This is a genomic window from Peribacillus sp. NPDC097895 (assembly GCF_050277555.1).
In the GTDB taxonomy this organism is placed as follows: Bacteria; Bacillota; Bacilli; order Bacillales; family DSM-1321; genus Peribacillus.
The window spans coordinates 287,685-345,355 of record NZ_JBNNSH010000003.1; the positions used below are offsets into that span (position 1 = coordinate 287,685).

Sequence of the window (57,671 nt, forward strand, 5' to 3'; positions counted from 1 at the left end):
TTTTTGTGCAGCACCGGATATGATCAATGGCGTTCTCGCCTCATCGATCAAAATCGAATCGACTTCATCAATGACAGCAAAATGCAGTGGGCGTTGTACCATTTGTTCTTTATATAGCACCATATTGTCCCGAAGATAGTCAAAGCCTAACTCATTATTCGTGCTATACGTAACGTCAGCATTGTAAGCCTCTTGTTTTTCTTCTTTAGAATGACTGTTCAAGTTCAATCCGACGGTCAATCCGAGGAAATCATACAATACACCCATCTCAGTGGCATCACGGTGTGCCAAATATTCATTGACAGTTACGACATGTACACCTTTACCAGTAAGCGCGTTTAAATAAACTGGCATGGTGGATGTTAATGTTTTACCTTCCCCTGTTTTCATCTCGGAGATATTGCCATCATGAAGGGATGCCCCTCCCATGATTTGGACGCGGTAAGGATACAAGCCTAGAGCACGCTTTGCCCCTTCACGCGCAACCGCAAAAGCCTCAACAAGCAGATCATCAACGGTTTCCCCGTTTTGATAACGCTCTTTGAACTCCCCCGTTTTAGCACGCAACTGTTCATCCGATAACGCAGCCGTCCCATCCGCCAGCGCTTCGACCTGATCAGCGATTTTTTCCAGACGTTTGATTTCTCGCTTATTCGGATCAAAAACTTTATTTAATATATTAAGCATTCAATAACGCTCCTCTATTATGGTAATGATCGTTCATTGATTTTTGACAAAATTCATATAAGTAAGAAGGAACACACCCTCTATTATTACTAATCCACGCTTAATTTTACCACTTCTATCCTAGAGGTACAACTTCATGTCACTTCCATGCTTATTGACCTGAATTCAATTCTTGCGAAAAACAATGGATAAATGAGGAGTAAAGCTGTTAAAATAGAAGGAAGTAAAAAATTATATTGTACACTCCCCACTATTCCATGCAAATGCGAATTATCCATAACCTTCCATCACTAGATGCTCTATACTCTCTAGCGATAGCATGTCAAGGTATCCAACCTTACAGGCTTCATGTTTTGAATGATTTAAGGTGGGCTACTAAATAATTTTAATCAGAAGATAAATAGAACATGTTTCGAGGTGGTATTGATGATTGGTGAACGTGTAAAAAAACTGCGAGAAGAAAAGAAAATGTCGATGACTGAACTTGCCGATAAAGCCGGCGTGGCCAAGTCCTACTTAAGTTCGCTCGAGCGGAACTTACAAACGAATCCTTCTATTCAATTTCTCGAAAAAATCTCCGCCGTACTTAACATTCCTGTTAATGACCTTCTTTACGATGCACCCAAAAAGGATACCTTGGACACTGACTGGATGAAAATCGTTGAGGAAGCTATGAATTCAGGCGTTTCAAAACAACAATTCAGGGAATTCATCGAATTTAATAAATGGAGAAAAGATAAAGAAGAATAGAAGAGTTTTAGTCTACCTACATAATCCAAAAAAATACAGTTCGAATAAGCTAGAGGAATAAACCCTATAAACAGCTAATGAATGAAACCGCTGTTTATAGGGATGTTTTTGTTTTTTTCGATACTTAGCTTCTATCATTTTCTTCTAATGTAACCTCAAGGCTTTTCCGTTCAAAAAAAGCACTAATTTCCTCTTTTTTAAAACCCAAGCTCCTTGCTTCTGAAATCAACTTCACCCATTCTTGGTCCATTTCCACATTTGCCACCTCTTCTACCTCCTAAAATACTCTTTGTATTTCAGGCAGACCAGCCATCTTAGTCTCGAGGACCTTAGACCTGTGCCTTTGCGCCCTCATCTTTCAATAAGTTTGCCTTTGTCGTGGTACTTATTACCAAATACATCCCTTTTAATTATATTATAACGGATACGCACTCCATATATTGCTATATTATGTCGCAAAACTACCAAAATGCAAAACTTTTATACGACAAAATATTACAATATTAAGAAAATTCACTTCATTTATTATCCTTTTAATTACGCTTGTTAACAAAATAGTAAATATTGCTCTTCTTGTTCATTCGATGGGCCGCATTAATTCTCTCCATTGTAAGTGCATCCAAGGCTTTTTGCACGGTCAAGTCTTCACCACATGTCGGGCAAAGCCACTTTCCATTTTCCGCACTGCTAAAAGAAGCCCTATGGCACGCATGGCAATTCTTTTGATACAAAAAATACAACCCCTTTGCGCCTTGATCAAATTGTTTTTTATAAACAACAAAACGTTCTTTTTAAAGAACTGACAATTTGAGTATAGTACAAAAGGAAGGGGTGATAGAATAGGTGAAACGACCCATTTATCTCATTAAAGAACAAATTTTGTTCTTTTTAAAGAAAAATCTATCGTTTTGTATTTTTTAGAGAACAAGTGATGGGGTCATTTTTTATGTAATGCCCCTCAAATATCAACAAATAGTAATCTATCAAATTAAAAAAGCACAACCCATTGGCTGGGCTGTGCTTTTGATCATGGATTCATCATTAACTAGGTTCAATTAATCCGTAGCGTCCGTCTTTACGGCGGTACACCACGTTCGTTGTGTTAGTATCCGCATTCGTGTATACGAAGAAACTGTGACCAAGCATATTCATTTGTAAAATTGCTTCTTCACTGTCCATCGGCTTTAAATCAAAGCGCTTATTGCGGACCACTTCAATATCATTTTCATCTTCGAATTCATCCACCACTTCGTCAACTTCCGTATTGAAGGCAAATGCCTCGGGAGTCGTAGATAGATTGTTACGGAATTTACGATTGACCTTCGTTTTATGTTTACGAATTTGGCGTTCAAGCTTATCATTGATCAAGTCAATGGCAGCATACATATCCGCATTTTCCTCTTCAGCGCGAAGAACCAAATTCTGCATAGGAATCGTCACTTCGACCTTGGATGTATTATTGTTCACTTTCAAATTCACTAACACATTTGCATCTGGTGTATTGTTAAAATATCGTTCTAACTTGCCAATTTTCTTTTCGACGTATTCTCGAATTGCTGGAGTTACCTCAATGTTTTCACCGCGTACGTTGTAATTCATAAAGTGAGTCCTCCTTAAATTAAGACTATACAGTTAGATTCTACAATACCCCTCCGGTTCCCTTTAGAAACACATCATGAAATATGTCGAAATTATGAAACAATTGTCGGAAGGTTTGGAAAGGGTTGATGTCTGCCCTAGCTTCATTATAACAAATGCCTAGCCATAAAGAAAAAATTAAGCCTAAATTATTTACAGAAAATTTAAAAATATTTAACATGAAAACCGTTTGGAATTCAAACGGTCGGGTAATCAATTTCTTTTATCGTAAAACATGCCATCGATTGATAGATTCTCATATGGATTCGTATATTTATTAGAAGATTGTTTCTTCTTATTAATTTCCTGGATGTCACGCTGTATTTCCTGCTTTTGGAGCATCAGCAAGCGGTCCACCTGTTGGTTTAGCAACATCGTTGCCCGGCCTAGCTGTTGCTCCACACCAGTAAAAGGAGGTTTGATTTGAGATAGTAGCTCATCCCGCTGATCAATCAGCTGTATGACCCTTTCTATTTTATCATCACGTTCAGCAAATGCCTGATCTTCCAGAACGTTAATTAATTCAGTAGTCAAATCATGAAAGGTTTGAATCACCATTACACTTGACCACTTTGGGTAAATTGTTTTTTCCGATTCAACTGAATAACTTCCTTCCACGTATTACGGAAGTCAGTAACGAGACCTTCCACCTCTTCCAAGGCAGCAACATCATTTTTCACATTCGCCTCTATTAGGCGTCGGTTCATGAAATCATACAGACTCATCATTTCTTTGGATACATCGACATCCATATTCAGCGTCACCATCAATTCATGGATAATGTTTTGCGCCTTTATGATGTTCGTATTTTTCGCTTCGATATTTCCTGCTTCGATGGCCCTCTTCCCAAGCATGATGAACTTTAGGCAGCCATTATAAAGCATTAACGTAAGCTCTCCCGGGGAGGCTGTATTGACTGAATTTTGTTGATACGATTGATAGGGATTATTTATCGCCATACTTAACTTCCTTTCCGACTTGCCTTAACTAAAATAAGAAGCTAACGAGGAACTTTGGCTGTTCGCCTTTTGAATCGCTTTTTCCATGGCCGTGAACTGGCTGTAGTAGCGCGATTCCAATTTCGTTAACTTTGCTTCAAATGATGAGATCCGGGTATCCAATCCGTTAACCAGCTTCCCGATGGTAAATGAGTTATTAACAAATCCGGCCTTTCCGGCCTTTTCCGTTATCGTTTTCATGGAAGATTGTATATCATCCCGCAAACGGCGCGCCAGTCCTTTTTCGCCTTTTTCCGTTCCATCAGCCATGAACATACTATAAATCGCATTTGGATCTTCAGAAATGGCAGCACGGAGCTTATCCTCATCAATCGTTAATTTACCTCCCTCGAGGTAATTCTTCGTTGTGGTAATTCCCAAACTGCTGAGACTGTTCTTTCCTGTGATCCCATCCACCGAAGTGTATAGAGAAGATCTCATCGTGGTCAGGAGACTTTTTAGTGTCGAATCGCTTTTTAACGTTCCGCTCTTCGCCTTTTCTTCCCACAGCTTCACTTCATCCTCTGTCATCGCCTTCTTTTGCTCGGTTGTAAGCGGGGTAAAAGAACGATATTTCGCCTCGCCTGTTTTATCCTGAATCTTTTTAATGATTTCATTGTACTTATTCACAAACTGAGTGACTGTGTCCAAGATGGAATCCACATCAGCTGTTGAAGAGAATGTGATGGCATCCGTCGTTTTCTGCTTTATCGTTATTTCCGCTCCATTGATTTGAAACGTATTCGAAGGTCGGGAAATGTCCAGGCCATTATAAGTAATCGATGCATTTTCCCCTATTGTGCCGCCAGTACCTTCATTATTACTGCTCATTTTTAACGTATTGAAGAAATCTCCGGTACCACCCAATTCAATTTCAGGACGATCTTTAACATCACCTGTGTTTTTAGCAGTGATGGAAAATTTCTGGGACGTTTCATCGAAAAATAGAGTCACTCCCGAGTTAGCATTAATTTTATTAATGACACTCTCTAACGTATCATCCGCATTAAGGGTAAGCGTATAAGGTTTTTCTGCTGTTGCCCCATCTTTTACTTCCGTATCAAAACCGCCATCTTTATTGATGGCCAGTATCGTAATATCTTGAGGTGTCGTAATACCCAATTCAGACAGTTTCTTTTTCGGGTCAGTAACGGCTGATTTATCTGTACTGGTCATGGTTGCTGCTTTGGCAAGTCCGTTCACCTTGATATTTCCAGTAAAATCACTTGTCGAGCTTATATTTTTCACTGATACAGCATCTGGATTCGATACCGACACCTTCTTTTTAATGAAGGAAGACTGCTTCCCAATCCCATCACGAATGAGCGTATCCAACTCTGATAAAGACGTATTGATCGAGCGGTAATCATCCCGCTGCCACTCGGAATACTGCTTTTTCTGCGTTAATTTATCCAAAGGCACCCGTTCCGCCTGCATCATGCTTTTAACTAATTCATCAATGTCCATCCCACTTGCTAAACCACTGATTCGTACCACAATTGATCACCCGCTTATATTTTTTCATCCACCATTATGCCGACAAACTCCGTCATTGCCGCATAGAAATCCAATAACTTCTTCGGAGGAATTTCCCTGATCGTCTCATCCGTTACGTCATCCACAACCTTGACATAATACTCATCCAGCTTCTCATGATATTCAAAACGAACGGCCGTATGAGTTGGATTCAGAAAGGTGTTCAAACCATCCACTATATCTTGCACAATTTCCTTTGAAGGTTGATTATTGGATTCCACACTTTGTTCAGAATAGGCAACTGTATTGATTTCTCTTTGATAGTAGGAACTAATTCCCTCTGAAATGGCTGTTCTAAGTTGTGAGGAAAGAATATTCGTGGACAAACTCTCCAGCATCTAAATAGCCCCCAATATGTCTTTACTTTTTATATCGGTAATTAAGGTTTTATTTTTAGTCACTCTTAGCTTTTGGTTGAAATCTAAAGACCTTCATGAATGTTGTTTTGTTTACATCCTTTCACTCTGTATGAAAAGGGATTCTAGCATATTTTTCTCTGTTTTTTTCTCTTAAAATAAAAAGACTCCAGAAAAATATCTGGAGTCTTTTTGAATGAAACCGAGTAAAAATTAACGAAGTAACTGAAGAACGCCCTGCGGTTGCTGGTTGGCTTGAGCTAGCATTGCTTGAGATGCTTGCGCCAAGATAGAGTTTTTAGTTTGCTCCATCATAGTCTTAGCCATATCTGTATCACGAACACGTGATTCAGCAGCTGTCAGGTTTTCAGAAGAAGTACCTAAGTTGTTGATCGTATGCTCTAAACGGTTTTGGTTAGCACCTAGTTTAGAACGTTCAGCTGATACAGTGTCAATTGCAGTTTGGATTTTTGTGATAGCCGCTGATGCGTTTTTAGCATTAGAAACATCCAGGCCGGATTCAACACCTGTAGAATCTGTACCATTGCTTACATTTGCTCCAGTTGTGAACCCTGTTCCAGTACCAGTCAATCCAAGAGCACTTGCACGCATGTCACCAATTTCAAGTGTCAGGCTTTGATTTTCGTTTGCACCGATTTGGAATTGAAGACCTGCGCCAGCTTCAACAGCTTCTTTAGCTTTTACTTCAGCAGATCCATCTACAGTTGCAGCAGCATCTACGGATAGACCGCCAGTTCCAGCGATAGTTGCTGCTGTTGCAGATTCATTTCCAGGCTTTTGTTCAAGTTTAAGTTTTCCGCCATCATTAGTCGCAGTGTACTTAGCGCTTAATTCGGCATCTGCTCCAATAGCAGCAACTAATCCATCAAGATCCGTGAACTCTCCTGCAGCTGCATCATCAGCAGCTGCAACTGAAAATGTTTTTCCATCCACTACTACTGTGTCGCCTACATTTGTACTTAAAGTTCCTGTTGATGTTACGCTACCAGCAACAGCAGGAGAAGCTGGTACTGCAGCTTGAGCTACAGTTGCTGAATCCTTAGAACCATTCAATAGTTTCTGAGTATTGAATTCAGTAGTATTACCTATACGGTTGATTTCAGATGTTAATGAATCCATTTCCTTTTGGATTTCTCCACGGTCACTAGTTGTATTTGTATCTGTTGATGCTTGAGTCGCAAGTTCACGCATACGTTGAAGGATGTCAGTCGTTTCGTTTAATGCACCTTCAGCAGTTTGGATCAATGAAATTGCATCTTGAGAGTTACGGGAAGCTTGGTCCAATCCGCGGATTTGTCCACGCATTTTTTCAGATATTGCAAGACCAGCTGCGTCATCGCCTGCACGGTTGATGCGCATACCAGAAGCTAGTTTCTCCATTGATTTGGATTGTGCATTCGTTGCACTTGATAATTGACGGTGCGTGTTTAAAGCTGAGATATTGTGATTGATGATCATTTATGTTTCCTCCTTGAGTTTTAAGGTCCCACGTCCATGTGGTTATTTACGATGGGCAGTGAATAAGTCGGCCGCCTATTTCACTGCTCATCGTTGTATATGTAATATCGACCTGCTCGGAAACATATTTAGTGGGTTTTACGATTTTTTCTTGAAATACTCATTTATGTTTTCCAGGAGATTGGATTCCGTTTTCGTGGCTTCGCTATTTTCCTGCTGGATGGACAGATAGATTTCCTTCCTATGGATATCGACGTTTTTCGGGGCATTGATACCGAGCTTGATTTGTTCTCCCTCGATGGACAGGATCGTTATTTCGATATCATCGCCAATCATGATCGCTTCATTTAGTTTTCTCGTCAATACGAGCATCATTTTTCCCCCTGTTCTACTAGAGGTTCAATCAGCCTGTGCTTTGTACCGTATTCACTGCCGCTCATGATAAGTTGCTTGCCCGTTTTTTTAGTGCTATTGATGATGATGGGAGCCTGGAGATTCGCCGTCGTTTCGTTGAAAGGGTCTTGAATCGTTAATATAACGAAAGTAACGACTTCCTGTTCCGTTTCTATTTGTAAAGAAGATAATACCTCATCCGTAAGCTTCACTTCGTAATCACGAAATACATCAAATGGATTCGTCATAATGAAGGCTACCTGTTTTGTTTCTATTGATTGAAGGACGAAAAAGGGCGTGTCATCCAAAGTTAGCAAGCAAAACTGTTTTTCTTCTAAAAAACCCGGTATCCCGCTATCAAATCGATAAATCTCTTCTTCCGGTAATTCGATTTCGCCATGAAATTTTGTTTGTAGAATCATCTTTGTTTCACTCTCCTATCTCATCCGGAAATAAATTGATGAAATCTATATCCAGTGCATTTTTTTGTAGAATTTCGACATCCACACTGCCTGGTGTGTATGTATGATTCGGTGTATTGATTTGAGCATCAATGATCGGTTTTTGAGCAGTTGCCTCAATCTCCACTTGCGCCGGCTGGTAGTCCAGCTTCACGCTGAAATGAGAGGGAATCCAGCCAAGATTGAACTGCCTCTCAGGCCCTTTGCTGTTTTGCTTGGCCTGGTCAGCCAGTGCATTACCGCCCTTTTCAATATGCCTCAGCTCTGCCCCCTGCTGTGAGCGTCTTGCCATCCCCGCCAACCAATCCTCATATCCCTGCTGCGCAAATTCCTCCACCCGCTTGGAGAGGCTTTTCAAGTCCATATCTTCCCTGGCCTTTGACTGATCGATCGTCAGCTTGCCTGGTGTCGTTTGGATTTCCAGGATCGCTTGCGGCTGTTCGATTGATTGAACTGCTGGCTTTTGTTCTATTTGCTGTACAGGCTGTTCGATATTCAATCCGATCTTCATTGAGGTGGATTGCAAACTTATTTGCGGAAACTGCATCATCAACACTCCTTATAGAAAAAAGCTATCCTTTTAGGAATAGCTTAGCGAAGAAAATCCAATAAACTCGGTTGCATGATTTTTGCTCCGATACTTAATGCAGCACTATGGACACTTTCTTGGGTCGTCAAATCCATGATCGCTTTTTCGATATCGACATCCTCATTTTTCGAAAGGATTTCGGTAGCAAAGACCTCCTGCTGCTTGAGACGGTCCGTCATCAGCTCAATCCGGTTCTGCCTTGCGCCAACCTTGGCCTGCATGCCTAAGAAGGTATTTATCGTTGCGTCAAGTCCTTCAAGTGTGCCGCTCACGTCGCCGCCGTTTTCCAATGCATCGATTGTTTGGTCGATGCTTCCGCCTGAAGCAAGTGCATCTCCAAAAGTCTTGGAACCGTCCGTGTTGATTTTAAGGGAAATTCCCGAAAACACTTCAAGGTTTATGTCCCCTGTACCATAGACCGTATTCCCATTCGCGTCTTTAACGGACGATGGTCTTACATTCGTATCCTGACCGTTGAAAATATATTTCCCGCCTATTTGTGTGTCACCGAGTGTTACGAGATGTTCTTTTAATTGCTTGATTTCCTCTGAAATATTTTTCATTTGTTCGCCTTCATACGTACCATTGCTGGCCTGAACCGTTAGCTCACGAATCCGTTGCATGGCGGAAACTGCTTCACTAATGGCATCATCCGTGCTGTCGATCCAATTTGTCGCCTCAGAAATATTGCTCTGATACTGCCCTATTTGATTGAGATTCGTCCTGTACCCCATTCCCATCATGGCTGCAACAGGATTGTCCGATGGTTTAGTAAATTTCTTTTGAGTAGATACCTGCTCCTGCAGCTTGGCCATCTTCTCGTAACTGCTGCTCAAATTGCTTAACATATTATTGGTTAGCATCGATTGCGTTACCCGCATGTTCGTTCACTCCTATTATCGGCCTACAGTGCCCATCCCGTTTATGATTTTATCAAGCATTTCGTCCATCATCGTCATCATTCTTGCAGAAGCGTTGTATGCCTGCTGGAATTTGATCATATCCGTCATTTCTTCATCAAGGGATACGGAACTGACGGACTCCCTATTTTGATTAACGGATGTAGCGAGCACGACAGAGTTGGAAAGGTTCTTTTGGGCACTTTGTGAATCCACCCCAAGCTTGCCGATGATTCCCGAATAATAGGAGTCGAAGCTTCCTGTCAATTCCTTTGAATTTTGGTCCCTAGTGGAGTACTCACTAAACGCTTTCTTCTTCAGGTCAGCCAGGAGTTTAGCATTTTCATTATCTCCGGATGCTCCTCCGCTTTTACCGCCTGCGGCAATTTTCGAGGGATCTTTTACAATCTCATTGTTCACCTTGATGCTTTGGGCAGCACTTTTGCCTGGTTCAATCTCAAAGAAGTTCAATGTGGACGTATTGCTGTCTCCTAACGCATATCCTTGTTTATGGATGGCATTAAACTCATTCACAAAAGCCGTCGTCATAATATCGAGCTTTTTCAGCATATCAGGGTAAGCTCCCACGACCGTGCCATCATCCTTTTTATAGCCAAAGCTGTTGATCAAACCGGATAGTTCTCCTGAGAATTTGTAATCCATCATTATTTTCGAACCAAATTTCACTCCATCTACCATGCCTGTCTTTTTATCATAGTTAACTTCGACCTTCGACGTTCCTATCATCCCAGTTTGGTTAACACTGACTAGCTTGATAGGCGGCGCATAGGATGAGCCATCTTCTTTCATTAATTCGATGTTATATAGCCCTGTAGCTGCATCACTGGCCCTGCCGTAATCCGTCGGGATGACGTTGTTCACTTTAATACTGACAAGCTGAGAGAGGTTGTCAACAAGTACATCACGTTTATCATAAAGGTCATTGGGGATATAACCATGGGGCTCCACTTTACTGATCTGTTGGTTCAGTTGATCAATACTGCTAATGAGCGTATTGATTTCGTTCGCTTTGACGTTTATCTGATTTCCGATATCCGTTTGAACGCTGGTCAGCGAGTTGTAGTAGTAATTAAGGGTATCCGCGACCATTACGCCCGTCGAGGCAACAACTTCTCGCGCCCCTGAGTTTTCCGTATTGGCCGTTAATCCCTGCAGTGAATTCCAGAATTTTTCCATTGTTGCGGCTAAACCGCTGTCGGTTGGTTCGTTCATGATCCCTTCCATTTTCGCCAAGGATTCACTCATGGCCCCGTAATAACCGATTTTATTATTTTGTGTCCTGTACTGTGCGTCCAGGAAACTGTCCCGGATCCGCTGTACCGTTTCTGCCGTTACGCCTGTACCAATTTGGCCGGCTACCCGCGGGCTGTTCAATCCGACAGTGGGAAAGCCAGACGTCTGCACCAAGTTGACCCGCTGCCTTGAATATCCTAATGTATTGGCATTGGCCACGTTATTTCCTGTTGTGTACAAGGCACCTTGAGAGGTGGATAACCCGCGCTTAGCCGTCTCAAGACCCATAAAGGTTGAAATCATTTGCTCAAACCTCCATCTTTTTTCTGTTTCTTATGCTTTTGAATCAAACATTCCCATGCCGCTTTTTGCCGGTTTTTCAACCGAGTTCCCGTAATTCAGGTTCTGATTCTGCGGCCTCAGCATATCCAAAGAGACATTGATGAATTGAAGGGATTGATAGATCAATTGCTGATTTAAACTGTTCCGCTCCTTCAGCTTAGATACCTCATCAATCAATTCAGCTTTTAACCGTTCAAGGATTCCCGTTTCAATTGGTCCTGTTAATTCCGTTACGGTATTGATGGAGGCCGAATGTCCCCCAATTCCATTTTCTGCAAGATATTCCGCGACTGCCCCTTCTCTTTCCTTATCGGTTTGATTGATTGCTTTAATATGCGTTTGTTCCTGTATCAGCAGGGCGGTAATTGCCTCTGTATCATTTGCTTTCAAAGTGGCCGTTTTTCTAATCGCTAATTGATTGAAGCTTTTATGAAGCTTGATCAACTTTTCAAGCGACTCGATGATGTTCCGTACAGACATTCCCACTGCCTCCTCTGCTCATAAATGAAGGACGGAGAATGGTTCCGTCCACTTCCTTCAAATATTTTCATTGAGCGTTTATTTCTTGTAAAAATCTATCAGACCCTTAGCAGTCGCTTGTGCATTCAATTTATAATTTCCGTTTTCCACTTGGCTTTTCAGTTCGTTCACTTTGGCTTGTCTTGCAGCAGGGATGGAAGATTGTTGCTGCATTTCTTTTGCCGCTGAAGAAATTTCAACTTTATCCGAGGCATTGACCTTAGATTCTTTGATATTCCCCACTTTATTGGCTTGAAGATTATATGGGTTAACACCTGTCATACCGACGTTATTGATTTTCATATTCCAGATCCTCTCCTTCAGTCGATTTTTTAATCCCATTATATTACGATTCCTTCACAGACCATGAGAATGGCTCTGAAGTGTTATTCTCCCTATCATTATTATCGACAAGGAAGGGATTTCTTTTATGGTTTCTTTCAATCTTACCACCTATTGACGATCATTGTTCTCAATATCGAATATTTTACCAAATCATGCATCATGTTGCCATGAATTATCCTTTTTGATCATCCTTCATGTAATACGCATTTTTTTTATTATTTTCTTGTATGTTGCTTAGGCGCTTTTCCTCATTTTCATATGCCTGCAAGTCCGTAATGAGGGAATCGCTGCATTTGCTGCATAACCTTCCGCTCTTGATGTGAGAGCCGCATTTTTCACAAGGAATGCCTAAATTGGGGAACTGCGCAATTCTCAGCTTACCTGTTCTCACAAATTTTATAATCAAATTTTCTTCCACGCCTGTGTCCTTGACCACTTGCATCATGGACGCCGTTCTATTTACTTTCTTGCGAATATATGCATAAACTTTATCATATTGGGCTTCTTGTTCTTTATAACAGGCATCGCAAACATCACGGAACTTCGTCATAACGAATAATGAATTACAATTTGGACAATTGAATATTTCCATTGAGGCCCCTCCTTCACCATCACAACGATTATTCTTCAGTATTGTATATATCGAATAATACGAGCGATACTTTAGGAAGTTCATTAAAATAAGCTGTTTCACCTAGCCAAAGTAATAGAAGATACGCCTTTTGCCCCAGCTGTCATTAACGCCTTGGCAGCATGCCTCAGGGTCGTGCCCGTCGTATAAATGTCATCGATGATCAGAATGGTTTTATGCTGCAGCAAATCCGATTGTGTGACCTGAAAAACCTGCGGTAATGCCATCCTCTCTTGCCGCGATTTTTTTGATTGTTTTTCCGTATGGATCCGCGTTAAGACATCAACAGTAAGAAGTCCCAGAAGATCTGCCAAAGCCTGTGCCTGGTTGAATCCACGCTCCCTAAGCCGTTCATCACTAAGCGGAATGACCGTTACCAGATCAAACTCCATGTCCTTTAGCCCATCTTTTAAAAAAGGGACGAAAATCCCAGCCAATGCATAATCGCCTCGGTACTTATATTTGGCAATAATATCTTTGAGGTATTCATTATAATGAAAAAGCGATATGTTTTTGGATAAATAGCCTGCCCATTCCCTATTCCTTTCCCATCTTGAGCAATCTAGACAGAGGTCACCGGTGCTGTAATTCCCGTCCATCTCCCTTGAGCAGATTGAACATGTATCTCCGGTTATCACATGAAGCTTCTCCTCACATCTTTCACAGATTGCCTTTGCCTCAGACCGCTTGAACAGGCTCATCCACGTCAACGCTTCTTTTATTCCTTCATCACAAACGAGGCACCTACTCATCCAGCAGCCCCCTTTTCGAGGCAGCTTCATTCATCATTCGGATATGGTTAATCGTCTCGACCATGGCTTTACTTTTACCATAATGAAAAAAGGTAATCGTCCCTGTAGGGTGAATTTTGCTTCTCCCTACACGGCCGGCAATCTGAACGAGGGCACTTTCTGTAAAAACGTCATGCTCAGCACCAATCACGGCTACTTCCAAACGTTCAATCGTGACGCCGCGTTCCAGGATGGTCGTGGTCAATAATCCTGGAACCTCGCCATTCCTTAATGCCATGACTCTTTCTTTTCGATTTGGGTGCTGTGAGTGAACGCAATTCAATTTAGGGGACAGCATTTGAAACAGCGGTATGACCTGCTCCATCACTTGAATGCTTGGAAAAAACAATAAGAAGGGGATATTCTGCTGTAGGCGTTCACTTACCCACCTGTTAATCACTGAAGGGATTTTTTTCTTAAGAAATTGTTTTTGCCAGTTGCCGCACCACTTCATTTCAGGGACAGGAATTGGCTGACGATGGTAGCGGGCTGGGATTGTCGCGGCTTTCAATGTGCCGTTTCGGTATAATCGTTGCATACGTTTCGAAGGCGTGGCGGTCAAGTAGATGGTTGCGGCCGAAAACTTTTTCGATTTATTAACCGCATAATGGAGGGAATCATCCGCCGTGTAGGGAAACGCATCGACTTCATCGACAATGATGACATCAAAGGCTTCAATAAAGCGGAAAAGCTGATGGGTTGTGGAAACAGTAAGCGGCGAACACCCATGGCGATCAGCACTGCCGCCATATAAGGATGATATATCAATGGAGGGAAAAGCTTTTTTTAATCTTGGGGAGAGTTCGAGAACGACATCCGTCCTTGGTGTTGCTAAACAGATTCGTTTCCCAGCAAGTAAGGCTGCCTCAATGGCTGCAAATAGGACCTCTGTCTTACCAGCACCACATACAGCCCAAACCAGAAATTCACTTTCCCCGCTTACCGCATCAACGACACGGTGCGAGGCCGTTTGCTGCCCTGCAGATAGAGTGCCATCCCAACTCATCACTTTATCAGGAATGGCAAACTCCAAAAAGGGACCGGTCCACCTATATAACTGTGCACATTCACTGACCCGTCCCATCATGATGCATGAGCGGCAGTAAGTACAATCCCGATTGCATATCCTGCATGGGAAGGTATAAAACAAGGCTGGATCTCTGTTACCGCAGCGCACACAGTTAAAACGACCATTTTCGGATTGCACGCCGTACGTTTCCAAAACATATCCATTTTTGATATGCTCGGCGATGAGTTCTTGGGAAAATGGGATTTCGGAGGCCAAAAGATGTCTTCCTGAGAGATGATTTTGAAGTTCCGGGGAAAAAGGGGGAGAAATGATCATTTTTTCCAAACTGTAACCTTCTTTCTTAATAAATTACACTTCTCCAATATTATTCGCTTTTTACACTCAAATCCCTTTTCCCTCTTTGCTCCATAAAAAAGGCCTTCCCCATTTTCGGGGAAGGACGTCTCTGCTTATATTTTATACCAACCCATCCCCATCGAGCCTTCTCCCAGATGGGTTCCGATTACTGGACCGAAATAGCTAATGTCGAATTCGACATTCGGGAACCGTGCTTCTAGTTCGGTTTTCCAGTCTTTAGCTTCACTCTCACGCTTTGCATGAATAATGACTGCTTTATACTTCTCCCCGCTTGCCGCATCATCCCCAAGTATATCAGCAATCCGTTTCATTGCTTTTTTTCTGGTGCGGATTTTTTCGAACGGGACGATGACTTTATCGACAAAATGGAGAACCGGCTTCACTTGAAGCAGACTGCCGATCAATGCTTGGGCACTGCTTAAGCGTCCACCTCGCTGTAGATGGGATAGGTCATCTGCCATGAAGTATGCCCTGACGGACGGTTTCATTTCCTCGAGCCTGGCCATGATCTCTCCTGCACCCTTTCCATCAAGTGCCATCTTAGCAGCCTCGATCACATAAAACCCTTGGACCATGCAGCTGATTTCCGAATCAAAGGCATGAACCTTGATTCCTTCAACCATTTCTCCTGCCGATACCGCACCTTGATACGTACCACTGATGCCACTCGATAAATGAATCGAAATGACATCATCATATTCTTTTTGCAGCTCCTCGAACTTCTCGACAAACAGTCCGATTGGAGGCTGTGAAGTCGTAGGTAATTTATCATACTTCTTTACTTCCTCATAAAACTCATCCGCAGCAATATCCACTTCTTCCCGGTAAGCCTCATTGGAGAAAATGACATTAAGCGGCATCATATGTATATGTAAACGTTCACGCACTTCCTTAGGTATATATGCAGTGCTATCTGTTACGACTGCGGTTTTCATAAATAGTACCATCCTTATAAAAATTTACTCTATATCTTATTCACCATTCTATCTGAAAACGCCTTTATTTTCATTAAACAGCTCCTTAATTACCATAAAAATGTAAAACCCAAAGTGAGTCCGGCATGCGAAAAAAAGTCCGGCACTTCAGCACGTTACGGAAACTGAAGAGCCGGACTTATCGAAAGCTGTAATTACTTCACTTCTACCCAGCCGTTTTTTATGGCCAGGACAACCGCTTGTGTACGGTCATTCACATTCATCTTCTGAAGAATGTTACTCACATGGTTCTTGACTGTTTTTTCACTGATATATAGCGTTTCGCCGATGGCACGGTTGCTTTTTCCGTCAGCTAAAAGTTGAAGGACTTCACATTCACGTCGAGTCAATAGGTGAAGCGGTCTCCTGATTTCTATTGTATGTACGGAATCACGATCAGCGCCCTCTTCAGCTGCTAAGCGGCGATATTCTTTAACTAAATTATGGGTAACCTTCGGATGAAGGTATGAGCCGCCTTCAGCTACTACGCGAACGGCATCGATTAATGCATCTGCGTCCATTTCTTTCAACAGGTAACCTTGTGCTCCCGTTTTCAACGCGTGCTGTACGTAGTTCTCATCATCATGAATGGAAAGGATGATGACTTTTGTTTCAGGGTAACGGTTCACAAGCATTTTTGTTGCTTCGACCCCATTCATGGTCGGCATGTTGATATCCATGATAACAACATCTGGTTTATGTGCTTCAACGAGATCCATAGCTTCGCTTCCGTCATCGCCCTCGGCAACAACATCAAAGGATGATTCAAAATCTAATATACGCTTAACGCCTTCACGGAAAAGCTGATGGTCATCGATAATGATGATACTAGTCTTCAACGGCTTCTTCCTCCTAGTTTCTATTTATAATGCCTATTCTCTATAATTTATAAATGATAGGGAATTTGTATAAACACCAAAGTGCCTGCGCCTGGTTGTGAATCGATCGTCATTTCACCTTCAAGCAGCTCGACTCTCTCTCTCATGCCTACCAAGCCAAAGGAACCTTCTTTTTGAATCGAAGAATCAAACCCTTTCCCATCATCTTTGACGACGACGGTCACCATCTCTTTGGAAATGGACAGTTTAACTTGAACCTGTTTTGGCTCCGCGTGCTTCAATGAATTTTGTACAGCCTCTTGAACCAGCCTGAATAATGCGACCTCCATATCGGAAGGAAGCCTTTTGACCTGCCCAAGATTGACGAAATTCAAATTTACGCCAGTATTATAGTCTTCGGTCGTTTGCAGGTACTTTCTGAGGGTAGGTACAAGGCCTAAATCATCCAGTGCCATAGGACGAAGATCATAGATGATTCTACGCACTTCATATAAAGCATTTCTTACCATGACTTTTAAACTGCGGATTTCCACGAGCGCTTCATCAGGACCTCTCTCCCGTTGTACACGTTCTATCAGATCTGAACGCATCATGACATTTGCCAACATTTGAGCCGGACCATCATGAATTTCACGTGAGAGCTTTTTACGTTCCTGCTCCTGCGCTTCGATTATTTTCAAGCCGAAGTCCTGTTTGCGTTTAGCCTCTTGAAGCGCTTCCCCAACAAACTTAAGGTCCTGGGTTAAATAATTCTGTACAACCGAGATTTGCGAGACTAGATGTACGGCTTTATCGATCGTCTGCTGTAAACCCCTTAACCTTAATTCAAGTTCATCCCGGCGATTACGGAGCTCTTTCTCCAATTGCCGGTTTATTTGTAAATCGACTTGCAGCTTATGTGCCCTTTCATAAGCATCGCGCACCTGTTCTTCAGAAAAATGGTTGAAGTGCATACTGACTTCGGAAAGCCTTTTTCGAGCAAACCTGGCTTTTGAATCCAGTGCATCGCTGTCGGTTATCACAATGGCGACCCTTATTTTTACATCATCAAGCTCTTTTGTTAATGATTCAAAATCTTTGCGGCATTGTTCGCCGATATCAAAGACTTCATCCTTACTTTCACTAACAGTGCTCACCATTGTTTCTAAGATCTTGTCCAATGCTTTAGCATCAACTTTTTTTATGGACATTAAGATCCCTCCACTTAAATCAAAAGACTTAACATTTATTGTCTTAAAGACTATGTATATGGAAAAAGTTCATTTTCCTTTTTCATGAATGGTCAAATTTGGATGAAGTAACCTTCATGAACATATTGTACCAAAAAAAGAATAAAAATACGTAAATTTCATTACCGGATATTCACAAAATGTACATATATGGTATACATCTCGTATTCATGCCTATTATGGACAACATAATAGTCTACTCTACCTATTAAAGGTAAACGTCCATTTCCATTATCCTAATACAAATGATCCTATTCAATCAAATGGGATATTCCGCTCATTTGATTATTATATGAAACAGATGCATTTATTAAATGGCAAAATCCTTGAAATGAGAGGACATGAAATGGACAAGCAAGGATTTTGGCACAAAACTCAATGTTTTTCCTACAATGTTATTCTTTTAAGCATAAATGACCAGCAAATGACAATAACAAACAATAGAACTTATTATAACACGTACAAATTTTTCTTATATTAAAGTTTCTTTACACATACGACATAAAAATGACTGATCATTGCCACATTTTCCGCAAAGCTTTATAATGAATCAACTAATAGGAAGTACGAAGGTGGAATAGTAATGCTTACTCAATATTTAACGGTGACAGGTCGCGGGGAACATGAAATCGTCATTGAAAAGTCCCGTTTTATTTCCCACATCGCCCGTGTCGAAACAGAAGAAGCCGCCCAGGCCTTTATCCAGGAGATCAAGAAAAAGCACAAAGACGCCACACATAATTGTTCAGCCTATATGATCGGGGAACAAAACCAAATCCAAAAGGCCCTCGATGACGGAGAGCCAAGCGGTACTGCAGGCGTCCCTATCCTTGAAGTTCTTAAGAAAAAAGAACTAAAAGACACCGCAGTTGTGGTGACACGGTATTTTGGGGGTATCAAACTTGGTGCTGGCGGTCTCATTCGTGCTTATAGCAAAGCGACTTCAGAAGGAATAGATACTACAGGTGTAGTCATTAGAAAATTAATGAGGGTCATTTCGACAACTGTCGACTATACTTGGCTTGGAAAATTGGAAAATGAATTGCGGTCTTCAGTTTATCAAATAAAGGAAATTATGTACCTTGATCAGGTCAACATCCTTGTATATGTGGAGGAAACACAAAAAGAAGCATATACCGCCTGGATGACAGAGCTGACAAACGGTCAAGGCATTATTACCGAGGGGGAAATGCTATATTTAGAGCAAGCATTCTCCTGATTTTCTCCTGCATATATTTCCTTTTTTATGCTGTAATATAATTGAAAAGAAATATTTATTTTACGAAATTATTAAATCATTGTAAAATTAAGAGAAATATATGACGAAATATAAACTGTAGGATTCGAAAAATAGCGATTTATGTCTGAAGTTCGCTATTTAAAAGGAGAAGAAAAAGATGTCTACTACTAGGCGTGTCTATAAAATTAAGAAAACAAGGAAAAAAAGACGAAAGAGGCTTTGGTTACTCCTTGTTCCACTGCTGGTACTTGGTCTAGGAGCTACAACGTATGCTGCAACTCTATATATGAAAGCCCAAAATGTATTCAATGATTCCTATGATCCTGTGGAAGCTTCAGCTAAGAGAAGTGAAACGGTCGACCCGCTCGAAGATAATTTCTCCATTCTTTTCATAGGAATTGATGATAGTGATGAACGTGACTATAAAGGAAACTCACGCTCGGATGCTTTAATCTTGGCCACATTCAATAAAGATCAGAAATCTATTAAACTTTTAAGCATTCCACGTGACTCTTATGTGTATGTGCCAGCCAAAGGCGTAACCACGAAAATTAACGCTGCCCATGCGGCAGGTGGACCAAAAGCGACGATGGACACCGTAGAGGAACTTTTCGATGTCCCAGTCGATTACTATGTCCGCATGAACTTTAATGCTTTCATAGATGTCGTCAATTCATTGGATGGAATCGAAGTCGACGTACCCTATGAAATGAATGAAATGGATTCACATGACAAAAAGAATGCCATCCATCTCGAAAAAGGAGTACAGACTGTCAATGGTGAAGAAGCATTAGCCTTTGCACGAACTCGTAAGAAGGACAGTGATATTCAACGTGGTGAGCGTCAACAGGAAGTCCTTAAAGCCATTATCGCCAAAGCAACATCTGCTGGATCTTTAACGAAATATACAGACGTAATGGAAGCTGTCGGTGACAATATGACAACGAATCTTCAATTCTCACAAATTAGAGGTTTCATAAAATATGTCACTACCGATAAAGGCCTCGATCTTGAAACAATCAAACTTGAAGGCCAGGATTCCACCATAAACGGAACCTATTATTATCAGTTGAATGAAACATCAGTAGCGAATACGAAGCTACTGCTTCAATCCCACTTAAACTTGGGACCTAAAGACGCTACTAATCAAACTGAAGCCGTTCAATCAAAAATAGAAGAATAAAGTGAAAACCCCACTCCTCAAAGTGGGGTTTTCTTTATTCCTGATGATCCTGGCTACTTGCCTTTCTATCCCAACGGTAAAGCGCTCTTGTGATGAGCGTCCCCACCTCCAAAACAAAAAAAGCCTCCAACCATATCTGATTAGAGGCTTTTCATATCTTTCATTGTTCAAATCTAGTAATCTATTTGCAAAGCAATCATGGTTTGTTTTTAAAATTGAGTATCTTCAGCAGCGGCTGATAGTTTGAATTGACCAAGCCAATTTTCTCCACAAAAATCTCAATGATCAAAAGGAGACCCGTTACAAGGATCAAAGCTCCCCACATCGTTGCAAATGAAAAGATTATCGCAGCTAAGCCAAAGCAGGCAGCTAAAGCATAGATGAGCAAAACAGTCTGCTTATGAGTGAAGCCCAAATTTATTAAACAGTGATGTAAATGGGATTTATCAGCAGCTGAAATCGGCTGTTTATTGACGACCCTGCGGATAATCGCAAAAAATGTGTCTGAAATGGGAACACCCAAAATGATGATTGGCACGATCAAGGAAATCATCGTAACGTTTTTAAATCCTAGCAGGGAAAGAACAGCAATGATGTATCCTAAAAATAGGGCACCTGTATCTCCCATGAAAATCTTTGCAGGGTGAAAATTGTACTTCAAAAAGCCAAGAGTGCTTCCAATCACGATCAAGGCAACCATAGCAACGAATAAATCCCCTTTTATAAGGGCCATTGTTGCAATTGTCACTAATGCGATTGTTGAGACCCCGCCTGCAAGACCATCAAGTCCATCTATTAGGTTGATGGCATTAATGATACTGACAATCCATAAAATGGTGATCGGCGTACTTAAAATACCAAATTCAAGTGTATCGGTAATGAACGGCAAATTGATGAATTCCACTTCTAGTCCGCCCCATAATACGATAATGAGGGCAGCTAAAATCTGGCCCAGGAATTTGGGTGCAGCTCTTAATTCATAAATATCATCTGCTATCCCGATCAAAATAATCACAAGCGCGCCCACTAGAAGGGGCAATTGTTCCCACAAATCATTCGTAAAAAGTAGGAAGGTAATGAAAAAACTCAAAAATATCGCTAAACCGCCCATGCGCGGCATAATTTTACTATGCACTTTTCGCTCATTCGGTTTATCGGTAGCTCCTAATTTAAAGGCCAATTTTCCGACAAAAGGAGTCAAAAAAATGGATAATAAAAAGGCTACCAACAAGGCCCCTATTAACATCAAGAACCACCTCATTTCAACTAAAAATCTTAATGCCCGTAACGATCTATAAGAAAAAACCTATATATAATTGCTTATTTTAATTTTTCATCCTCAAATAAACATTATATACGTTCTTGGCTAAAATCTCTATAGAAAAGTTGTTTTTTGCAAATTTTTGTAAATCAGACCCTATCTTTGTCAGTTCACCTGATTCTTTTAATTCCAAAGCTTTGCAGATGGCCAACTTCAGCTGATTAACATTTCCGATATCCGTAATCCAGCCCTTGCTCCCATCCGGAATCAATTCTATTACACCGCCGACATCACTAGTGATTGCTGGAAGGCCAGACCTTGCTCCTTCAAGCAAAACAAGCGGGAAACTTTCACTGAAGGAAGTCAATAATGTGACATCCCCTATTGGATAGATTCTCTCTAAATCTTCACGATATCCTAAAAAGAACACATTTTTCGATAATCCCTTTCCCAAGACGAACTGCTCCAAATCCATCCTCCTGCTCCCGTCCCCAACAAGCAACAGCTTTACATGAGGAAATTCCGATACCACTTCACTCAATGCGGCTAAGGCAAATTCATGGCCTTTCACCGGTTCAAGCCTTGCGGGCATGATGATGATGAAATCCTCTTCCTCAAACCCGAGATCATCCCTTTGAAAGGGAACAGGCAATTCCTTTTCAAAGTCAATTCCATTTAGGATCTTGGTGATTTTAGACGAATGGATGCCTCGGTCTATCAAGTCCTCTTTAAAGCGATCGGATACGGCCAGGATATGATCGGCATATTGAAACGACCATACATTGAGGTCTGTAAACAGTTTTCCTTTTACACCCTTGCCTAGAAAATCATGATGGGGTGCACTGTGAACAGTAAGAAGCCAAGGGCGTTTAATGAGGCGCTTTAAAAAAGCACCATATATATTCGCACGCGGACCATGTGTATGGATGATGTCTATATTATTTAGACGGATAAAGTCCCTTAAAGGTTTCAAAATTGAAAGGTCATATTTGGAATGTTGCCTGAAAAGCTTGGTTTGTATCCCCGCAGACATGGCCCGCTGGTAAAGTTCACCATCTTCAAATAAACCCAGCATGAACTCCTCTTTATTCAATTGGTTCAGTAAGGACATAATATGAAACATACCGCCGCCAGTTTCATTACCAGCGTTTAAGTGCAAGACTTTCATCCAGGTCCACTCCTTATTTTCAGGAACGCTGTACCCTTTTCCTTAACCGCCTAACTTTGAATACGAATCTTGGCAGCGCAAGCATCCGTTTCCACCGTGAAGGTTGTTGGATTAGTCGGTACAACCATTCAAGACGCATCTTCTGCCAGAAAACCGGGGCGCGGTTCACTTTTCCTGCAAGAACATCAAAGCTTCCCCCAACTCCCATGAAAACACCCTTTTTAAATAAGGGATAATGCATCGAAACCCATTTTTCCTGTCTAGGAAACCCTAATGCAGTCAAAATGATGTCAGGTTCAAGTGCAGCAATGGACTTAGCCAAGTGTTCATCCTTAATATCAATGTAACCATGGTTGTATCCCACTAACTCGATACCTGGGTATTGCTCTTTTGCTTTAAGGGCCGCTGTTTTAATAACATGTTCTTCCGCCCCAAGCAGATATACCTTCAGGGCTTTCTCATCAGCGACCCGAAATAATTCATTCATTAAGTCGAATCCTGTAATCCGCTCTTGTAAAGGTTGATTTAGCCATTTAGAGGCCATAATAATACCAATGCCATCCGGCGTGATATAATCAGCCGATTTAATGATGTCCTTATAATCCTGATGTTCATTTGCATACTCCACTATTTCTGGGTTCGCCGTAACGACAAACGTTTTTTCCTGGTTCATTAATCTTGGATAGATCATCCGATTCATAAATTCATCCATATTGGTATCAATGAATGGTATGGATAGTATCTCAACAAACTTTTCTGTCATTTTTCTTCAGCCTTTCATATGTACTATACATCTAAAGGGTGGGGTATTATTCAAGAAATATTTTCATACACATCATAGAACGTGATTTTGATTCAAAGGTGGTTAATCATTTGAAGTTTCTAGAAAAACATTCATTACCCATTCTTATACTGTGCCTGCTTGTCCCATTGGCAGTGCCTTACCCTATCACCGGTTACATTGCTACGGCGTTGATGCTCGTTTTTATCGGTATAAATAAAAAAAACCCGTTATTAATTCTATTCATTTACTTCCCTGCCCGTCCCTTATTAATGGAACTGAATAGCGGCTTAACCTATACAGGTGATCTGATTATCCTCACCTTATTCATTTCTTTGCTTATTGAAAGATTCAAGAGAAACGATTGGTCCATTTCGAGGTATCATTTCACAGTGCCCTTTTGGCTGTTTTGTTTAGTTGGGTCCGTAGCTGGACTCATACACGGAGTGGGAATCCTCCCCATCCTATTTGAACTCCGGGCATTGCTTGTTACATTCTTGCTTCTTTACATTATCGGTGAATTAAATCTAGAAAGAAAGGATATCTTTCGCTTTTTGAAGGTAACCCTAGTATTTGCACTCATCCTTTGCCTTCATGGCATCGTGGAGAAAATCTTTTCACGTACGGTCCTGCTTCCCCACGCCTGGGAAATGTGGAACCTTTCACCAACGAACCGAATGAGGATTTATGGAGCACCTGGCAACCCTAATGTATTTGCCTTGTTCTTAAGCATCCAGTTATTTCTAAGTTTCTTTTTATTTCAAGCGCTGAAAAAGAATAAATTCATCGTCTTTGTAGCAGCCATCTTACTTTCTGGAACATTACTGCTCACCTATTCACGGGGTGCGATGATTGCATTCGGGTTCGCCGCACTTGTCTTCATGGTCTGGACTAAAAATAAATCATTTTTCAAATATGCTTTAGGAGCATTGGGTCTCGGCCTGCTTCTTATTTATTACCCGGTTTTATTCGCTTCAAGCAAAGTGGAGATATCTGCAGACGTTCCCATGGAAAATTTGGTGATTGGCAGCACCCCCACTTCCGAACATGAACATGCCCTCTCCAATCGTTTTTCAGAAATGTTCTCTGATAAGACTCTTCACCAGAGTACAGAATGGGGCCGTTTATATGTCTTAATCAAGGGAATTGAAATTTTCCAAGATCATCCCATAATTGGTACGGGGCTGGCTACTTTTGGCGATTCAGCCACCCTTTCCTTTCCTTCACCGATCTATCAGGAATACCAAATCGGTGAAAGGATGTATGCCGATAATCAATATATCCAGATTCTAGTTCAAACTGGGGCACTAGGTTTTCTTGGGGTTCTTGCCTTTGTCATTCTTGCCTTCCGTAAAATCATTATATCGGGAAATGGAACTTTTGCAGTCTTCACCCTCTGCCTGATGTCTGCAGCATTAATAGCAGGACTTTTTTACAATATTCTCGAAGATAAAACGTTTACCCTAATTTTTTATAGTTGTTTAGGATTCTGTTTACAAAAGGACATTATATTAAAGGATTGAAAATATGCCTACTCTTTCTCATGTAATTAAATCGGTCGGGCTCGTCACTATCATTGCAGCCATCGGAAAAGTCCTCGGATTCGGTCGGGAGTCGATCATAGCCGCCTATTTCGGTGCCTCATCAATGGCAGATGTTTTTTTCGTGGCAAGCCTCATTCCCACTATTCTGTTTACGGCTCTCGGCAGTGGCCTTCAGGCTGGCGTCATCCCCATTTACTTGGAAAAGAAAGCGAAAAACCCAAAGAGCGCTGATGAGTTCATCAGTGTCTTAGGTTCCTTCTTTATGCTGGTAGCCGGAGTCATGACCATTGCCTGCATGATTTTCGTCAAGCCGCTCGTCATGGTGGTGGCCCCTGGTTTCTCGGAATCAGAGCTTGCACTGACCGAATCCTTGACACGGATCATGCTTCCGAGTTTACTTTTTTTCACGCTTTCATACATGGCGACGGGCGTCCTGAATGCGAATAAGCGTTTTATCCTTCCTGCGCTTACTTCTACTGCCCAAAACACGGTCATCATTCTAGCCACCGTATTATTCGCTGCGGCCTTTGGGGTGGAAGGGTTGGCTTGGGGGTTCGTATTCGGTGCAGCCAGCCAATTCCTTATTCAATACCCATCATTAAAGAGATACGGAATCCGGCCCATCATCTCTTTCCTGCCCCACAAACGGCAGATCATTCAAACGCTGCACACGTTTTATCCTATTATCATCGCAGCTTTGGCCCTCCAATTGAATAGTGTCATCGATCGAATTATTGCCACCTCTCTCGAGACTGGAAGCGTATCAGCGCTTAACTATGCGAACCGGCTGCTTTGGCTGCCGTTAAGCATTGTCCTTACACCGCTGATTACCGTTTTGTATCCATCAATCGTCGAGCGAGCCCTTATAAGTTATCAATCTTTCCTTAATTTGACCTTAAAGGGGTTGAAGTCGCTTATATTCTTAGCCATTCCTTTCATGCTCGTCATGTTAATCAGCGGAAACAGCTTAATCACTCTGGCTTTCCAACGTGGAGCTTTTGATGCTTCGGCTACAGAAACAACTTATGCGGCATTTTTCTTTTATTCAGCTTGCCTCCCATTCTTTGCCCTTAGGGATTATTTGATGAATGCCTTCTACGCCTTAAAAAAAACAAAAGTGGCTATGTATTCCTGCTTGATTGCCGTATTACTTAATGTCCTGCTCAGCTGGGTCCTATCACGTTATCTCGGTGTCGGTGGAATCGCCTTGGCCTCGGGCATTTCCATGCTCCTGCAATCTCTCTACTTATTTAGCTTCCTTTGGCTTAAAACAAAAAGAGAGGATATAGCCGCTTTCAGGGAAGTTTTTCAGGAAAGCGGAAAGCTGATCATCATTGGATCGATCATTTATGGACTTGCTCTCTGGATCCACCCACTTACACTACCGTTTCCCATCATTGTGGAATTAGTAATCATCTCGCTCCTTGTTTTCGGATTGTATATCGCATTATCCATGCTTTTTAAAGTAACCAGCCTGCAAGGATTGAGAAAGATCAAATCGAATTAATACATTAGAAGAAGGAGTGCCATTATGAACATATTAATTACAACGATTTTCAACTACCCTCATGAAGGAGGGCTATCAAGTCATATCACTACGTTAAAAAAGGGGTTGATGTCACGGGGCCATAGTGTAGATATATTATCTTTCTCTCAATTACCACCATTCAAAAAGAAGTTACTCGCCCAGGCTCCCGGTTTTTTATTGAATAAAGTAAAACAGGGAAGCGGTCAGCTTTACAATGACCGTCAACGCCAGAAATTATTGGCTTCTTCCATCAAAAGCTTGAAAAAGAACTATGATGTCATTAATGCACAAGACATTTTCGCAACACTTGCCTCCATTGATTCCGGGATTCCAACGGTGCAAACTGTCCATGGATATTATTCATTCGAAGCAGTTAGCAGAGGCGCTCTACTTCCGGATAGTGAAGAGGATTTAATCATTCGGGAGCTTGAAAGAAAAGCCTATCAGTCGGCTGCAAAAGTGGTGACGGTCGATCACAGGATCAAAGACTATATAAACCATTTAGCACATATCGAAGCGGATACGATTAAGAACTTCATTGACGTGTCCGCTTTCAAACCGGACAGAGCTAAGCGTGAACACACCCGTCAAGATTTCAAAATTCCCCTACATAAAAAGATGCTTTTCGTTCCTAGAAGAATGACCGAAAAGAACGGTGTCATCTATCCGCTCATGGCTCTTCCTGAGGTGCTCGAGAATCATCATGATACGGTATTGGTTTATGCAGGTACAGGAGAACAGCGAACAAGGCTTGAAGAAACGGCAGCAAAACTGGAATTAACCGATTCCGTGCTTTTCTTAGGGTCAGTGCCATTCGAGAAAATGCATAACCTCTATGAAGCGTCAGATATCGTACTCATCCCAAGTGTTCATTCGCACGGCGTGGAAGAAGCGACATCCATTTCTGCACTAGAAGCGATGAGTTGCCGTTCACCCGTCATTGCCAGTGCAATCGGAGGATTAAAGGAAATTCTAGATGATGGTGAAGATGGTCTGCTAGTGGAAGAGAAAAATATAAAAGCACTTGCACAAGCCATCTCAAATTTGCTTCATGACCCAGCATATGCTGCTACGTTAGCCTCTAACGCGAGATATAAAATGGAAAGCGAATACTCCCACCTTACCGCAGCAGAGCGGTTCGAGAATGCTTACCAAGAAGTGCTTAACTAAAAAATAAGCAGACCCAATGCTAGGGTCTGCTTATCCTTTTCATACCAGTGCAGTACTGCGCCGTTTCATTTGTTCTTCACGGTACTTTTTCTGCTCTTTTTTAGACATGGCGTTATATTCTTTCAAGAATGCTTCATATTGCGGCATGACTTCGTTCATGGCACCGTATGCTTTTAACTCTCCGTATTCAAGCCATAAAGCTTTTTGGCAGAATTTCTTCATCTGGCCGATTGAATGGCTGACGAAGAACATCGTTTTACCATTTTTCTTAAACTCGTTCATCTTCTCCAGACACTTTTCAGAAAAGTTTTTATCCCCCACTGATAAGGCTTCATCGATGATAAGGATATCTGGATCTATATGCACAGAAATCGAGAAACCAAGTCTGGACTTCATTCCGCTTGAGTAGGATTTCACTGGTTGATCAATGAACTTACCGAGCTCTGAAAACTCGATGATCTCAGGCTCCAGTCCTTTGATTTGATTCTTGTCGAATCCAAGCATCAGCATTTTCAGTTCGATGTTTTCCCTGCCCGTCAATTGATTATTAAGGCCCGATGAAACGGCTATCAAAGCCGGTTTTCCGTTGGTTTGGACATTTCCATCCGTTGGAGGGATAATCCCGGCAATAATATTGGACAAAGTTGATTTCCCGGAACCGTTGACACCGACAAATCCGATCACATCACCCTTTTCCGCTTCAAAACTAACATTCCTCAGAGCAAAATACTCTTCACCATAGCTTTTCGGTAAAAGGAGATCCAACAATTTTTCCGAGCTTTTATTATATAATTTATATTTTTTCGTTACGTCTTTGACAATTACCGATTTTTCCAATTTTTCTCACTTCCGTTTACTTAAAGTCAACAAAGCGATCTCTAAACCTAACATGCAGCGAGGAACCTATCAAAAAGAAGAGGATTACGACTGCCCAGAAATAAAGCGTATATTCCCAATGCACTATCAGGTACCATGATTCCCCCAATAACGAAGCCCGATACCCATCCACAATATAATATAGTGGATTCAACTTCATGATATTGGCGATGATCGGATGATCATTAGCATTTATTACCCAAAGGATTGGTGTTAAATAAAACAGTACTTTCATTAAGGACACGATTATATTTTGAACATCACGAATGATGGTAGCTAAGGTTGAAGAAATTAATCCAAATGAAAATAACAAGGTAACCGTAGCTACAATAAAATACGGCAGTTGTATGATATAAAATGTAGGGAGGTAACCAGTAAAGCCTAAAAGAATGATAATCACTCCAAGCAGCAGAAGATGCTGGTATAGCTTCGCAAAAATGACATAAGTAGGAATGACACTCAGCGGAAAGCTCATCTTGGATACCATATTCAGTCGGGAATAGACAGATTTGGATACCTGGGTAGTGGTAGCCGTCACAAAAAACCAGACTACAATCCCTGCCATCAACCATGGAAGGAACTCCTCTCCGCGATTTAAGATCCCAAATCCGAACACGAACCAATAGATCGAAATCTGAATCATCGGACTGATGATCTCCCATAGGATTCCCAGATAGTTACTGCTGTTGGCACTTTTCACCTCATAAACAGACAAACGCCTTGCCAAATAAAAATTATTAATTTGTTCTTTTAAAACGGTCAAAGCTGAACTCATATATTACACAGACCTTCCTAAAAACACTTTTTCTATAACACGTCGTGTAGCCTGGCCATCCTCGAGCGCACAAAACCGTTCGTGAAAACGATTCATTTCAACTGTATTTTCTGATTCAATGGCCTTGATGCTATCAATGATTTCATCAGACGTTTTAACTAACGAACCTGGTGCATTCGTTTCAAAATCAAAGTAAAACCCGCGAAGCTTGTCCCTGTAGTTTTCTATATCATATACATAGAAAAGCATCGGACGCTTTAAATTAGCGTAATCAAAGAATACGGAGGAATAATCCGTTATTAATAAATCTGAAATTAGATACAAATGACTGATATCTTCATAACTGGATAGATTGTAGGCGAACCCTTGATAAGCCGATAAATCCAAGTTCTCGGAAATTAAATAATGAAGACGGAGCAATATAACATACTCATCCCCTAATTCCTGTTTCAATTGATTCAAATCCAGTTTAATTTCAAACTTATATTTCCCCTTGCCATAAAACTCATCATCTCTCCACGTAGGGGCATATAAAATGACCTTTTTCCCTGTTGGTATACCCAACTTCCGTTTCAATGAATCGATTGTATCACGATTATTTCCATTGTAAAGTAAATCATTACGTGGATAACCTGTTTCGATAATTTTAGAATGATCGACATTGAAGGCTCTGGCAAAAATCTCACTAGAATAAGCGTTAGGAGATATTAAATAATCCCATTTGCTTGATTCGGCATGGAAGTTTTCTTTATAACTTTCCGTGGTCGTCCCAGGCATATGCACTTCCTTCATATCTGCAGCAAGTTTCTTTAAAGGAGTCCCATGCCATGTTTGCAAATAGACTGTGTGCTTCGGCTTAGGAATCCACAGCGGCAGCCTGCTGTTCGTAACCCAATAGCGGGCTCGAGTCATTTTGAGCAGCCAACTAAGTGAAAAACGTTTGAGATATGGAATACCTGCCCCTTCGAATTGAGATGTATACCTTTTATCTACACTCCAATACATTTTATATTCTGGATGGTGACTCTGCAAGTATTCATATATCGCCCGGGGATTGCAGCTATACTGCTTGCCTAAAAAGCTTTCGAAAACAACAAGCTTTTGATCTGCAGGCAACACTTTACCTGCCACGGCGAAAGCCATTTTATAGGCGCTTGTTAGCATAGCCTTCCCTTTCGTCACTATTGATGCCATATGCTTCCCCTTTCAAAAAAAGAACCGACTGTTAAACAGCCGGTATATTCATGATCTCATTGAATGTCATCTAAACAGTAGTATTGCTCTTCACAAACACTTCCTCTACAACGCGTTTAGAGGATTCCCCGCATTCTAAATAGCAAAACTTTTGATAAAACTCTTCAAATCGTTCACTTAATTTGAAATTGCTTCTTTCGATATTTCTGACCTCTTCAATAAGTTCTTCTGTGGTCTTTGTCAAAAGACCAGGTGCTTTCTCTTCAAAGTCAAAATAGAAGCCCCTTAAGTTATCACGGTAATCTTCTATATCGTACGTAAAGAAAATCATGGGTCTTCTTAAGTTCGCATAATCGAAGAATACGGAGGAATAGTCCGTCACTAGTAAATCAGATATCAAATATAGTTCGCGAATGTCCTCTAAATGAGAGAAATCATAAGCGAAGCCTTCAAATTCGGAAAGATCCATGTTCTGGGCCACTAAATAATGCATACGCATGATGACAATATAGGAATCGCCAAGCTCTTCCTGCATACGCGCTAAATCCAGCTCCAAATTAAACTTATATTTCCCTTTCCTGAAAAATTGATTATCTCTCCAAGTCGGGGCATACAAAATAAGTTTCTTATCAAGCGGAAGATTGAATTTCCTTTTCAGCTCATTAATCGTTTCTTCATTATTGGAGTTATGCAAGAAATCGTTACGAGGGTAACCTGACTCAATCATCTTCCGGTCGAACTGGAATGCCCTTTGGAAAATCTCTGTGGAATACGCGTTTGGTGAAACTAGATAATCCCAGTTACTCGCTTCCCTCAAGAAGTTCGCTTTATATTTGTCCGTATTGGTCCCAGGCATATGCACTTCATCCATATCCATCGCAAGACGCTTAAGCGGAGTTCCATGCCAAGTTTGAATATATATCGTGTGTTTAGGCTTTGGAATCCACAGCGGGAATCGTACATTGTTAACCCAGTACTTTGCCCTCGTCATGATCAATAACCATCGGATGGAAAAACGTCTGACATACTCTACATCCTTTTGAGCAAAATACTTCATTGAAGCACGGTCGACGCTCCACACCAGTTTATAGTCTGGGTTATTCACTTTCATGTATTCATATATGGCCCTAGGACTGTCGCTATATTGCTTGCCATGATAGCTTTCGAATACCGCCAATTTTTTATTGGCTGGAATAAGCAAGCTCAATAAAGCAAAAGCTGACTTGTACCATTTCCTCAGACGCTTACTTCTTCTGGTTTTCACCCAGGTACTTTTCGCTTTTTTGAGAACCTGCGTTTTAAAATTATATTTAGATGCAGATAAAGAAAAGTACTTCGATATTTTTGTTGCTTTTATTTTAATTTGTATTTTTTTATCCTGTACTTTAATTATTCTTTTTGCAGGCAGATCCTTTATAGTACTGCATTTCATCCGAACACTTCTTATTTCTTCCATTTCACCATTTCTTTGATAATGCAGAACTGTATAGAACATGAAATACTTTGGCTGCTCTCCATCGATTTCAGATCTCAGGTCGACCTCGCCTTCAAAACCGATATTTTCATGAAGCTTGATTCCAGGAAACTTTTCCAGTAGGTCTTCACGTTCAAAACCAGTCAAAGGTATGATAACTTCTTCTTCATTTAAATTATTCCTGACCAGTAATTCAACTTTTTTGAATTCAAGCTCATCCAATTGGAATAACGGAGGGTAATTAAAATGGCCATTAAAATGAAAAGTGCCATCCTTTCGAAGCTCAATATCTTCAAAAAAGGAAAACATCTTATAATCATTCGCATAAAAGGAAAGGTTGCCTTTTTTTGTCGCAAATGGATAAAACATTTTCTTACGATCTTCATTCAGACTGGAAAAGAAATTCAACTGGCGCTTTTTACTTTTTATCCGTGTTGTAACAGGTGCCCCTTCGATTTCCCGAAGGATATGCAAATCCCACATTTCACCATCAATAAGGCGATCTTCTAGTGGTTGATACGGCAGCTTCACTTCAAATAAAAAATAATCATCCGTTTGATCTTTCACATGAAAATCCAAACTGATTATATCATCTATATTGTATCTATTCGTTAAAATAAAAGAATGACTCTCTATTCCCTCAAGAAAACTCTGCTTTATGGCTATTTCTATATAATAAACTTCATCAATAAGCCGAACATTCATCGTTTTTCTATTCTTAAAAATATAGTTCTCCATTTTGAAGAAATTCCCCTCTCGGCAGCAAGCATTCATATGCTTCAAATAAGAATATTATAGGATTACAAACATCTAATTTCAAACTTACTTTTATCTAATATCATTTATTTTATTACAATGACCCATTTTCTACCTTGAATTTTCAATAATCAATTGAATAGTTCAAACAATTGTCATTTTTAATTTAGGAAACCTAAACAAGTCTAGCAAAAAAATTGTATCCGGTCTATTACCTAGCCATTTTTAACATAAATGAAATATACCTTCCTTTTACTGAATTAGTTATGTGTTATACTAAAACTCTGATTATCACTATATATCAATATAACTTTAGTTATTCATTCTTGATAAACAACCAATTAAATTATAGAATTGAATCCAAAATTACGATTTACATTATCTTTATAATCTAACAGGATTGTAAAATTTTTGTGGTTCAATTGTAAATTTTATTTGTTATAATTAGATAGACAAGACATCTAAGCTTGATCATTTATAAATAACGAACCACTCTTTTTTTTTGCGACCATCAAGATTAAATATATAAATACATTTGTACAGGAGGAATAAATATGAAGAAAGTAATCACTTATGGAACTTTTGATTTGCTTCATTGGGGTCATATCAATCTATTAAAACGCGCTAAAGATTTAGGGGATTATCTTATCGTTGCCATTTCCACAGATGAATTCAATGCTTTAAAAGACAAAAAAGCTTATCATAGCTTTGAAAATAGAAAAATGATCCTTGAATCAATCCGCTATGTGGATGAAGTCATACCAGAAGACAAGTGGGAACAAAAAAGAGAAGACATCGTTCGTGAAGGCGTAGATATCTTTGTAATGGGAGACGACTGGAAAGGTCAATTCGATGAATTAGCTGAAGTTTGTGAAGTGGTCTACCTGCCAAGAACAATCGGCATTTCCACATCCCAAATCAAAGATGACCTTTTACAAGTAACGAATGGCTAAAGAATTCGTGATAGGGATTTATCTACTTTGTTTCAAAGTTTTATTCTCTATCTTTAAACTTTTCCCTTTACAAGACAAAACGACCTTTGTCACATCATTCGGGGACAATTGCCAATATATTGCAGACGAAATGGACAAGCAGGACATTTCTGTTCAAAAAGTATTTTTAATGAAACCGAGCAGTCATATACATGTGGAGGACGATGGGCAAACCATCGTCCTTCCGTTTGAATCTAAAAATATCATTGCCATGATCCGTTCGATTTATCATCTCGCAACATCCAAATGGATTATCATTGATAATTATTATGGCTTTCTTTCAGCTATTTCATTCAAAAAGCAAGTGATTTGTGTTCAAGTGTGGCATGCGGCCGGTGCCATTAAGCAATTCGGGGCAAAAGACCCTTCCATTCAAACCCGCTCTGCAGGAGCGAGGAAAAGGTTTTTAGAGGTCTATCGAAAGTTTGATTATATTACGGCAGGTTCAGAGCGAATGGCGGAAATTTTTCAAGAAAGTTTTCAATTACCATCTTCGCATATACTAAGGACTGGGATACCTCGGACCGATTTCTTTTTCAATGATGCGTCAAAGAAAGCTGCACGTAGTTCGTTGCTTGCCAAGCATCCAGAACTTGAGCATAAGAAAATCATGTTATATGCCCCTACATTTCGTAATGATGGCTTGAACAGCGGAGAGATTGGATTAGATTTGGAATTACTCTACAAGAAACTGCAGGGTGAAAATTATGCGCTATTACTTAAACTGCATCCAGCGGTAAAAGCGGAACATGATTTCCAACATCAATTTCCAGGGTTCGTTTACCCTGTTAGTAGTGATTTTCACGTAAATGAACTGCTAATCAGTACGGATCTTTTAATTACCGATTACTCTTCGATTCCATTTGAATTCTCTTTTTTAAACAGACCGATGATTTTCTTTGCATATGACCTGGAAAAGTATGTACAGGAACGAGGCTTTTGGGAGGATTACTCCTCTTCCATGCCTGGACCGGTCGTATCCACCACAGAAGAGCTCTTAAAGAAAATCCAAGTGCCCGATCAACATTCGTTAATGAAAATCGCTCCCTTTAAACAAAAATGGAATCAATATTCTACAGGAAATTCAAGCAGAAATTTAGTTGAATTCCTATATAAGTAAAACCATTCACCCACTTCGTATAACGAAGTGGGTGTTTACTTGTTAAAGAAGAAGTACATCACAATGTGAAATTATATGAGGCAGGAAAATTGCGCCATTTTTACAGGGTACGACAAACGGAAATGCTCAAATCCGAATTGTGAAAAAAGACTCACAATATAGAAAAAAATGTAGATTTTATTACTCAATTCCAACCAATATAAACCAGTCTAATACTACTATTTTCCCCTTGTAATAAAATTGTAATATAAATATTCCCATTTAATTTGTTAGAATAGGGAAAAAGACATATTAGAGGTGGAAAACCGTGAAAAAAAGTGTAGTCGCATTTTCGACATTAGCCATTTTATCTTCGACTTTTGTTTCTCCTGCCCTTGCCAGTACATATACAGTCAAAAGCGGCGATAACTTAAGTAAAATCGCTCAGAAGCATAAAACGACGGTAAAGGACTTAAAACAGCTTAATAACTTAAAATCAGACTTTTTGAAAATCAATCAGAAATTAATTATTTCCAACTCCAAAACAACATCAAATGCATCTTCAGTTTCCGTGAAAAAAACAAAAAATACGACATATACCATTGTTCCAGGTGATACATTAACTAGGATAGCAAACAAGCATAACCTTACACTTGTAGAATTGATGAAATTGAATAACTTAAAATCAGACAGAATTTATGCAGGTGCAAAACTTATCGTATCTAAATCAACCACTACCACTACCATTGATTTACCCAGCAGCTCCAAGCCATCGAATGTTACACAGACCCCAGCCCATTCGGCTACATACGTTGTGGTGAAAGGTGACACCCTTTCCAAAATTTCCAGAAAAACAAACTTGACTGTGGCTCAACTTAAATCAATCAACTCGTTAAAGTCTGATTTAATCAGAGTTGGACAAGACCTAAAATTAAGCAAATCAACGAGTACAGCTCCTGCAGATAAAAATGATGGACAAGTAGAAGTCCCAAGTTCTGGAAACAAAGTGACCAAAGTCGTTTCTGAAGCAAAGAAGTTAATTGGAACTCCTTATTCATGGGCGGGCGCCTCCCCAGCAGGTTTCGATTGCAGCGGGTTTATTTACTATACATTCAAGAAGGCTGGATATGAAGTTTCCAGGCTTTCATCTTCCACATATTATGATATGGGTAAAAAGGTTACAACGCCTAAAAGTGGCGACCTTATCTTCTTTGCAACAGGTTCCAATAAATCAGTGGTAAGCCATATGGGAATCTACTTGGGCGGTGGGGAGTTCATTCATGCCTCATCAAGTAAAGGCGTAACGATCAGTACTACTTCAAACTCTTATTTCAAAAGTAAAATTATCGGTTATAGAAGTTTATAAGATTTACTTGCCAGACTTTATCTTAAAGTCTGGCAATTTTATATACTAGAAATCTTCTTATTATCCAAGTGATGAATATTACAAATATTCCGAATGACAGATAGCGAAGGAATTCAGTTTCTGGGATTCCTTCGTTTTTTTGATTGAAAACAGGAAAATATGCACTCTATCTACAAAAAGAAACTATTCTATTTTTGACAAAAAAAAGGTATAGTTAAAAACATAGGTACTTTTTCACACCTTCCATTTTAATGGATGGTCTAAGGAGGAATATACATGAGATCCGAACATAAAAAAAAGAAAAAGAAACGTAAAACGTTTAAAATAATCGGCTTTACCCTACTTCTCCTTTTCATTGGCGGAGGTGCTTATGCCGCTTCAGTTTATCAATCTTTAGCAGGTGCGATCCATACTATGCAGGGTACAGAGCATAAAACGGATAAACGTGTAGAAGATATTAAGTTCAAAAGCAAAGATCCATTTTCGTTACTAATTCTTGGTGTAGATGAAAGAAAAAATGACACAGGCCGATCAGATACAATGATTATCATGACGGTTAATCCTAAAAAAGAATCCATTGAATTATTGAGCTTACCGAGAGATACGCGTACAGAAATCATCGGTAAAGGCACAAATGATAAAATGAACCATGCCTATGCGTTTGGCGGAGTTGCCATGTCGATTAACACAGTGGAAGCCTATATGGATATCCCGATCGATTATTACGTCAAGATGAATATGGAAGGCTTTCAGGATATCGTGAATGCTGTAGGTGGTGTCACAGTTGCTAATGATATGGACCTTTCCTATAAAGGATATAACTTTAAAAAAGGCACCATCGACTTAAATGGTAAAGAGGCATTGATTTATTCCCGAATCCGCAAGGAAGACCCTCGCGGAGATTATGGACGGCAAATGCGGCAACGCCAGGTTATCCAAGCTGTCATGAAAAAAGGGTCAAGCCTTTCAACACTTACCAATTATGACGATATATTCGAGGCATTAGGTAAAAACGTTGAAACCAATTTAACTTTCAATGAAATGTTGAGTATCCAAAAAAACTATAAATCATCACTAAAAAATATTGAACAATATACACTTGAAGGTAACAATCAAAAGGTAGATGGCGTTTGGTACAACATTGTTCCAGAAGAAACAAGGCTCGAAGCACAGAACCGTGTCAAAACACATCTTGGATTATAATGGAGGAGGATGACATTTTGTCATCCTCTTTTTTAGTTCAATCCTTTGTTTGATTAAAATAATCAGAACGGATCACTTGGTCACTCAGGTCAATTTCCTTTTGGTCTTCAGGTAGAAATTCCACGGCCTTGCCTTTGCCATTTATTTTCATTTGAGAACCATAATCCCCTTTTAATATCAAAGCATCGCCCTCTTCCCCATTCAGCATGCTCCCTCCAAAGTATGAGAAACTCTTAATATTGAACAAATCATAAAGAGTTGGTAAAATGTCAACCTGCCCCGCCACCTTATCAATCGTCCTTCCTTCCATATCTTCCTGATAAATGATCACCGGAATGGGCATATACTTTTCAATCCACTCGTCATCGCTAATTTTACTATCATAATACGCTTCGACCTCTTGTTTATCTTTTAAAAATAATCCATCATGATCTCCGTATATGACGATTACACTGTCTTTCAATTTTCCATCATTCTTCAACTTCTTTACGAATTCCCCTATGGCCGAATCTGTATAATGTATAGCTTCAAAATACTTAGTCAGATAACTGTCCTCTTTTCCTACTTTAGGTTTCCATGTTATCTTTTCCTTCGGTAATGAAAAAGGTACATGACTGGTCAATGTCACGAAAAAAGCATAATAAGGTTTTTGTTCATCTTTTAAGAAATTATAGCTTTGATTGAAAAAACTGCGGTCTCCCAATCCCATCGAAATCATCTCATCTTGCTGCATATCTTCTATGGAAACATAGTCATCAAACCCCAATGAGGGATATGCATGCTGCCTATTCCAAAAATCTTCTTCATCTCCATGGAAAGCGTAGCTTTTATAACCCGACTTCTTTAATTCTTTAGCAAGACCCGGAAAATCATTATAAGGGAACCGGAAAAAGGTCGCACCTTGCTTTAAAGGATATAAACCGGTATTCACGATCAGCTCTCCGTCAGATGAATTTCCAAATACCGTCTGCGGATATACATGCGGGAAGTATAAACCCTCTTTCGCCAATTCATTCATGAATGGCGTGACTTCCTGTCCGGCACTCTTTTGAAATAGCGGAAAAGCCTGTAATGATTCCACCTGGATGATAATGATATTCTTACCCTCCAGTGAGCCAGAATGGGCATGGTCCTGCCTTTTCTTTTTATTGAAGTAATCCGAAACGGACTTCTTTTCATTAGAAGACAACCCGTGCTTTCCCGAGTCAGTAAAGTAGGCATACGTATCCAATACGTGATGACCGATCGGTCCCCAGGTTCGCAAGAAGGTATTCGCCTCATAACGCCTGGTTATATCGACCTGGTCGATAAAAATATTTTTTGCCGGTTTAAGCCCTGCTATCATAAGGAATATTACGGCTGGTACAAGTGCCATATGCTTCAGGGGGTATTTTTTCTTCATGAACGACTCGGCAATTGGAATGCCTACCAAAAGAAAGAGAGCATCCTTCATGTCCATCATACTGAATATACTTTCACCGAGCCCATTCAAATTGCTTTGTTGCATCCACATATAGGAACTAATAGGTGTTGAGTAATAGCGATAAAACCAAATGTCCCCAAGGAAAAAGGCCATGATTGAAAGAATACAGACTGAAAAAAGGATGCCCTTTACGATCCGATTCGGTATCCATTCCTTTAGATAAACAATAAAACCGGCAACGCCGATGATGATTGTAAAAATGCCGATTGAAAGATCATTACCCATCCTATCATTCGTATAAATGAAAAGTATGGCCACGATTGAAATGGACAGGATCTCAAATAGCCTCTCCCTCAATCGCTGGTTTAAGTTATACTTCATGCTCCTGCCACTTTCCTCTTCATTATTTTCTAGGCCTCAGTCAGCCAGATTGCGGAAGATTACTTATAAATATTACTTAGCGTTGCCATTTATGAGAAAATGCACACAGAAAACAGCATAAATATTTGGAAGTTTTCAAACTAGTCATTATACTTCCCCTTATAACAAAAAGCCTTCATCCATTAAAAGATGAGGGCTTTGATTTGGCTACCGGGGCAAAAAAGCTACCGATTGCCGCCAGATCATATGTTATTTTGTTACTTTCCCTTCCATTCAAAAACGATCTTCCAATCATCATCAGGAATCGATTCTGCCAACATATCCTCTTCCTCGAATACGAAACGCCATGGCATGCTTGAAAGGGCTGGTAACTCACCCAGCTTTGATAAATCAAATGCCTTTTTAGCCAATAGTTCTCCGCTATTATCCACCAAAAGTAAATGAACGATATTGAACTCGACAGCTTTCTCCAATGAATTTCGTAGAAAAGCAACTATGAATACATCCCCCTCCATCCTCGTAAGCTTAACGCCGGATATGGAAATTTGGTTCGGTTTTAATGATGGCAGTCTTTGATGATGGAATTTGTATACGTATTCTTCTTGCTTGGACGCTTCCCAATCATTGTGAAACACCAAAGAAGTTTGAACAACGTCTTCCTGTGTGGCAATCTCATTTTCTGAAGCTAACATATTTCTCCCTTCAATAACCCTTTTATCTCTTTTTCCGAATAAACTCACCGTTCATCACTCTCCAAAGCCGCTTCATCTAACTGATTGCTTTTTACGTATTCCATAAAATGAATGCTGATCTCCGACTCTATTTTACATAATAGAAGATTGAATTGATTAAGCGCTTCTTTTTCAAACAACATATATGGGTCCTGTTGTCCATACCCGCTTAAACTAATGCCTTCCTTCAAACTATTCATTAAGTCTAAATGGTTCATCCAATTAGTATCAATGTGCTGCAGCATGAAAGCACGCAGCTGATTTCCCCATTCTGCATCGTGCTGGAACATTACTAGTATCGGTTCCATTTCACCTAAGGCATCCAATGCTTTTCCCTCGACGATTCGACCTTCTAGATCCTTCAAATCCTTCGCTTGCCAATCCAGTGTTAGGAGGACAAGGGAAAGCTCTTCAATAAAGGAAATCACATCCGGTTCTTCTATTTGCTCAGAGTAATATTTCCCCACAAGCCTGTGAATGTACCTTTCGATATATTCATGTAAAATGTTCAACATCCCGCCAGATTCCATATCAAGGATACGATCTCTCATCGTGTACATGATTTTACTCTGTTCATTCAATACATCTTCCAACTTCAATAAGTGGTTACGGCTTGAATGATGCATCTGCTCAATCGTTTCCTGCACCTTTTTCACGAATTTATCAGGTGCAGGGCCCCTCACCAATCCGTTTTCATTCGTTTTGACCTTGTTTTTATATCGTTCGATTTCTTCTTCATCATAGTAATCAAACAATTCATCTTCTAAAGAAATGATGAATTGTGAGGAACCTGGATCACCTTGCCGGCCGGAACGTCCCCTTAGCTGCATATCGATTCGATTACTCTCGTGCCGCTCCGTACCTATGATATGAAGTCCGCCCAATTCCTTTACAGAGTCGTCCAGTATTATATCCGTTCCTCTTCCAGCCATGTTCGTAGCCAGCATGACTTGATTTTTTTGCCCGGCTTTGGCGATGATTTTCGCTTCATCTTCTTCCGTCTTTGCATTGAGAATCTGATGCTTGATTTTTACCTTATCTAAATGAATCGATATTTTTTCTGATTGCTCAATGGATGTCGTCCCGATCAGAATAGGTCTACCTTCTTCATGAATCCGCTTTACTTCCGTGACGATTTTATTGATTTTGCTTATATCATCCTTATAAATCAGATCGATCGCGTCAACTCGATTAACGGGCCTATTAGTGGGAATTTCAATGACGGGAAGCTGATATGTTTCCCAGAATTCCGCCTTAGAAGGCAGTGCACTGCCTGTCATCCCAGACAGTGAATGATATAAACGGAAATAATTTTGGATGGTAATCGAAGCCTGTGTTTCATTTTCTTCAGAAATCTCCAAGCCCTCTTTTGCCTCAATTGCTTGTTGAAGCCCATTGCTGAAACTTCTTCCTTCCATCACCCTGCCTGTGAATTTATCGATTAATGAAATCTTTTCATCCTTGACAATATAGTCCACATCCAATTTCATAATCGCACGGGCTTTGAGCGCCTGTGTAGCATTATGTAATAACTCTTGATGCTCCAGTTCATACAAATTGTCGATGCCAAAAGCTTCTTCAATCTTGGAAGCGCCTCGATCAGTGAAAAAGACAGCCTTTGATTCAATGAAAATTTCATAATCTTCTTTTTCTATAAATGACTTCAAGATTTCTGCCGTGATTTGATGAAGCTCGGTTCCGTCACTTGACTTGCCCGCAATGATTAATGGTGTCCTCGCTTCATCAATCAAGATGCTGTCAATCTCATCGACAATGGCAAATTGATGCCCTCTTTGCACTTTTTCCTCTCTTCGGAAAACCATATTATCACGCAAATAATCGAAGCCAAACTCCGTTGCCGTTCCATACGTGATATCTGCCGCATAAGCTTCACGTTTTGCAGTTGGATCCATTCGGGAAATGTTCAAACCAACCGTCAGTCCTAGAAATCCATGAATTTCCCCCATTAATTCCATATCACGCCTGGCCAGATATTCATTGGCCGTAATGATATGGACACCCTTTCCATCAAGTGCTTGTAAATAGCTAGGCAAAGGGGAGACAAGCGTCTTCCCCTCGCCCGTATTCATTTGTGCGATGCCCCCTTCATTCAAGACAAAACCTCCAGCAATCTGAACGTCATAATGCCTAAGATTCAGCACTCGTTTAGAGGCCTCACGAACCACCGCAAAAGCCTCGGTTTGGATATTCATTTTATGTTCCCCAGTATCCAAAGCGTTTTTAAATTCATCCTTCATTCCGCTTAGTTCTTGATCTGAGTATGTTTTGTATTTACCTTCTAGTCGATTCACATCTTCTACAAACTTATATATGTGCTTTAAGTCTTTAGAGCCTTCTTTGAAGAACTTTTTCATACTCGATAGCATAGGGTTCTCTCTCCTATTTCAATTGACCTCTAGTGAAATTATATCAGTTATATATTTACTGTTTATTAATTATTACCTATATATTGTAATTAATAGAAAATCTTTTTTTTGCCTGCTTCTCTTTTTCACTAAAGTTGGAAATGAGTCACTTTCTCCCGCTTACACATTCTATCAATGGTTTTAAATCTGTCATAACACTAAATAATGATGATTTATTCTGGTCAAGTGTAAGTGTCCTTTCCATTTTCCTTATCCTGTTCACCCTGCTTTCCGTAACAGTCATTTGGTTCAAATCTGGGCGGACTTCACAACGAACAGAAATCCATGCATAAAAGATTCCCTCTTCCTTGAATACCAGGAAGGGGGGTTTTTTTATGGATTTTAACAAATAATAGGAAGACTTTCACCAAAAATGGAGGATTACAGATGAAGAAGACATCCAGAAGATTCATTCATGAACTTGCCCAGGCCCATCGCTTTGGAGTACTCGTTCTTTTTTGCCTTATTTGCATGACCTCTCCCATTCAGGCAGAAACGAAAAGTGCCCCCAAAAATGTCATATTGCTAATTGGCGATGGCATGGGGCTAGGTGCAATAGAAATCGCCCGACAATTGGAATATGGAAAAACAGGTATATTACATTTGGAAAAACTGGAGCACGTCGCCCTGATGCGCACATATTCCGCCAATAATTATGTCACCGACTCGGCAGCAGGTGGGTCCGCGATTGCCACCGGAATAAAAACCAACAATGAAATGATCGGTGTTAATGCAAAAGGCGAGGAGGTAGACAGTATATTGGATGCATTCCAGGCGAATGGCAAAAAAGTCGGGATCATTTCAACAAATATGGTAGTCGATGCCACTCCCGCTGCCTTTGGTGCAAGTGTATCGAACCGCTGGACTGGCGGAGCACATATCGCGAGGCAACTCTTTGATAACCAAATTGACGTCATTCTCGGCGGAGGTGCCAGCTATTTCGAAGCGGATAAACAGAATGGCGAGGATTTAATCGCTAAATTTAAAAAAGCAGGATATGCGTTTACGACCACTAAAGAAGAACTAAGTTCCATGAATAAAAAAGAAAAACTTTTAGGGTTATTTCACCCCACTTATATGAATTTCAAGCTTGATAAAGAAGTGTTACATTCACAAGAGCCCTCCCTTCCCGAAATGACTGCCAAAGCGATTGATATTTTATCTCAGGGGGATAAGGGATTCTTCTTGATGTCTGAAGGTGCACGCATTGACTCCATGGAGCATGCAGCCGATATAACCGGAATATGGAAGGAAATGATTGAATTTGACCAGACCGTGAAAGAGGTTGTGAAATGGGCAAAAAACAGAAATGATACTTTGATTGTTGTACTTGCAGACCATGAAACAATGGGGATTTCCGCTTCTGAAACGATGGATATCGCTGCATTGAAAAAGATTAGGGTTTCTTCTGAATATATGTCTAAACAGCTTACATTCGATAAAAATAATGAAATCAATCCTAAAAGCGTGGTTACCGTATTCAAGAAGTATGCACATATATCCCTTACGGATCATGAAGTGCAGCAATTCATCGATAACGTAAGAAAGAATAGAACGCTTGTCTATCCAAAGCATCGAATTGAATGGGAAATCGGAAGCACCATCGCCAATTACCATAAGGCAGGTGTAGCCGATCGAAGCATACGTGCTGCCAGTTCCACAGGAGGACATACCGCTAATATGATTCCCGTTTTTGCTGCGGGTCCAGGCAGTGAAGCCTTCGAGGGGGTCATTGATAATACGGATATCTCGAAAATCATCACAAAAGCCTCCGGTGTTCCTTTCACGCCCGGTCAGCATAAAAAAGAGGAATGAATTTATTCATTCCTCTTTTAAGAGCATTCTCCTGTCCCACTAAATCGATTTTTTCGGTATTCAAGATATATTCATTGTAACTATTATTGATACGGATGAATGTTTCGTCTGTGTCTATCGCAATATTATTGGTAAGATCCTTTTTATTTTTCTTATTTAAACGATTATAAGTCGTTTTGTATGTAGAACCCGGACCTGAATTTTCCCACGCCATAAATTGAATGGTACGACCTACCTTTTGAAAGGTATTCTTTTTGAATGTCGGATTCGTCGCACCACTGGCTAAAATCCCTCTAGTCCCTTCCTTGCCATTTTCCACATCTTTTATTATATTATTCGTGATTTCGGCATTGGACCAGTTCATCACGCGGATCGCATCACTGCGTGTCTTCTCTATTATATTATTTCGGATAACTATATTGTCATGATACTTACCTTCGGAATATTTATGGGTTCCAACAGCGCGATCAAGATTCTTAAATTGGTTATTTTCAATGATTACATTTTTATTTGGTGTTTTATCGTATGTACTCCAAGCTTGACTCCATCCATTTGTGTTCTTATCGGGCGTATCAAGATTAATGGCTTCTTTGTTTACATTTTCTGATGCTTTCGAATCTGTAAATGAATTCTTTCGGATCGCTACATCCTCTGAAGCATCCATTTCAATAAAATGTCCTGAGTGCATGTTCTTGAAATGGATATTTTCCACTTTAATATTTTTGTTATGACCCATGATGATGGCAATCCCATCCTTTTCATATTTCATGTCTATTATTACCGACCCTTCACCAATTAAAGAAATATTTTTTTCACCATTATATTGGCCGTATACACTCCTTTTACTGGACTTTGTTGGTCTAATAAGCTGAAATATTGATTTTGCGGAAGCAAACATACTTGTGCCCGTTTTATTTCCTTTCATGACCTTTACGCCATCCTCCATTTTTATCGTTACATTTGAAGGGACATAGAGAGTATTACTAATGGTATATGTACCTTTTTTCAAAACAAGCGTACCTCCGCCCTTTTGTTCTAACCGCTCAAGATAGGAGCGTAATAAATAATAGTGTTTGGTATGAGAATTATAAGTAGTGAAATTCATCATATTATTTCTATATGTTTTGCTGCTTGGATTAATGGAATATACCGGTTTCGATTCGGCATTGACATCATACAAAGGCAATATCAAATTGACCAATAAAACAGCTGCCACACAAATTGCTTCAACTCTCTTTCCCATGAAAGGATCCTCCTTATTTAGCATCTATATACCCTCTAATCAATGATTCAACCAAGGTGTTATCTAACCTTTTCAGCCCTTCCATTGCAATATAGATGGACTAATAGTTTTTTACCTATCATTTTATACTAAAAAGTCAAAAAAAAGACGCCATCAATGACGTCTTAGTTTATAGACAAGAGGGGTTCCATTTAGATAAATAAAGTTGATTGGAACGGGGTGTGCGAGACTCCTGCGAGAATACGCGTCCAAATGAGACCCCGCAGGCGGAAAGCGAGTGCCTGCAGTGGAAATCAACGGTCAAATTTTAAAGCCTAAAAAACTTTATAAAAAATCAATTATTATCGAGTTTGTCTACAGTCGGAGACGCCATAAATGACGTCTTAACCATTTACTTTTTTATATATCTTTTCAACACATAACCACTTTGGCTTCCCGTTTTCACTTTATACCACTCACCATGTTGAGCCAGTATCGTTACGGTTTGGTCACTGTTGAGGTGTCCTACCACTGTAGAAGATACATGTGTTTTTTCTCTTATATTCAACGTTCTTGCTGTCACTATCCCCGTTGTCTTCCTAATGGAAATTTCCGTTGAAACGGTTTTTTGATTATCACTCGAATCCTTTGCCGAGATTGTCACCGTATACGTCCCGTTGGACATATTTCTAAAATCCCAGGTCGCCGAATGACTGCCTTTAATAGCCTGCCTTTCGGCAAGCAGGCCAACCACTTTGCCTTTGCTGTTCTTGATTTTCACTGTTACTTCAGAGTTTTCATTTATTGTATACGTTACGTTCGCTTTTTCTGTACTGTAATTACCCGATGTATCGACATCAGTGATTTTTGGTGCAGACGTATCCTTATTAACCTTAATTGCCAGTGTTGCCACACCCTCATTCCCGCTTCGGCCTGTTGCTGAGACTTCGGCTGTATATATACCGTTACTTACCTCTTTCATATTCCACGTTGCGAAATGGCTTCCCTTTTTCAGTGAGAGATCACGGACTGGGGTAGCCGTGACTTTCCCTTTACTATCTTTAATTGTGAGTGATACGGCAGCCTCTTCCTTAAGAGAATATGTGATACCAACCTTATGCTTTTGATAGTCCGCCTTCGCGTTCACATCTATTATACTCGGTGCCTCCTTTTCGACAGGATTCGTATTGAATGCACCCACTTCATCGCCATATTCCCTCACTACATTAGTATTAGGATAATAAAACTCCAAAATTTCCTGATACGTTTGACCTGCTTCTGCTCTGTTCTTTGCTCCAAACTGACTTAATCCGACCCCATGACCGTAACCTGACCCTACAATAGCAATTCTGGAAGGATCCGAAATCGAATGGTCAACCAGGTAGCTTTTCATCACATCCTTCCCCACCATGCCCCTGATTCTTGAGGCCGCTACATTTTTAAGGGTAACCGTTTTCTTCAAGAGTTTGCCCTTATCATCCAACTGATTTCTTACATAGAATTTCAGTTGGATGGAGCCTTTCGTTGCACGGCCGCCCTTTGTTTTATCGTTAAAGGTTAAAACGGGAATTTCCGTTATTTTAATATCTTGTTTGGCATATCCATTATTTTTCAGCCAAGCCTTCAGATTAGGAACAATCGTTTTATCTTTTTCCTGTACACTTGTCCACCAATCTTTAGGCTTCGATAAGTCCTTTTTTGACAGGTCGATTTGCTGCTTGTCCAGCTTTATCTCCCAATTGGCTTTTGGGTCATAGGAATCCTCTTTTATCGTTAAATAGGCAAGCGGGTCTCCACTCGTCCAAACATTGGAGTTCACTTCGGTCATGCCTCCATTGCTTGAGGAAAAGAACGCCTCGATTATTTCCCCATCATGTTTGACTACCATACCCGTTGTCTGTTCAATGGCTGAATTCGTATTGTCGTGACCGTCCGCCCCTCCATATACTTGGTAGGAAATCGTATCATCAATCAATTTGGATTGATGGCGAAGTGCATAAGACCGGGCTGCAACTGCCTGCGCTTTTAAAGCTTCATCAGGCCATAGTGCAGGCATCTCATTCGGGACAACGCCCTTTAGATAATCTTCAATATAAACATGATTGATGGGCCTAATGTAACCGCCCTCCACTGTAAATGAAAATGATCCAGAATACGGCCGGCTGTTGATGGACAGTAATGCATCTCGTGCAACTGGATATAGCTTAAAGGAAGAAAAAGATCCCCTTTTCTCGGAATCTTTGTAAACGGCAAGTTTTCCTGACTTCACTTTCAAAGTCAGCTCTTCACCTTCCTTGAGGACCACCTCTCCCCCGGAAATACGATAGTCCCCGGTTGCCGTTAATTTGACACTTGTTTGATTTCCTAAGTAATTCTTCAGTTTCACTTCCATCACTGTATTCTCTTTTGCTGCCTTTGCTCCGTGAGAAGAAAATGTAGAAAAAATGATAAAGAAAGCCAAAAACAAATACTTTAAACTTCTCATTCTTTTTCATCCTCATTCCTATCCTATTTATCAATCGATTTCCTTCCTAAACCCTTATATGATTCATTCCTTATTTTCACTATCTTTTTTGAATGGCAACTATATATTTTTCTAATTCACAAAGTACCTCTTCACATATTATCGAGGATTTCCGAACCTTCACTGTTTTAAATTCTGTATCTGCTACTCATTATCCTTCACATCCAATCTATAATGTTGGTGTCCTTTGAAAATGAATTTACGTAACTCAAGTGGAAAAAATATAAAAAAGCTGGACATGATTGAAACCATGCCCAGCTTTTTTATGATAAATATTCGCTGTATCCAACCTATTTCCTGTGGATGCTTTTTTTCACTTTTATTTCAAATACTTCTTCAAAACCGGTTTCATATGATCGACAACGACATGGCTCCCGCCTCGTCCTTTTACATCTTCAACCATCCATGCCATGAGAAGTTCCGGATCTTCTGTATCCATGGCTACAAACCAGCCGTTTTCAGTTCCATCAGAATTTTTGGATGCCTTGATTTCAGCAGTTCCCGTTTTGGCTGCGATTTTGATGCCAAGATCATTTATACCATGTCCGCTACCCTTAGGATGCTCCACTACTTGTGTCAGCATCTTGGTGATTTGATTCGCTTGATCTGCAGATATGGCATTTTCTTTCCAAATTTTCTTTTCTATTTTATCTCCTGTTACTAATGAAGGTGCCAGGATGTTTCCTTCGTTCAAGAAAGCTGAATACGTCATAGCCAGATGAAGCGTGCTCATTTGAACCTGTGCTTGACCGTATCCGGCGTCTGCCAAGCGCCCTTCACTGTCGATTTTACCAATGCTCGATGCTTTGATCGGATATTCGTAGTTCAAAGGTTCATCAAAGCCAAATGCTTTGAGTCCACTTGTGAATTTTTCCTTACCTAGCCCCAATGCTTTTTGGGCAAAATATATATTGTCAGAATAAATTAATGCTTTTTTCATATCGATTGCAACACCAGGGTCAGAGACCCTTGTAATGGAATGGTCTTTCCAGGTCGATTTAGCCCACGTTTTCCCTTGGATATTTATTGCCTCATCCGGATCCACACCATTTTTCAAAGCGATTGCCGCAGTAAGTGCCTTAATGGTTGAACCGGGCGCAAAGGTTGAACTGAAGCGGTTAAGAAGCGGCTTTTTTGGATTTTCTTCAAGCGCTTTTTGTTCCGCTTTTGTAATCCCGAATATATATTTATTAGGATCGAATGACGGACTTGACACAAGTGCAAGTGTTTCACCAGTCATCGGATCAATGGCCGATGCAGATCCAGCTTCATTCTTATATTGCTTAAAGATATCCTTTTGAAGCTCGGCGTCGATGGTTAACGTAATTGTTTCTCCTTCTTCAGCAGGCTTTTCAGCAATTACTTTTTCTTCGCCATCTTCTGATTTAATATAAATCTTTCCGCCTGGTTTCCCTCTCAAGCGTTCTTCTAAAACTTCTTCAAGACCCCGCTTGCCAATCACATCACTTGCACTATATCCTTTCCCTTTTAACTTCTCCAGGTCTTCGGCAGATGCCTCACCTACATATCCAATCAGATGGGCAGTAGCCTCTTTATAAGGATATATTCGTTCTTCTGTATTATTGACCGAAACCCCAGCAATGCTCAATAGCTTTTCCAAGGTTGCGGTATTATCATTTGACATTTTCTTGATAGGTACAAGATATCCAGGCTGCACCCATGGTTGTTTTAATTTCTGATTCAATTCGTCGGTAGACATATTAAGGATTCCAGCGACCTTTTTAACCGTTTCGGATTCGTTAGCCATTTTCTCTGGCACAATTCCTACTTCTGCTACCGTTCCGTTCATGGCAAGACCGCGTTCATTTCGATCGACAATTTCCCCGCGGATGGCTGGATACGATTCTACCGATATCTTTTCATTAGCTTTCAGCTGAGGGAAAATATAGCTTTCATCCCACTTGATATACCAATTTTCCTCGTCACCTTCCCCTTCCTTGACAAGGGTCGCTTTATGGTCAGAGCTGACAGCACCCGCCATAGTGGACATATCAACGGTATAAGCAAGTTTTACTTTTTCTCCATCTTTATGTTTTTTTTCTTCTTTTGGCTGTTTATAGTCCACCTTTAATTGGTCAACTTCTATGCCCTTATATATTTTTTCATAACGCTTCGCAAATTCATCCGCACTGATTTCTTTCTTCGTCTCAGGTGACAGATACTCGTACATCTTCTTAAAATCCTGTTTATTCCAAAGCTTCGTGTATGCTGCAAAGCGATCTTCTGGACTTGGCTCATCCGAGCAGCCAGCCAGGAACAATACGCTCATCAACAATAAGCTGGAAACTAAAGCTAGTTTCTTCATGAGTTCCTCCTATTGAATAGTTAGAATGATATACATATAGTTTATCAAAATATTAGAGGAATGGGGGAATTTGTATGACTAATTTCTTCATTTTGCTAATTAATTATGTTTTTTCTAAAGCAAAAGTCCTGTACATAGATACAGGACTTTAAAACATTCTTTTTTTGCGGCTTTTTTTCTCTTGCAACCATTTTTTCAAGAAGAAAAAGCCCAAGATAGATGAAATGGCGAGACCGCTTATCGTTACGAATACGGCTACCCATTCAAAAAAGGTATAATTCATATACGCTTTCCATGGCAATTTCCCTTTCCAATCTCCAATGTAGAGATTCATACCGAATATCCCTGAAATAACCGTATAAATCGTTAAAATTTGCAAGAGATAATTACTTCTTTTCCCGGACAGCTTATCCTGATTCTGATAGAGGTAAGAAAGTGTTTCTTTTACTTCTTTATAGAGTGGGGCAATCCTAAAGGTATCCTCCGTTTTTTTGAATAACTCTTTCCCTGTAACCGTACTATTGACTTCATTGAATAAATATTTCGCAGAAAACTCTGTGATCATGAAGATCAGCTGTTCCGTATTTGATTGATCTTTTTCTACATCGATCTGGGAATGTTCATGAACCAGTTTAAGCAGCACAATTTTGTAATAGAAGGTAAGCAGAATTGTATAAAAGTTATGGCCATACATTTGGCTCGCCAGTACCTGTTCCAGGTTACCAGTAGCTTTCGTGACACATGCAAAATGGTACATGCTGGTAACATAATAGGTCTCCTCCCCCCACCTGTCATACACACTCTCACGATAATACCGTTCAATATAATCAGGATTCAATGCGCCGATATATGCCTCTCCATCATTGTCGTATCCATTTAACTCACTAGCTCGAAATAAATCATTTTTAGTAATATCACGATCTTCCGGGAATGCGATATAGCTGATTACATACATCCTTTCATCGATAAAAAAAGGTAAACTGCCAAAATAAGTGGGATCTGCTTGTTCTTCGTCCATATACTCTTCCATTGGCGGCAGTAGTTCGTTGAAGATGAAGTCTTTAACCTGTTCATATTGATTTTTCCTGCAACCGACTTTTGTCTTCTCTTCGTCATCAGCAATCGGTTCGAGGATTCGGAATGTGTCGCCAAAATAGAGTACATCATTGTAAGAAATCCCTTCAGGCAATGTAACGCGAAGATTCATCATGCCAATATGAAACGGGCATATGAAGATATCTATGGAGTTAATAATGAATGGGGTATTTAAAAAGGGCGATTCGAAGGTGCAATCAATATCAAGGTTTTTCGTAAAACGTCGCAAGCCTTCCTTCTGTTTCGGGTTATCAGGAAATAAAATCGGCTCGATGTAGGGCATGAAGTATTTTTCCAATTTACGGTGTGAAATTTTATGGCCACCATAAAATTGATTTTGTTGGTCCATATCTTTCAAGTTCAAAAAAACGAAATCTTCCTCAAGCAACTTTTTCACAAACGTTTCAATCTTATTTCCTTCAAGCGTGAACGGAAAGATGTACTGCTGGAAAGTTCGCTTAGTCTCATCATTCTTTTTTACTTTCACATCCATAAATTTATTCCTCCGATTAAACTGGCCGAACCAGATTTAATTCATCTTGCTTATTATATTTACCCAGGTATGTGCAAACGAAACAACACATATTATAGAAATAAAGTGGACAACTAATCCATTCAAAAAAAAGATCCCCCAAGCCAGATGCTCGGGGGCCATCGAAAAGAGTTTTTCAACTCTCTTCACTTTAGGGTACTAGAAACTGATGTTTCTAATGAAAAATCCGATATTCGGACCATTTTAACATTTATTTTCAATAAGATAAAACATGAAAATTCTCCATATTTTAGCTTAATGACTTATTATCACTAAATTAATCCTTATATACATGTACTTACGGACGAAAATATAACTATAGGAATATTCATATGATCTTCTTACTCCTTAAGACAGTCCTTTATCAATAAAAATCACGTTTAAATAAATTGAAAAAGGGTAAATAAAAAAAGCAAAGGAGAGACATCATGAAATCAAGTAACAGTAATAAACACTTTAAGCTTTTCGAAAGAACGACTAACTCTAAACCGAGTGAAAGAAAACAAATGAGCGATTTCGTCAAAAAAATGAAAATGAATGCTCAAAACACTCACTTAAATGGTAAAAACTCATGACATGTAGAATGTCATGAGTTTTTATCGTTTACAATGCGATTTCATTCCCCTGAAGGTTGTACCTCACACATTTTTTGATACCGATTACATTCAAAAAATGTTGAATTTTTTTCATGGAGGTTGCCTGATATTCATCTACAATAGAAAACTCTTTAATATATGCGATTTTTTCTTGTACATCTGTATCTATATGATCTTGGTTGTATTCTTTTTCATTTGATTTTTTACATGTGTACACAACAGCCTCACCAATTTTCCTGGTCGCCTTATCAAAATAAAAAGAAAACACAATGGCACATTCATCATCGTAAAAAGAGGGCTGAACTTTCATATTAATATCTATCATTAACCTTACACCTCTCTCCGTTTTGTTATTTACACTATAACAAATTTTAAAAAAGGAAATAGGCGTTCCAAACTACGTTCACGTATATTCCACACCCACCTAATGGACCTTATATTCCCAATTCATAGACAATTATAACTACAGGAATATGCGCGAAAGAATAAACCATTGATAAGAATAAAAAAAACATCTTCAAATGAAGATGCTTGAATGAGTTATAGTAAGCTTCATTCCTTATTTATATAAACCTGGAAGTTCTGCGTAAAGGCCTGGTAATTCGCTTGGGACAATCACGAAAGCAGCGATGATAAGAAAAGATACGACTAATGCTTTAGTACTTTTTTTCATAGGTCATTCCTCCTTTTCTTTTAAAAAAATATTGGTTAAAATAGAAATTAATTCTATAGTTATATTTAACCACACTTCTTAATACTATATATTTCGACTAAAGAATCTATTTAAACCGTTCAGGACATGTACATACAGCTTTCACCGATTTTTCATAACAAAATATAACTCTAGGCATATTTTAAGGAGAATCAAAATGGATTTTTTTGCAGTTGGACAAAAGATCAAAGAGCTACGTAAACAAATCGGACTTTCCCAGGAAGAGTTAGCATCCGGTATTTGTACACAAGCACAGATCAGTAAGATTGAAAAGGGTGATGTCTATCCATATGCCTCAACTCTCTACTTAATTTCCCAACGTTTAGGTGTTGATGTAAACTATTTTTTCGATATTGGCATGACCCCTAGACTGGATTACGTGGAAGAAGTGATTTATCAATTAAAAATAGCTAGAAGAACCAGAAATTATGAAGAAATGCAGCAAATTGTAAAGGCTGAGGAAAACAGTCCTCTCTTTCTTCAGAATAAAAAGAATCATCAGCTAATTCTTTGGCATAAAGGAATATACGAATACGAAAAAAACAAAGATTTAGATAAGGCCATTGAATTTATTAATAAGGCCATCGCCATTACTCATACTACGGATAAAATTTATTCGGAACGGGAGCTTGAAATATTAAGCAGCCTAGGTGTAATGTATGTTGCTGAAGAACAATACGAAAATGCTTTTGCCTTGTTAAAAAAAGCTTTGAATCACCTGAGAGCTCTGCCCTTTTTGACGGATAAAACGCTAAAGACACGTTTATCCTATAACTTTGGCAGAGTGTTAACACGCCTTGGTCGATATGAAGAGTCCATTGCATGCTGCCAAGACGCCATAAAATGGTGTCTCGAACATGATCAACTATATGCTTTAGCAGACTTGCATTACCATTTAGGTTACAATTTCGAGCTGGTAGGAAACTTTGAAGCGGCAAGAGAGTACTTGGAAAAGTCAGCTTTTCTCTTCACATTACAAAAAAACGATACCTTTGCCACTTTCATCAACAAAAAGTTGGACAGTTGGAAGAATGAAATGAAAATAAATTAATTTTATATATTAAAGCCATTCCCCACGGGAATGGCTCTTCCCATTCACCAAGAATATGTATAAGCTCTACTTCATCAATCCCAAAACCCGCGTCCTACATTTCAAATTCCAAGCCAAAATGAAGTATAATAAAGAGATGCTTCAAAAGCCCATTCAAAATATAGGGCCCTCCCCCTCCTTCACTAGGCTTTGTGAAGTTTAAAGGGGATGATGGATTTAAAGGCATGGTCAACGTAAATGCTAGGAATTCCTGTTTGGAGACTATATATCAGAACCACTTATATTCAAAGGGATTTTTGACGATATTGACTTTTACAGGGTTTAAATGAATATACGGATTTTTGCAGTAAGCGGTTTGTTCGATTAATTGATTAAAACGTCAAGAGAACAGCCATGAAAAAAGGTCCAGCAAAGGGCATATGATGCCATAAAAAAATGTCATGTGCATTTGCTCTAGATGGAATATATACACGGTACCAAGGTGTCAAATCCTCGGTTACCGAGGCAGAAATACTATTATAAAAGTACTGATGATTCATGATCATACAAAAATATCATTTCGGTAGACAGGGTTTAACCCTGAAGGAGGAGAGTATGGAGCGGGAGTTGTTGTTAGTTGGGGAGCGGCTGGCGGAATTTTTGGAGGCCGGGAATCCGGATGATTCAGACGTTGTGAATCAGGGGCTCCAGTTATATCGTCAGGGGCTTGTTGACATAAAAGAAGAAGCGGAAGATATGATTGCGGCAGAGGTACAGGATGAGACGCGCCATAAGGCCAGGTTGAACCTTCTCTTCCCTCAAGATGGAAGCTGTACATGTGATTCAAGGTTCATTTGCCGGCATCAAATGGCCGTTTTCTTTTCTGCGTATTCAGATCACGCCAGTGTTTCCGACTGGCTGAGCGAGTGGAAAGCACCAAAGAATTCCTCAACCGCCCAAGCGCTGCAGCAAGTAAAAAGGGCAAGTGAATTACTTAAACAAGCAGAGGAGAAATCGATCATCTTAGATAAAAGCTATCCATCATGGAAGCATTTCGTGAATGTTACCTTCGCGGAACACGTCGAGCCTCATATAGGCGAGCCAACTTATATGATTGAAAACCATATACAAACCTACTTTAAACGACTTAGCTCAAAAGCTCCAATGGAAAGGGAATGGAAACTGCTTTACCATTTCGTTACGCAATTTTGCACGATGCAGCTGACACTGAGAATGATTCAGTTACATAAAGACCAGACGCAAACAATCAGGGTCTTTTATGCTCTTGCTGTCGACCTGGCAGAAGATCTGCATGAAACGGTACAGCCGCTTAGCCGACAAGCGAGGCCTTTCGCCTTTGATCCCTTCGTATTCAGCATCAAGGAAGATGTAGCTAAACTTCTGGATGGCAAAGAAGGTCTGGAATATGAAAAAATCGATCTCTATCGGGAAATTTGGAGCTACTTATTCTCCAACTCCTCTTGGCGCAAAGAGGAACTGGAACGAATAAAGGAAGAACTACCAGAGAAGTATATGGGCACGACTGAGAGGACGTCCTATTCCCTCGCAGCCATTCACCTATCCCTTCTTGAGAATCAAGATAAACAAGCGATTGACCTTCTACATGAATTAAAGAAGGAAGCCTGTCCATACATTTTTTATTGGCTGAATCTCCTATCTGAATCAGACAACCGATCACGGGGCATCCCTTTCATTGAATTCATCATCGCTAACGTACAAGAGTTCCTGGCTGGTTTATCCGATTATTATCAGCGCGTGGATTTCGTACGGACCTTTACGACCTTGATTAGCAGTTGCTGTTATAAATTAAAACGGACCGATTTGCTTGAGAAATTTTACAGAGCAACCCTTCCACACAGCTATTGGAATTATGCAAACTTCCTTTTTGAACAAGGACAATATAAAAAATGGGTGGAGATGCATATTTACTCAGAAATCAGCATTGACTTAATCAGCAGTGAATCCATCAAGGAAGTGGTCTCTAAAGAACCGGAACTGATTCTGCCGCTTTATTATCACGCGGTTCAGGAAAAAGTTTCCCTGAAGAATCGACCAGCCTATAAGCAAGCTGTCCGTTATTTAAAAAAAATGCGCACCATCTATAAAAAGAGCAAAAAGGAAGACGTATTTGAACGTTATATACTATATGTGGCCGATTCAACTAAACGGCTACGCGCTTTCCAAGAAGAACTAAAAAGGGGTAAGCTTATCGATGTTTAATCCAGGGAAATTAAAAATCAAAATAGCGGCTCTCGAAAACGGATCTTACGTCCTTGGTGTCGTCAATGAAGAGAATACCTTCCTCAACTCGAATTATGTACGTAGACTTTTATTCAATTGGGATGATGCAAGCTTTTATGGAACTAAAATGAATATGGATACAATTGATGGAAATCCTGTTTTCATTCTTGATGCTTGGGGTCTTCTCAACTTTTTTGCGAAGGAAAGCTTCAACTCCTTCATAGAATGGGAATGGTCGGAGATCTCCTCTCTTTGCCTGTCAGCAGCGCCTGTTCTTCATGAATCCATTGAAGCCGGAATCCCCGTACCGGATTTCACTAATCTGCAGTTAGACTCCATTGGCTGGAAGCTGCCGGAAGAGGTAGAGGAGGAATTCGTCCCTTCGTTTTGGGAAGAAGGCATATCTTTAGATCTTCCTTCACCAGAAGCGGAAACCAATCGGACTTTTATCGAAAAGTGGTATAACCGTGCCGCTAATATGTATTTAAAAAACTACTCACCCATGCAGCATAAATGGAGTGAAGCCGTCGGGGCTTTAAAGGACTCCCGACTTTCACCTGAAGAATTGCAAGCCTTTTTTGACAAAGACAGCTGGCAGGAATGGCTAGGGACCCAGCCAGATCCCAAACCCTTCACTATAGGCCTTCGTTTAACTGAGCCCCCTGATGGTAATGGGCCTTGGGTACTCGATGTCACCCTTCGTTCCAAAAGGGATGAGAATATCATCGAAACATATACAGGAAAAAAATTGCCGCGCGGCTGGAATAAGTATGCAAGTGAAGTGGTGCGTGCTACGAAACGATGGCAACTCGTCGTGCCATGGCTTGGGGAAAATGGACGTCTAAAAAGGGAGATTTCGGAGGCGGATGCATGGGAGTTCTTGACCGAC

The 57,671-nt window shown here is 40.1% G+C and carries 49 protein-coding genes, 1 pseudogene and 1 riboswitch (2 of these 51 cut by a window edge); of the genes and pseudogenes, 14 read left to right on the forward strand and 36 right to left on the reverse strand.

The features are described 5' to 3' along the window. Positions 1-687: the start of a preprotein translocase subunit SecA gene (gene secA / locus ACQKMH_RS17675; RefSeq protein ID WP_427588772.1), read on the reverse strand. It extends 1,827 nt beyond the left edge of the window; 687 of the gene's 2,514 nt are visible here — the first part of the coding sequence; its start codon is at positions 685-687; its stop codon lies beyond the left edge, outside the window. Positions 688-1,113: 426 nt separating this feature from the next. Between secA (ACQKMH_RS17675) and ACQKMH_RS17680 the strand changes: the two genes are divergently transcribed. Then, positions 1,114-1,437, forward strand: coding sequence for a helix-turn-helix domain-containing protein (locus ACQKMH_RS17680; RefSeq protein WP_427588773.1), 324 nt, complete (start codon positions 1,114-1,116; stop codon positions 1,435-1,437). Positions 1,438-1,561: 124 nt separating this feature from the next. On the opposite strand, the gene ACQKMH_RS17685 is transcribed toward ACQKMH_RS17680, so the two are convergent. The 20 genes from ACQKMH_RS17685 to ACQKMH_RS17780 all read right to left on the reverse strand — a co-directional run bounded on the left by ACQKMH_RS17685 (position 1,562) and on the right by ACQKMH_RS17780 (position 18,058). Beyond that, complete coding sequence (locus tag ACQKMH_RS17685) at positions 1,562-1,702, reverse strand: anti-repressor SinI family protein (RefSeq protein ID WP_427588774.1); 141 nt, start codon at positions 1,700-1,702, stop codon at positions 1,562-1,564. Positions 1,703-1,733: 31 nt separating this feature from the next. Next, a riboswitch (cyclic di-GMP riboswitch) is annotated at positions 1,734-1,819 on the reverse strand. Between the two features lie 659 nt (positions 1,820-2,478). Next, positions 2,479-3,036 carry a ribosome hibernation-promoting factor, HPF/YfiA family gene (gene hpf / locus ACQKMH_RS17690; protein WP_230159038.1) on the reverse strand — a complete coding sequence of 186 codons (558 nt, stop codon included), beginning with the start codon at positions 3,034-3,036 and terminating at the stop codon, positions 2,479-2,481. Between the two features lie 252 nt (positions 3,037-3,288). Beyond that, positions 3,289-3,633: a flagellar protein FliT gene (locus ACQKMH_RS17695; RefSeq protein WP_427588775.1), complete on the reverse strand. Its 345-nt coding sequence runs from the start codon at positions 3,631-3,633 to the stop codon at positions 3,289-3,291. After that, positions 3,633-4,034: a flagellar export chaperone FliS gene (gene fliS, locus ACQKMH_RS17700; RefSeq protein WP_427588776.1), complete on the reverse strand. Its 402-nt coding sequence runs from the start codon at positions 4,032-4,034 to the stop codon at positions 3,633-3,635. Before fliS ends, ACQKMH_RS17695 begins: the two co-directional genes overlap by 1 nt. Before the next feature lie 24 nt (positions 4,035-4,058). Next, positions 4,059-5,570: a flagellar hook-associated protein 2 gene (locus tag ACQKMH_RS17705; protein WP_427588777.1), complete on the reverse strand. Its 1,512-nt coding sequence runs from the start codon at positions 5,568-5,570 to the stop codon at positions 4,059-4,061. Positions 5,571-5,584: 14 nt separating this feature from the next. Next, entirely contained in the window at positions 5,585-5,947 is a 363-nt protein-coding gene (gene flaG, locus ACQKMH_RS17710) for a flagellar protein FlaG (protein ID WP_427588778.1), read from the reverse strand. 231 nt (positions 5,948-6,178) lie between these two features. Next, positions 6,179-7,444, reverse strand: coding sequence for a flagellin (locus ACQKMH_RS17715; protein WP_427588779.1), 1,266 nt, complete (start codon positions 7,442-7,444; stop codon positions 6,179-6,181). 138 nt (positions 7,445-7,582) lie between these two features. After that, positions 7,583-7,816 carry a carbon storage regulator CsrA gene (gene csrA, locus ACQKMH_RS17720; protein ID WP_427589004.1) on the reverse strand — a complete coding sequence of 78 codons (234 nt, stop codon included), beginning with the start codon at positions 7,814-7,816 and terminating at the stop codon, positions 7,583-7,585. Beyond that, on the reverse strand, positions 7,816-8,259 hold the full coding sequence (fliW, locus tag ACQKMH_RS17725) for a flagellar assembly protein FliW (protein WP_427588780.1): 444 nt from the start codon (positions 8,257-8,259) through the stop codon (positions 7,816-7,818). The genes csrA and fliW overlap by 1 nt, the downstream gene beginning before the upstream one ends. Positions 8,260-8,266: 7 nt before the next feature. Beyond that, on the reverse strand, positions 8,267-8,848 hold the full coding sequence (locus ACQKMH_RS17730; protein ID WP_427588781.1) for a DUF6470 family protein: 582 nt from the start codon (positions 8,846-8,848) through the stop codon (positions 8,267-8,269). Positions 8,849-8,889: 41 nt separating this feature from the next. After that, the gene (flgL, locus tag ACQKMH_RS17735) at positions 8,890-9,768 is read right to left on the reverse strand and encodes a flagellar hook-associated protein FlgL (protein WP_427588782.1); all 879 of its coding nucleotides are present in this window, start codon (positions 9,766-9,768) and stop codon (positions 8,890-8,892) included. A gap of 15 nt (positions 9,769-9,783) precedes the next feature. Next, on the reverse strand, positions 9,784-11,343 hold the full coding sequence (flgK, locus tag ACQKMH_RS17740) for a flagellar hook-associated protein FlgK (protein WP_427588783.1): 1,560 nt from the start codon (positions 11,341-11,343) through the stop codon (positions 9,784-9,786). 30 nt (positions 11,344-11,373) lie between these two features. Then, positions 11,374-11,862, reverse strand: coding sequence for a flagellar protein FlgN (locus ACQKMH_RS17745; protein ID WP_427588784.1), 489 nt, complete (start codon positions 11,860-11,862; stop codon positions 11,374-11,376). Between the two features lie 78 nt (positions 11,863-11,940). Then, positions 11,941-12,204, reverse strand: a complete 264-nt coding sequence (gene flgM, locus ACQKMH_RS17750; RefSeq protein WP_427588785.1) for a flagellar biosynthesis anti-sigma factor FlgM — start codon at positions 12,202-12,204, stop codon at positions 11,941-11,943. A 214-nt stretch (positions 12,205-12,418) separates the two neighbouring features. Further along, on the reverse strand, positions 12,419-12,838 hold the full coding sequence (locus tag ACQKMH_RS17755; RefSeq protein ID WP_427588786.1) for a TIGR03826 family flagellar region protein: 420 nt from the start codon (positions 12,836-12,838) through the stop codon (positions 12,419-12,421). 98 nt (positions 12,839-12,936) lie between these two features. After that, positions 12,937-13,629 carry a ComF family protein gene (locus tag ACQKMH_RS17760; protein ID WP_427588787.1) on the reverse strand — a complete coding sequence of 231 codons (693 nt, stop codon included), beginning with the start codon at positions 13,627-13,629 and terminating at the stop codon, positions 12,937-12,939. Beyond that, positions 13,622-14,953, reverse strand: a complete 1,332-nt coding sequence (locus ACQKMH_RS17765) for a DEAD/DEAH box helicase (RefSeq protein WP_427588788.1) — start codon at positions 14,951-14,953, stop codon at positions 13,622-13,624. Before ACQKMH_RS17765 ends, ACQKMH_RS17760 begins: the two co-directional genes overlap by 8 nt. 194 nt (positions 14,954-15,147) lie before the next feature. Next, positions 15,148-15,990, reverse strand: a complete 843-nt coding sequence (locus ACQKMH_RS17770; RefSeq protein WP_427588789.1) for a DegV family protein — start codon at positions 15,988-15,990, stop codon at positions 15,148-15,150. 194 nt (positions 15,991-16,184) lie between these two features. Continuing rightward, positions 16,185-16,868, reverse strand: coding sequence for a response regulator (locus ACQKMH_RS17775; RefSeq protein ID WP_230159054.1), 684 nt, complete (start codon positions 16,866-16,868; stop codon positions 16,185-16,187). Positions 16,869-16,915: 47 nt separating this feature from the next. Then, the gene (locus ACQKMH_RS17780; RefSeq protein WP_427588790.1) at positions 16,916-18,058 is read right to left on the reverse strand and encodes a sensor histidine kinase; all 1,143 of its coding nucleotides are present in this window, start codon (positions 18,056-18,058) and stop codon (positions 16,916-16,918) included. Between the two features lie 622 nt (positions 18,059-18,680). Between ACQKMH_RS17780 and ACQKMH_RS17785 the strand changes: the two genes are divergently transcribed. Both ACQKMH_RS17785 and ACQKMH_RS17790 read left to right on the forward strand, forming a co-directional pair. Continuing rightward, positions 18,681-19,316 (forward strand): YigZ family protein, encoded by a 636-nt coding sequence (locus tag ACQKMH_RS17785; protein ID WP_427588791.1) that lies wholly within the window; start codon positions 18,681-18,683, stop codon positions 19,314-19,316. Between the two features lie 178 nt (positions 19,317-19,494). Then, positions 19,495-20,520, forward strand: coding sequence for an LCP family protein (locus ACQKMH_RS17790; RefSeq protein ID WP_427588792.1), 1,026 nt, complete (start codon positions 19,495-19,497; stop codon positions 20,518-20,520). Between the two features lie 196 nt (positions 20,521-20,716). Here the strand turns inward: ACQKMH_RS17790 and ACQKMH_RS17795 are convergent, their stop codons facing one another. The 3 genes from ACQKMH_RS17795 to ACQKMH_RS17805 all read right to left on the reverse strand — a co-directional run bounded on the left by ACQKMH_RS17795 (position 20,717) and on the right by ACQKMH_RS17805 (position 23,712). Then, entirely contained in the window at positions 20,717-21,766 is a 1,050-nt protein-coding gene (locus tag ACQKMH_RS17795; protein ID WP_427588793.1) for a glycosyltransferase family 4 protein, read from the reverse strand. Between the two features lie 79 nt (positions 21,767-21,845). Further along, the gene (locus ACQKMH_RS17800; protein ID WP_427588794.1) at positions 21,846-22,949 is read right to left on the reverse strand and encodes a glycosyltransferase family 4 protein; all 1,104 of its coding nucleotides are present in this window, start codon (positions 22,947-22,949) and stop codon (positions 21,846-21,848) included. Between the two features lie 19 nt (positions 22,950-22,968). After that, the gene (locus ACQKMH_RS17805) at positions 22,969-23,712 is read right to left on the reverse strand and encodes a WecB/TagA/CpsF family glycosyltransferase (protein ID WP_427588795.1); all 744 of its coding nucleotides are present in this window, start codon (positions 23,710-23,712) and stop codon (positions 22,969-22,971) included. A 110-nt stretch (positions 23,713-23,822) separates the two neighbouring features. Here ACQKMH_RS17805 and ACQKMH_RS17810 point away from each other — a divergent pair, with 110 nt between their 5' ends. Genes ACQKMH_RS17810 through ACQKMH_RS17820 form a run of 3 tightly spaced genes read left to right on the forward strand, consistent with a single transcriptional unit; the run spans position 23,823 to position 27,972 of the window. Next, positions 23,823-25,253, forward strand: a complete 1,431-nt coding sequence (locus ACQKMH_RS17810) for an O-antigen ligase family protein (RefSeq protein ID WP_427588796.1) — start codon at positions 23,823-23,825, stop codon at positions 25,251-25,253. Positions 25,254-25,257: 4 nt separating this feature from the next. Continuing rightward, positions 25,258-26,781, forward strand: a complete 1,524-nt coding sequence (gene murJ / locus ACQKMH_RS17815; RefSeq protein WP_427588797.1) for a murein biosynthesis integral membrane protein MurJ — start codon at positions 25,258-25,260, stop codon at positions 26,779-26,781. 24 nt (positions 26,782-26,805) lie between these two features. Continuing rightward, on the forward strand, positions 26,806-27,972 hold the full coding sequence (locus tag ACQKMH_RS17820) for a glycosyltransferase family 4 protein (protein ID WP_427588798.1): 1,167 nt from the start codon (positions 26,806-26,808) through the stop codon (positions 27,970-27,972). Between the two features lie 39 nt (positions 27,973-28,011). Here the strand turns inward: ACQKMH_RS17820 and tagH are convergent, their stop codons facing one another. The 4 genes and pseudogenes from tagH to ACQKMH_RS17840 form a co-directional block, all read right to left on the reverse strand. Continuing rightward, on the reverse strand, positions 28,012-28,809 hold the full coding sequence (gene tagH, locus ACQKMH_RS17825) for a teichoic acids export ABC transporter ATP-binding subunit TagH (RefSeq protein ID WP_427588799.1): 798 nt from the start codon (positions 28,807-28,809) through the stop codon (positions 28,012-28,014). Positions 28,810-28,825: 16 nt separating this feature from the next. Continuing rightward, the gene (locus tag ACQKMH_RS17830) at positions 28,826-29,623 is read right to left on the reverse strand and encodes an ABC transporter permease (RefSeq protein ID WP_427588800.1); all 798 of its coding nucleotides are present in this window, start codon (positions 29,621-29,623) and stop codon (positions 28,826-28,828) included. Positions 29,624-29,626: 3 nt separating this feature from the next. Next, positions 29,627-30,829, reverse strand: a pseudogene (locus ACQKMH_RS17835) (CDP-glycerol glycerophosphotransferase family protein); the annotation flags it as partial. A gap of 58 nt (positions 30,830-30,887) precedes the next feature. Beyond that, entirely contained in the window at positions 30,888-33,029 is a 2,142-nt protein-coding gene (locus ACQKMH_RS17840) for a CDP-glycerol glycerophosphotransferase family protein (protein WP_427588801.1), read from the reverse strand. 572 nt (positions 33,030-33,601) lie between these two features. On the opposite strand from ACQKMH_RS17840, the gene tagD reads away from it, so the two are divergent. The 4 genes from tagD to ACQKMH_RS17860 all read left to right on the forward strand — a co-directional run bounded on the left by tagD (position 33,602) and on the right by ACQKMH_RS17860 (position 37,707). Continuing rightward, on the forward strand, positions 33,602-34,000 hold the full coding sequence (tagD, locus tag ACQKMH_RS17845; RefSeq protein ID WP_427588802.1) for a glycerol-3-phosphate cytidylyltransferase: 399 nt from the start codon (positions 33,602-33,604) through the stop codon (positions 33,998-34,000). Then, complete coding sequence (locus ACQKMH_RS17850; RefSeq protein WP_427588803.1) at positions 33,993-35,159, forward strand: CDP-glycerol glycerophosphotransferase family protein; 1,167 nt, start codon at positions 33,993-33,995, stop codon at positions 35,157-35,159. Before tagD ends, ACQKMH_RS17850 begins: the two co-directional genes overlap by 8 nt. Before the next feature lie 307 nt (positions 35,160-35,466). Further along, positions 35,467-36,504 (forward strand): LysM peptidoglycan-binding domain-containing protein, encoded by a 1,038-nt coding sequence (locus tag ACQKMH_RS17855; protein ID WP_427588804.1) that lies wholly within the window; start codon positions 35,467-35,469, stop codon positions 36,502-36,504. A gap of 276 nt (positions 36,505-36,780) precedes the next feature. Further along, positions 36,781-37,707, forward strand: coding sequence for an LCP family protein (locus ACQKMH_RS17860; RefSeq protein ID WP_427588805.1), 927 nt, complete (start codon positions 36,781-36,783; stop codon positions 37,705-37,707). Between the two features lie 37 nt (positions 37,708-37,744). Here ACQKMH_RS17860 and ACQKMH_RS17865 read toward each other — a convergent pair whose 3' ends face one another. The 3 genes from ACQKMH_RS17865 to secA (ACQKMH_RS17875) all read right to left on the reverse strand — a co-directional run bounded on the left by ACQKMH_RS17865 (position 37,745) and on the right by secA (ACQKMH_RS17875) (position 42,629). Further along, positions 37,745-39,511: an LTA synthase family protein gene (locus ACQKMH_RS17865; RefSeq protein WP_427588806.1), complete on the reverse strand. Its 1,767-nt coding sequence runs from the start codon at positions 39,509-39,511 to the stop codon at positions 37,745-37,747. Positions 39,512-39,768: 257 nt separating this feature from the next. Next, positions 39,769-40,203, reverse strand: coding sequence for an SLAP domain-containing protein (locus ACQKMH_RS17870; RefSeq protein WP_427588807.1), 435 nt, complete (start codon positions 40,201-40,203; stop codon positions 39,769-39,771). A 44-nt stretch (positions 40,204-40,247) separates the two neighbouring features. Beyond that, complete coding sequence (gene secA / locus ACQKMH_RS17875; RefSeq protein ID WP_427588808.1) at positions 40,248-42,629, reverse strand: preprotein translocase subunit SecA; 2,382 nt, start codon at positions 42,627-42,629, stop codon at positions 40,248-40,250. 426 nt (positions 42,630-43,055) lie between these two features. On the opposite strand from secA (ACQKMH_RS17875), the gene ACQKMH_RS17880 reads away from it, so the two are divergent. After that, positions 43,056-44,483: an alkaline phosphatase gene (locus ACQKMH_RS17880; protein ID WP_427588809.1), complete on the forward strand. Its 1,428-nt coding sequence runs from the start codon at positions 43,056-43,058 to the stop codon at positions 44,481-44,483. Here the strand turns inward: ACQKMH_RS17880 and ACQKMH_RS17885 are convergent. The 5 genes from ACQKMH_RS17885 to ACQKMH_RS17905 form a co-directional block, all read right to left on the reverse strand. Next, positions 44,452-45,726 (reverse strand): right-handed parallel beta-helix repeat-containing protein, encoded by a 1,275-nt coding sequence (locus ACQKMH_RS17885; protein ID WP_427588810.1) that lies wholly within the window; start codon positions 45,724-45,726, stop codon positions 44,452-44,454. The two genes, ACQKMH_RS17880 and ACQKMH_RS17885, sit on opposite strands and share 32 nt — an antisense overlap. 391 nt (positions 45,727-46,117) lie before the next feature. Beyond that, positions 46,118-48,190 (reverse strand): SpoIID/LytB domain-containing protein, encoded by a 2,073-nt coding sequence (locus ACQKMH_RS17890; protein ID WP_427588811.1) that lies wholly within the window; start codon positions 48,188-48,190, stop codon positions 46,118-46,120. A gap of 358 nt (positions 48,191-48,548) precedes the next feature. Next, positions 48,549-50,555: a penicillin-binding transpeptidase domain-containing protein gene (locus ACQKMH_RS17895; RefSeq protein WP_427588812.1), complete on the reverse strand. Its 2,007-nt coding sequence runs from the start codon at positions 50,553-50,555 to the stop codon at positions 48,549-48,551. 148 nt (positions 50,556-50,703) lie between these two features. Next, a complete protein-coding gene (locus tag ACQKMH_RS17900; protein ID WP_427588813.1) occupies positions 50,704-52,143 on the reverse strand; it encodes a hypothetical protein in 1,440 nt (479 codons plus the stop codon). Positions 52,144-52,785: 642 nt separating this feature from the next. After that, a complete protein-coding gene (locus ACQKMH_RS17905) occupies positions 52,786-53,103 on the reverse strand; it encodes a hypothetical protein (protein ID WP_427588814.1) in 318 nt (105 codons plus the stop codon). 544 nt (positions 53,104-53,647) lie between these two features. Between ACQKMH_RS17905 and ACQKMH_RS17910 the strand changes: the two genes are divergently transcribed. The 3 genes from ACQKMH_RS17910 to ACQKMH_RS17920 all read left to right on the forward strand — a co-directional run. Continuing rightward, positions 53,648-54,541 carry a tetratricopeptide repeat protein gene (locus ACQKMH_RS17910; protein ID WP_427588815.1) on the forward strand — a complete coding sequence of 298 codons (894 nt, stop codon included), beginning with the start codon at positions 53,648-53,650 and terminating at the stop codon, positions 54,539-54,541. Positions 54,542-55,135: 594 nt separating this feature from the next. Next, complete coding sequence (locus tag ACQKMH_RS17915) at positions 55,136-56,761, forward strand: hypothetical protein (protein ID WP_427588816.1); 1,626 nt, start codon at positions 55,136-55,138, stop codon at positions 56,759-56,761. Further along, positions 56,754-57,671, forward strand: partial view of a DEAD/DEAH box helicase gene (locus ACQKMH_RS17920; RefSeq protein ID WP_427588817.1) — the beginning only. Its footprint extends 2,055 nt past the window's final position; the window shows 918 of its 2,973 coding nt (coding positions 1-918); it begins with the start codon at positions 56,754-56,756; its stop codon lies beyond the right edge, outside the window. Before ACQKMH_RS17915 ends, ACQKMH_RS17920 begins: the two co-directional genes overlap by 8 nt.

Excerpts from the sequence above, each read along its gene's own strand:
- ACQKMH_RS17790 (WP_427588792.1), top strand. The coding sequence starts at position 19,495 with ATGTCTACTACTAGGCGTGTCTATAAAATTAAGAAAACAAGGAAAAAA.
- ACQKMH_RS17850 (WP_427588803.1), top strand. The coding sequence starts at position 33,993 with ATGGCTAAAGAATTCGTGATAGGGATTTATCTACTTTGTTTCAAAGTT.
- flgL (WP_427588782.1), bottom strand. The coding sequence starts at position 9,768 with ATGCGGGTAACGCAATCGATGCTAACCAATAATATGTTAAGCAATTTG.
- ACQKMH_RS17730 (WP_427588781.1), bottom strand. The coding sequence starts at position 8,848 with ATGATGCAGTTTCCGCAAATAAGTTTGCAATCCACCTCAATGAAGATC.
- ACQKMH_RS17840 (WP_427588801.1), bottom strand. The coding sequence starts at position 33,029 with ATGGAGAACTATATTTTTAAGAATAGAAAAACGATGAATGTTCGGCTT.
- ACQKMH_RS17915 (WP_427588816.1), top strand. The coding sequence starts at position 55,136 with ATGGAGCGGGAGTTGTTGTTAGTTGGGGAGCGGCTGGCGGAATTTTTG.
- ACQKMH_RS17770 (WP_427588789.1), bottom strand. The coding sequence starts at position 15,990 with ATGAAAACCGCAGTCGTAACAGATAGCACTGCATATATACCTAAGGAA.
- ACQKMH_RS17800 (WP_427588794.1), bottom strand. The coding sequence starts at position 22,949 with ATGAAAGTCTTGCACTTAAACGCTGGTAATGAAACTGGCGGCGGTATG.
- ACQKMH_RS17695 (WP_427588775.1), bottom strand. The coding sequence starts at position 3,633 with ATGGTGATTCAAACCTTTCATGATTTGACTACTGAATTAATTAACGTT.
- ACQKMH_RS17895 (WP_427588812.1), bottom strand. The coding sequence starts at position 50,555 with ATGAAGAAACTAGCTTTAGTTTCCAGCTTATTGTTGATGAGCGTATTG.
- ACQKMH_RS17830 (WP_427588800.1), bottom strand. The coding sequence starts at position 29,623 with ATGAGTTCAGCTTTGACCGTTTTAAAAGAACAAATTAATAATTTTTAT.
- fliW (WP_427588780.1), bottom strand. The coding sequence starts at position 8,259 with ATGATTCTACAAACAAAATTTCATGGCGAAATCGAATTACCGGAAGAA.
- flgK (WP_427588783.1), bottom strand. The coding sequence starts at position 11,343 with ATGATTTCAACCTTTATGGGTCTTGAGACGGCTAAGCGCGGGTTATCC.
- flaG (WP_427588778.1), bottom strand. The coding sequence starts at position 5,947 with ATGCTGGAGAGTTTGTCCACGAATATTCTTTCCTCACAACTTAGAACA.
- ACQKMH_RS17905 (WP_427588814.1), bottom strand. The coding sequence starts at position 53,103 with ATGATAGATATTAATATGAAAGTTCAGCCCTCTTTTTACGATGATGAA.
- ACQKMH_RS17780 (WP_427588790.1), bottom strand. The coding sequence starts at position 18,058 with ATGTCCATAAAAAAAGTTGATGCTAAAGCATTGGACAAGATCTTAGAA.
- ACQKMH_RS17820 (WP_427588798.1), top strand. The coding sequence starts at position 26,806 with ATGAACATATTAATTACAACGATTTTCAACTACCCTCATGAAGGAGGG.
- secA (WP_427588808.1), bottom strand. The coding sequence starts at position 42,629 with ATGCTATCGAGTATGAAAAAGTTCTTCAAAGAAGGCTCTAAAGACTTA.
- ACQKMH_RS17860 (WP_427588805.1), top strand. The coding sequence starts at position 36,781 with ATGAGATCCGAACATAAAAAAAAGAAAAAGAAACGTAAAACGTTTAAA.
- hpf (WP_230159038.1), bottom strand. The coding sequence starts at position 3,036 with ATGAATTACAACGTACGCGGTGAAAACATTGAGGTAACTCCAGCAATT.
- ACQKMH_RS17900 (WP_427588813.1), bottom strand. The coding sequence starts at position 52,143 with ATGGATGTGAAAGTAAAAAAGAATGATGAGACTAAGCGAACTTTCCAG.
- murJ (WP_427588797.1), top strand. The coding sequence starts at position 25,258 with ATGCCTACTCTTTCTCATGTAATTAAATCGGTCGGGCTCGTCACTATC.
- ACQKMH_RS17865 (WP_427588806.1), bottom strand. The coding sequence starts at position 39,511 with ATGAAGTATAACTTAAACCAGCGATTGAGGGAGAGGCTATTTGAGATC.
- ACQKMH_RS17880 (WP_427588809.1), top strand. The coding sequence starts at position 43,056 with ATGAAGAAGACATCCAGAAGATTCATTCATGAACTTGCCCAGGCCCAT.
- ACQKMH_RS17890 (WP_427588811.1), bottom strand. The coding sequence starts at position 48,190 with ATGAGAAGTTTAAAGTATTTGTTTTTGGCTTTCTTTATCATTTTTTCT.
- ACQKMH_RS17715 (WP_427588779.1), bottom strand. The coding sequence starts at position 7,444 with ATGATCATCAATCACAATATCTCAGCTTTAAACACGCACCGTCAATTA.
- flgM (WP_427588785.1), bottom strand. The coding sequence starts at position 12,204 with ATGAAAATCAATAACGTCGGTATGACAGGTGTTAACCCATATAATCTT.
- ACQKMH_RS17680 (WP_427588773.1), top strand. The coding sequence starts at position 1,114 with ATGATTGGTGAACGTGTAAAAAAACTGCGAGAAGAAAAGAAAATGTCG.
- ACQKMH_RS17910 (WP_427588815.1), top strand. The coding sequence starts at position 53,648 with ATGGATTTTTTTGCAGTTGGACAAAAGATCAAAGAGCTACGTAAACAA.
- fliS (WP_427588776.1), bottom strand. The coding sequence starts at position 4,034 with ATGGCGATAAATAATCCCTATCAATCGTATCAACAAAATTCAGTCAAT.
- ACQKMH_RS17885 (WP_427588810.1), bottom strand. The coding sequence starts at position 45,726 with ATGGGAAAGAGAGTTGAAGCAATTTGTGTGGCAGCTGTTTTATTGGTC.
- ACQKMH_RS17760 (WP_427588787.1), bottom strand. The coding sequence starts at position 13,629 with ATGAGTAGGTGCCTCGTTTGTGATGAAGGAATAAAAGAAGCGTTGACG.
- ACQKMH_RS17745 (WP_427588784.1), bottom strand. The coding sequence starts at position 11,862 with ATGTCTGTACGGAACATCATCGAGTCGCTTGAAAAGTTGATCAAGCTT.
- tagD (WP_427588802.1), top strand. The coding sequence starts at position 33,602 with ATGAAGAAAGTAATCACTTATGGAACTTTTGATTTGCTTCATTGGGGT.
- ACQKMH_RS17805 (WP_427588795.1), bottom strand. The coding sequence starts at position 23,712 with ATGACAGAAAAGTTTGTTGAGATACTATCCATACCATTCATTGATACC.
- ACQKMH_RS17795 (WP_427588793.1), bottom strand. The coding sequence starts at position 21,766 with ATGTTAATAGGGGCCTTGTTGGTAGCCTTTTTATTATCCATTTTTTTG.
- ACQKMH_RS17755 (WP_427588786.1), bottom strand. The coding sequence starts at position 12,838 with ATGGAAATATTCAATTGTCCAAATTGTAATTCATTATTCGTTATGACG.
- csrA (WP_427589004.1), bottom strand. The coding sequence starts at position 7,816 with ATGCTCGTATTGACGAGAAAACTAAATGAAGCGATCATGATTGGCGAT.
- ACQKMH_RS17870 (WP_427588807.1), bottom strand. The coding sequence starts at position 40,203 with ATGTTAGCTTCAGAAAATGAGATTGCCACACAGGAAGACGTTGTTCAA.
- ACQKMH_RS17785 (WP_427588791.1), top strand. The coding sequence starts at position 18,681 with ATGCTTACTCAATATTTAACGGTGACAGGTCGCGGGGAACATGAAATC.